The sequence below is a fragment of the Chryseobacterium sp. CP-77 genome, from assembly GCF_036362765.1.
Taxonomy (GTDB): Bacteria; Bacteroidota; Bacteroidia; order Flavobacteriales; family Weeksellaceae; genus Chryseobacterium; species Chryseobacterium cupriresistens.
The window spans coordinates 288,358-346,028 of record NZ_CP143637.1; the positions used below are offsets into that span (position 1 = coordinate 288,358).

At 37.5% G+C, this 57,671-nt stretch carries 45 protein-coding genes, 1 tRNA gene and 1 CRISPR repeat array (2 of these 47 only partly in view); of the genes, 31 read left to right on the top strand and 15 right to left on the bottom strand.

Going from position 1 to position 57,671, the window contains the following annotated elements:
* On the bottom strand, positions 1–587 hold the 5' portion of the coding sequence (locus V0410_RS01320) for a superoxide dismutase (protein WP_330745991.1). 40 nt of this gene lie to the left of the window's left edge; 587 of the gene's 627 nt are visible here — the first part of the coding sequence; the start codon lies at positions 585–587; its stop codon lies beyond the left edge, outside the window.
* A gap of 194 nt (positions 588–781) precedes the next feature.
* Here V0410_RS01320 and V0410_RS01325 point away from each other — a divergent pair, with 194 nt between their 5' ends.
* Both V0410_RS01325 and hxpB read left to right on the top strand, forming a co-directional pair.
* Positions 782–1,402, top strand: a complete 621-nt coding sequence (locus tag V0410_RS01325; RefSeq protein WP_330745992.1) for a helix-turn-helix transcriptional regulator — start codon at positions 782–784, stop codon at positions 1,400–1,402.
* Between the two features lie 34 nt (positions 1,403–1,436).
* A complete protein-coding gene (gene hxpB / locus V0410_RS01330; protein WP_330745993.1) occupies positions 1,437–2,084 on the top strand; it encodes a hexitol phosphatase HxpB in 648 nt (215 codons plus the stop codon).
* 137 nt (positions 2,085–2,221) lie between these two features.
* Here hxpB and V0410_RS01335 read toward each other — a convergent pair whose 3' ends face one another.
* Complete coding sequence (locus tag V0410_RS01335; protein ID WP_330745994.1) at positions 2,222–2,848, bottom strand: RNA polymerase sigma factor; 627 nt, start codon at positions 2,846–2,848, stop codon at positions 2,222–2,224.
* Between the two features lie 241 nt (positions 2,849–3,089).
* On the opposite strand from V0410_RS01335, the gene V0410_RS01340 reads away from it, so the two are divergent.
* The 9 genes from V0410_RS01340 to V0410_RS01380 all read left to right on the top strand — a co-directional run bounded on the left by V0410_RS01340 (position 3,090) and on the right by V0410_RS01380 (position 13,581).
* Complete coding sequence (locus V0410_RS01340) at positions 3,090–4,046, top strand: FecR family protein (RefSeq protein ID WP_330745995.1); 957 nt, start codon at positions 3,090–3,092, stop codon at positions 4,044–4,046.
* A gap of 47 nt (positions 4,047–4,093) precedes the next feature.
* A complete protein-coding gene (locus V0410_RS01345) occupies positions 4,094–7,396 on the top strand; it encodes a TonB-dependent receptor (protein ID WP_330745996.1) in 3,303 nt (1,100 codons plus the stop codon).
* Positions 7,397–7,436: 40 nt separating this feature from the next.
* Positions 7,437–7,652 (top strand): hypothetical protein, encoded by a 216-nt coding sequence (locus tag V0410_RS01350; RefSeq protein ID WP_330745997.1) that lies wholly within the window; start codon positions 7,437–7,439, stop codon positions 7,650–7,652.
* A 53-nt stretch (positions 7,653–7,705) separates the two neighbouring features.
* On the top strand, positions 7,706–8,998 hold the full coding sequence (locus V0410_RS01355; protein ID WP_227941570.1) for a hypothetical protein: 1,293 nt from the start codon (positions 7,706–7,708) through the stop codon (positions 8,996–8,998).
* Positions 8,999–9,073: 75 nt separating this feature from the next.
* Positions 9,074–9,997 (top strand): T9SS-dependent choice-of-anchor J family protein, encoded by a 924-nt coding sequence (locus tag V0410_RS01360; RefSeq protein WP_330745998.1) that lies wholly within the window; start codon positions 9,074–9,076, stop codon positions 9,995–9,997.
* Positions 9,998–10,173: 176 nt separating this feature from the next.
* Positions 10,174–10,917, top strand: coding sequence for a hypothetical protein (locus V0410_RS01365; protein WP_330745999.1), 744 nt, complete (start codon positions 10,174–10,176; stop codon positions 10,915–10,917).
* A gap of 7 nt (positions 10,918–10,924) precedes the next feature.
* Positions 10,925–12,265 (top strand): S41 family peptidase, encoded by a 1,341-nt coding sequence (locus V0410_RS01370; protein ID WP_330746000.1) that lies wholly within the window; start codon positions 10,925–10,927, stop codon positions 12,263–12,265.
* A gap of 244 nt (positions 12,266–12,509) precedes the next feature.
* Positions 12,510–12,779, top strand: a complete 270-nt coding sequence (locus V0410_RS01375; protein WP_330746001.1) for a hypothetical protein — start codon at positions 12,510–12,512, stop codon at positions 12,777–12,779.
* 79 nt (positions 12,780–12,858) lie between these two features.
* A complete protein-coding gene (locus V0410_RS01380; protein WP_330746002.1) occupies positions 12,859–13,581 on the top strand; it encodes a sterol desaturase family protein in 723 nt (240 codons plus the stop codon).
* A gap of 9 nt (positions 13,582–13,590) precedes the next feature.
* Here the strand turns inward: V0410_RS01380 and V0410_RS01385 are convergent, their stop codons facing one another.
* The gene (locus V0410_RS01385; protein ID WP_330746003.1) at positions 13,591–14,013 is read right to left on the bottom strand and encodes a MarR family winged helix-turn-helix transcriptional regulator; all 423 of its coding nucleotides are present in this window, start codon (positions 14,011–14,013) and stop codon (positions 13,591–13,593) included.
* Between the two features lie 51 nt (positions 14,014–14,064).
* Between V0410_RS01385 and V0410_RS01390 the strand changes: the two genes are divergently transcribed.
* Positions 14,065–16,314, top strand: a complete 2,250-nt coding sequence (locus V0410_RS01390; RefSeq protein ID WP_330746004.1) for an excinuclease ABC subunit UvrA — start codon at positions 14,065–14,067, stop codon at positions 16,312–16,314.
* A 1,095-nt stretch (positions 16,315–17,409) separates the two neighbouring features.
* Here the strand turns inward: V0410_RS01390 and V0410_RS01395 are convergent.
* The 7 genes from V0410_RS01395 to V0410_RS01425 form a co-directional block, all read right to left on the bottom strand.
* Complete coding sequence (locus V0410_RS01395) at positions 17,410–18,444, bottom strand: phytase (protein WP_330746005.1); 1,035 nt, start codon at positions 18,442–18,444, stop codon at positions 17,410–17,412.
* Positions 18,445–18,451: 7 nt separating this feature from the next.
* Positions 18,452–21,262, bottom strand: coding sequence for a TonB-dependent receptor (locus V0410_RS01400; protein WP_330746006.1), 2,811 nt, complete (start codon positions 21,260–21,262; stop codon positions 18,452–18,454).
* Between the two features lie 113 nt (positions 21,263–21,375).
* Complete coding sequence (locus V0410_RS01405; protein ID WP_330746007.1) at positions 21,376–21,759, bottom strand: hypothetical protein; 384 nt, start codon at positions 21,757–21,759, stop codon at positions 21,376–21,378.
* A gap of 67 nt (positions 21,760–21,826) precedes the next feature.
* Positions 21,827–22,360 carry a Crp/Fnr family transcriptional regulator gene (locus V0410_RS01410; protein ID WP_202842997.1) on the bottom strand — a complete coding sequence of 178 codons (534 nt, stop codon included), beginning with the start codon at positions 22,358–22,360 and terminating at the stop codon, positions 21,827–21,829.
* Between the two features lie 10 nt (positions 22,361–22,370).
* Positions 22,371–22,907 carry a TetR/AcrR family transcriptional regulator gene (locus tag V0410_RS01415; RefSeq protein WP_330746008.1) on the bottom strand — a complete coding sequence of 179 codons (537 nt, stop codon included), beginning with the start codon at positions 22,905–22,907 and terminating at the stop codon, positions 22,371–22,373.
* A gap of 57 nt (positions 22,908–22,964) precedes the next feature.
* Complete coding sequence (locus tag V0410_RS01420) at positions 22,965–23,678, bottom strand: hypothetical protein (RefSeq protein ID WP_330746009.1); 714 nt, start codon at positions 23,676–23,678, stop codon at positions 22,965–22,967.
* A gap of 112 nt (positions 23,679–23,790) precedes the next feature.
* Positions 23,791–24,672, bottom strand: a complete 882-nt coding sequence (locus tag V0410_RS01425) for a cupin-like domain-containing protein (RefSeq protein WP_330746010.1) — start codon at positions 24,670–24,672, stop codon at positions 23,791–23,793.
* A 234-nt stretch (positions 24,673–24,906) separates the two neighbouring features.
* Between V0410_RS01425 and V0410_RS01430 the strand changes: the two genes are divergently transcribed.
* The 3 genes from V0410_RS01430 to V0410_RS01440 all read left to right on the top strand — a co-directional run bounded on the left by V0410_RS01430 (position 24,907) and on the right by V0410_RS01440 (position 28,439).
* Positions 24,907–26,202, top strand: a complete 1,296-nt coding sequence (locus V0410_RS01430; protein ID WP_330746011.1) for an Ig-like domain-containing protein — start codon at positions 24,907–24,909, stop codon at positions 26,200–26,202.
* Positions 26,203–26,581: 379 nt separating this feature from the next.
* Positions 26,582–28,078 (top strand): sodium/proline symporter PutP, encoded by a 1,497-nt coding sequence (putP, locus tag V0410_RS01435; RefSeq protein ID WP_330746012.1) that lies wholly within the window; start codon positions 26,582–26,584, stop codon positions 28,076–28,078.
* Between the two features lie 196 nt (positions 28,079–28,274).
* On the top strand, positions 28,275–28,439 hold the full coding sequence (locus V0410_RS01440) for a bacteriocin-like protein (RefSeq protein ID WP_227941554.1): 165 nt from the start codon (positions 28,275–28,277) through the stop codon (positions 28,437–28,439).
* A 56-nt stretch (positions 28,440–28,495) separates the two neighbouring features.
* On the opposite strand, the gene V0410_RS01445 is transcribed toward V0410_RS01440, so the two are convergent.
* Positions 28,496–29,629, bottom strand: a complete 1,134-nt coding sequence (locus tag V0410_RS01445; protein WP_330746013.1) for an MFS transporter — start codon at positions 29,627–29,629, stop codon at positions 28,496–28,498.
* A gap of 108 nt (positions 29,630–29,737) precedes the next feature.
* Between V0410_RS01445 and V0410_RS01450 the strand changes: the two genes are divergently transcribed.
* From V0410_RS01450 to V0410_RS01465, 4 genes are all read left to right on the top strand, one after another.
* A complete protein-coding gene (locus V0410_RS01450; RefSeq protein ID WP_110009755.1) occupies positions 29,738–30,094 on the top strand; it encodes a winged helix-turn-helix transcriptional regulator in 357 nt (118 codons plus the stop codon).
* A 65-nt stretch (positions 30,095–30,159) separates the two neighbouring features.
* Positions 30,160–31,155 (top strand): MsnO8 family LLM class oxidoreductase, encoded by a 996-nt coding sequence (locus V0410_RS01455; protein WP_330746014.1) that lies wholly within the window; start codon positions 30,160–30,162, stop codon positions 31,153–31,155.
* 56 nt (positions 31,156–31,211) lie between these two features.
* Positions 31,212–31,763: an AAA family ATPase gene (locus V0410_RS01460; RefSeq protein ID WP_330746015.1), complete on the top strand. Its 552-nt coding sequence runs from the start codon at positions 31,212–31,214 to the stop codon at positions 31,761–31,763.
* 51 nt (positions 31,764–31,814) lie between these two features.
* Positions 31,815–32,378, top strand: coding sequence for a DUF6624 domain-containing protein (locus V0410_RS01465; protein ID WP_330746016.1), 564 nt, complete (start codon positions 31,815–31,817; stop codon positions 32,376–32,378).
* Here V0410_RS01465 and V0410_RS01470 read toward each other — a convergent pair.
* Both V0410_RS01470 and V0410_RS01475 read right to left on the bottom strand, forming a co-directional pair.
* Positions 32,375–32,713, bottom strand: a complete 339-nt coding sequence (locus V0410_RS01470; protein WP_330746017.1) for a nuclear transport factor 2 family protein — start codon at positions 32,711–32,713, stop codon at positions 32,375–32,377. The two genes, V0410_RS01465 and V0410_RS01470, sit on opposite strands and share 4 nt — an antisense overlap.
* Positions 32,714–32,776: 63 nt before the next feature.
* Positions 32,777–33,928, bottom strand: a complete 1,152-nt coding sequence (locus V0410_RS01475; protein ID WP_330746018.1) for a tetratricopeptide repeat protein — start codon at positions 33,926–33,928, stop codon at positions 32,777–32,779.
* A 148-nt stretch (positions 33,929–34,076) separates the two neighbouring features.
* Here V0410_RS01475 and V0410_RS01480 point away from each other — a divergent pair, with 148 nt between their 5' ends.
* The 9 genes from V0410_RS01480 (at position 34,077) to V0410_RS01520 (ending at position 48,579) form a co-directional block, all read left to right on the top strand.
* Positions 34,077–34,580 (top strand): DinB family protein, encoded by a 504-nt coding sequence (locus V0410_RS01480; RefSeq protein ID WP_330746019.1) that lies wholly within the window; start codon positions 34,077–34,079, stop codon positions 34,578–34,580.
* 76 nt (positions 34,581–34,656) lie between these two features.
* The gene (locus tag V0410_RS01485; RefSeq protein WP_330746020.1) at positions 34,657–36,423 is read left to right on the top strand and encodes a S41 family peptidase; all 1,767 of its coding nucleotides are present in this window, start codon (positions 34,657–34,659) and stop codon (positions 36,421–36,423) included.
* Between the two features lie 502 nt (positions 36,424–36,925).
* Complete coding sequence (locus tag V0410_RS01490) at positions 36,926–39,088, top strand: type VI secretion system Vgr family protein (protein WP_330746021.1); 2,163 nt, start codon at positions 36,926–36,928, stop codon at positions 39,086–39,088.
* Positions 39,088–40,347: a tetratricopeptide repeat protein gene (locus tag V0410_RS01495; protein WP_330746022.1), complete on the top strand. Its 1,260-nt coding sequence runs from the start codon at positions 39,088–39,090 to the stop codon at positions 40,345–40,347. Before V0410_RS01490 ends, V0410_RS01495 begins: the two co-directional genes overlap by 1 nt.
* A gap of 18 nt (positions 40,348–40,365) precedes the next feature.
* Positions 40,366–45,132 (top strand): RHS repeat-associated core domain-containing protein, encoded by a 4,767-nt coding sequence (locus V0410_RS01500; protein WP_330746023.1) that lies wholly within the window; start codon positions 40,366–40,368, stop codon positions 45,130–45,132.
* Positions 45,133–45,146: 14 nt separating this feature from the next.
* Positions 45,147–45,818, top strand: coding sequence for a hypothetical protein (locus tag V0410_RS01505; protein WP_227941541.1), 672 nt, complete (start codon positions 45,147–45,149; stop codon positions 45,816–45,818).
* A 316-nt stretch (positions 45,819–46,134) separates the two neighbouring features.
* Complete coding sequence (locus V0410_RS01510) at positions 46,135–46,629, top strand: hypothetical protein (RefSeq protein WP_330746024.1); 495 nt, start codon at positions 46,135–46,137, stop codon at positions 46,627–46,629.
* Positions 46,630–46,826: 197 nt separating this feature from the next.
* Positions 46,827–46,911 (top strand) — tRNA-Ser (locus V0410_RS01515).
* A gap of 294 nt (positions 46,912–47,205) precedes the next feature.
* A complete protein-coding gene (locus V0410_RS01520; protein WP_330746025.1) occupies positions 47,206–48,579 on the top strand; it encodes a site-specific integrase in 1,374 nt (457 codons plus the stop codon).
* A gap of 51 nt (positions 48,580–48,630) precedes the next feature.
* Here V0410_RS01520 and V0410_RS01525 read toward each other — a convergent pair whose 3' ends face one another.
* Both V0410_RS01525 and V0410_RS01530 read right to left on the bottom strand, forming a co-directional pair.
* Positions 48,631–48,933, bottom strand: a complete 303-nt coding sequence (locus V0410_RS01525; protein ID WP_227941664.1) for a hypothetical protein — start codon at positions 48,931–48,933, stop codon at positions 48,631–48,633.
* A complete protein-coding gene (locus V0410_RS01530) occupies positions 48,920–49,192 on the bottom strand; it encodes a helix-turn-helix domain-containing protein (RefSeq protein ID WP_227941663.1) in 273 nt (90 codons plus the stop codon). The genes V0410_RS01525 and V0410_RS01530 overlap by 14 nt, the downstream gene beginning before the upstream one ends.
* Positions 49,193–49,593: 401 nt before the next feature.
* Here V0410_RS01530 and cas9 point away from each other — a divergent pair, with 401 nt between their 5' ends.
* Genes cas9 through cas2 form a run of 3 tightly spaced genes read left to right on the top strand, consistent with a single transcriptional unit; the run spans position 49,594 to position 55,147 of the window.
* A complete protein-coding gene (gene cas9, locus V0410_RS01535; RefSeq protein ID WP_330746026.1) occupies positions 49,594–53,916 on the top strand; it encodes a type II CRISPR RNA-guided endonuclease Cas9 in 4,323 nt (1,440 codons plus the stop codon).
* Between the two features lie 2 nt (positions 53,917–53,918).
* The gene (cas1, locus tag V0410_RS01540; protein ID WP_330746027.1) at positions 53,919–54,812 is read left to right on the top strand and encodes a type II CRISPR-associated endonuclease Cas1; all 894 of its coding nucleotides are present in this window, start codon (positions 53,919–53,921) and stop codon (positions 54,810–54,812) included.
* Complete coding sequence (cas2, locus tag V0410_RS01545; protein ID WP_007842732.1) at positions 54,809–55,147, top strand: CRISPR-associated endonuclease Cas2; 339 nt, start codon at positions 54,809–54,811, stop codon at positions 55,145–55,147. The genes cas1 and cas2 overlap by 4 nt, the downstream gene beginning before the upstream one ends.
* A 57-nt stretch (positions 55,148–55,204) precedes the next feature.
* Positions 55,205–57,671: direct repeats of the CRISPR family, unit length 47 nt; unit sequence GCTGTGACTAATCACGAAGATAATAATTTTTGAAAGCAATTCACAAC (it continues 122 nt past the right edge of the window).

Consider the following 57,671-nt stretch of genomic DNA (forward strand, 5'->3'; position numbering starts at 1 on the left):
ACAGCAGACCAATCCAGTACAGACCAGAAAGCATCCAAATAATCTGCGCGTTTATTTTGATAATTCAGATAATAGGCATGTTCCCAGACATCTATTCCAAGAATCGGAAAACCTCTGTTGGTGGAAAGAATATCCATCATCGGATTATCCTGATTAGGAGTAGAACTGATGGCCAATGAGCCGTTGAATTTTACAAAAAGCCATACCCATCCTGAACCAAATTGCGACAAACCTGTCTTCTTCATTTCTGCTTTTAGATTGTCGAGGCTTCCGAAAGTGGCTGTGATATCGTCATGAAGCATGCCTTCAGGATTCAGCTTGGGTTGTGGAGAAATAATTTCCCAGAATAAAGAATGGTTATAGTGGCCGCCACCATTATTTCTGACAGCAGGACTGTATTCACTTATTCTTTGCAGTAATGAATCAAGGTCGGGATTGGTTTCATTGGTTTGTGCCAGTGCTGCATTCAGATTATCTACATAAGCCTGATGATGTTTCTGATGGTGAATGGTCATCGTTTCTTTATCTATATAAGGCGCCAAAGCATCGTAAGCATAAGGTAACTGTGGTAATGTAAATGGAGTCATTGTATTTATTTTTTTGATTAATGTCTCACAAAGGTAGAAATATATTTAAATAAAACAACTTTATGGTTGTTTTATTTATTTTCTGGTGAGTAGAAGTAAAATGTTGTAAATCTTTATTTTATCCTTGATTTTATAAGGTTATAGAAAATGACTATATTTGTTGTTGAAAAATAAAACAACCTAAATATTGTCAAATGAAGAAGCCGGCTGCGGATCGTATTCTGATGTTTTTAAAGATGAGAGGTGAGGCTACATCACTTCTTATTGCTGAAGAATTGTCGATCACCAAAGAAGGGGCAAGAAAACATTTACTGAATCTTGCTCAGGAAGGATTGATCCGGTCTTCGGTGAAGAGCGAAGGGGTTGGGCGTCCATCTACGTACTATACTCTAACAGAGAAAGGATTGGCTCAGTTTCCGGATACCCATGCGGATGTTACGGTTCAGATTTTGAAATCCGTAAAAAACCTGTTGGGTGAAAATGCTCTGGATTTATTAATCAGTGACCGGGAAAAAAATACCCATGAGCGTTATGAAAAAGTACTTTCAAAGGCAGAATCACTGGAACAGCGCCTCGAATCTCTTTCAAAAGTACGTAGTGATGAAGGCTATATGGCGGAATGGAAAAAAGAAGGGGAAGACTATTATCTGATTGAAAATCATTGTCCGATATGCGCTGCAGCAACAGAATGCCAGGGTTTCTGCCGTGCAGAGCTATCCAATTTCCAATCCCTGATAGGAAAGAAGTATACAGTGGAAAGAATAGATCATATTATTTCCGGAGGGCAGCGTTGTGTGTATAAAATCAGCCAATAATTAATCATTCATCGCTTATAATTTATCATTCAAAATGGCTTTAAAAGCAGTAATATTTGATATGGACGGTGTTCTGGTAGACTCAGAAAAATTCTGGACCCAGGCAGAACTGGATGTATTTTCATCCTATGGAGTGCAGGTTACGGATGATCTTGCGGCACAAACCAAATATATGACGACTCAGGAAGTAACCGAATTCTGGTATAAAAGATTTCCCTGGGAAAATTTTGATGCCTGTGATCTGGAAAATAAAGTGGTTACAAGAGTAATCGAAATGATACAAATTGAAAACTGTACCATGTCTGGTGTAGAGAAGTTTATTAAAAATCTTAAGAACAAAGACTACAAAATAGGGCTGGCTACCAATGCTCCTTTACGGGTAGCCCATGCGGTGCTTGAAAAGCTTCAGGTTCATGACCTGTTTGATACCATTCACTCATCAGAGTTTGAAACTCAGGGAAAACCTCATCCTGCCGTATATCTTACTTCTGCAAAAAATCTTGGAGTTTCCCCGGAACACTGTATTGCTATTGAAGACAGTCAGTCAGGATTAAAGGCGGCAAAAGAAGCCGGAATGCAGACCATCATTTTTACCAATAATGATGAAAGTATAGATTCAAACCTTGCCGATTTTAAAATCCTGGATTTTAATACAGTTTTTCTGCCGTTATTTGGTGAATAGTGAATAGTGAATCCGCTCCGCTGTGAATTTAAAAGGTGGTATAAAAATTGACCATTGACTACGCAGCAAATTGACTATTGAGGAACCTCCGCATCTCGTATCTCGTATCCCGAACCTCATAACCCCGTATCTCAACCTCAATACCTCGTCAAAACCTCCATCAACAACAGAATAGAAACCAGCTTTTTAGACGACTTATACTCCGGATTAAGCTGTTCACGGATTTCTCCCAAAGCTTTGCTTAATTTATTACTTACTGTTTTATTGCTGAGTCCCAGCGCTTCTGCTGTTTCATTCACAGACATATTTTTCCTGATTCTCATATCGTATACCTGCTGTTCCGTTGGGGGAAGCTGGGAAACGACTTCATCAATCATAGTCAATAAAGCACTGATCTCATTTTCTTCAAGAATTTCAAAATACTCGGAATCTGCTATTTCTATTTCATTCGGAATATCAAACTCGTCAATACTCAGCGTAGGTGGCGCTTTTTTGTAGCTGTTATAAAAATCAATAATCCGGTAATGAAGATGACGGAGAAGGTAGCCTTTGGCACTTTCTGTATCATCGGTTTGTATGGCATCCGTATTCTCAAGAATCTTCATCCACAGGTTCTGGAGGATTTCTTCAGAAACTTCCTTATCCCGTGTCCGTACATAAACAAAGCGGTACAGACTATCCCAATACCGGTCATACAGCAGCATAAATGCAGGGCGGTCGCCTGATTTTATTTTCTTTAATAATATATAGTCTGTTGGGCTCATATTGTGATACAAAATTACCTAAAGGAAAATTAACTTTTTGTGAACTTTGGGTGTGATAAGATTAAATATTTCTGAAAAACAGGCCGAAAATTGAACGTTAATGTTGAGTAAATGTGAAATATGACGAAAATTATTAACAATTTGGTTGTAATGTGAATATAACGTTAAGAATGCCCCGGGGAAGTTTTTCATTTTCACTGTCTTATAGATAGAAGTATCTGTGAATACATGAAAGACCCCTATGAAAAAACTTTTACCATATAAAAATATTGAAGCCTTTGTTTTCAGACTTTGGGAACGGGAAGTTTCGGAAGACTCAATTTCTGAAAAAGAAAATGAACTTTTAAAACAGTGGAAAAATCTTGCAGAAAAAGATCTGGATATTGTGCATCTTAAAGAATCCAGAGAAAGGGTATTATCCGGACTGGAAAATTACTTTTCTCAAAAAGATATTGTGTCTATCCCGTCAGCAAAAAGTTTTAGAACACATCTTTATAAAATTGCAGCAGTTATTATTCTGCTTTTGTCATTGGGCGGAGTTTTTACGTACACCTTATTTATTAAGCCAGATGTGTATCTTGCAAAATCCGGAAACCGTATTGTTCACCTTGAAGATGGATCTGTAGTTACGCTCTTACCAGGTGCAGAACTTACTGTCGAAAAATCTTTTCCTGCGTCCACCAGAGTCGTGGATTTAAAAGGAGATGCGATATTCTCTGTGGCAAAATCTAAAAAACATCCATTCATCGTTCGTGCGGATGGCTTCAGTACCAAAGTATTGGGAACGGTATTTAAGATTTCACAGTCAGGTAAGAAAAAAGCGGTTGATCTTTACGAAGGAAAGGTGGCTGTATCCACTCCCGGGGTTCCGGTTTCTTTCCTTAAGCCTAATCAGAAGTGGACCAACTTCGGAGTTGCTCATACTACGGCAGTTATTTCACTGAAACCTGTAAAAAATTCAGCAGGCAGAATTGCGTCAATATTGTCTCTGAGTTTTAACGATGTTCCTTTAAAGGAAGTAGTAGCAGTCCTGGAAAGCAATTATCATACAAAGGTTCAATATCCTAAGGAAGCTGAAGATAAAAAGATTACTGCTGATTTCACGGGAGGGACGGTCGGAGAAAATATTGAATCGCTGGCTTTCATCCTGGGACTGGAAGTACAGAAAAAAGAAAACACCTATATCCTTAAGAAATAAATCATTATAAAAAATAAATAATCATAATCAAGAGAACACTATTAAGTATGAAAAGTTTGAAATGTGGGATTACCATAGCAGCCTTATTTTTTACTGTAGCCGCAGAAGCTCAGGAGCTGGTTCAGAAAGTGACATTTTCTGTACCTGCCAACAGACCGTTGATTGAAGTTTTAGAAGAATTTGCAGGAAAAACGGGGATGAGACTGGCTTATTCCAAAGTGGATATTAAAGAGCTGAAGGTAAAAGGAGTGAAATGCGAAAATACTTCTGTCAACAACTGTCTGAAGGACATTACCAACGGGCTTCCCGTTATATACCGACTGCATGGTGATCTTATTTCGATAAAATATGAAAGTTCAAATATTTCCGTACCGGGAAAGGGACGTATTTCCGGTAAAATAGTGGATGAGGTGGGAAATCCCGTTACCGGAGCACAAGTTAATATTGCTCAGAAAACTGTGGTAACAGACAATAACGGAGATTTTACCATAGATCTTCCTTCCGGAACTTATAATCTGACCATAAAAGCTCCCAGATATAATACGCTGAGAGTTGAAAAATTGTCTGTTATCAATAACGAAACCAGTTCTGTCTCATTTGCTTTAAACAAAGCTTCCGATAAAATTACAGATATCAAAGAAGTTGTGATTACGGCAGCCCGTAAAGCAGATACTCAGGCGGGACTTCTTGCCCAGCAGAAGAAAGCAGCCCAGATGAGTGATGGTATTTCAGCGGAACAGATTTCCAAGACACCCGACAGCGATGTGGGAGGAACTTTGAAAAGGGTAACAGGAATTACCACCATTGATAATAAATATGTAGTGGTAAGATCCATGGGAGAACGTTGGAACACCGCGGCCATGGACGGAATCAACCTGCCCAGCACGGAAGCGTATAATCAGAACTTTTCATTTGATATCATTCCTACGGCAATGGTAGAAAGTGTGGTGGTAAGCAAATCTGCCACTCCTGATATGAATGCCAGCTTTGCCGGAGGTTACGTAGAAGTGAGAACCAAGGATATTCCCAATGAAAACTTTACAACCGTTACATTAGGAACTTCATATAACGATCAGTCGGCCTTCAAAGAATTTCTGACCCGCAAGCGGGGAAAGTACGATTATTTCGGATATGATGACGGAACAAGAGATTTTCCCAAAGGACTGGAGCCGATGAACTGGACAGATCCAAGGTTTTTTGAACAGTCCAGGCAGTTTACCAATGACAATTTCAGCACCTATAAAACCAGAGGTGATATGGGATCTAATATACAGCTGGCATTAGGAAGAACATATGCTCTTAAAAACAATAATAAATGGGGATTTGCCGGAGCATTTGTCATCAGAAATGAACAGAATAAACTGGATATTGACCATACGGGAAGAGGAAACTGGCTGGATACTACCGGACCTTATGTCGCGGATTGGGAAACAAAGGGAGTAGCTCCGATACCATTTTATAATTTCAAAAACAAAGGAGCTTCCTATAATTATAACTCTACGTTGGCAGGGATGCTCAATTTTGGACTCCAGCTGGGAAAAAACAGAATTTCATTCCGGAATTCATATACCCATATTTTTGATAATACATTAACAAGAGTTACAGGTTGGAATGAATATACCACTGGTAGTGCCATGGCATCCAATGCAGAACTAGCCTATAATTATTTTTATAACGGTGTCATCCCCAATAATGATCCGGCTCAGATCAAAAACTTAGACAGACCTTATACTGATAATACCAATTATCCCATCTTTCAGACCCTTTTGCAAAATAAACTGGAAGGGAATCACAAAATAGGCAATACTGAAGTCAGCTGGTTTGCAGCAAGAACGGGCATAACGTCTGATACGAAAGATTATACCCAATATCTGACCCTTTATGATTTTATTGGAAGTGAAATTCTGACCTATCATAAAATTTATAATACCGGCGGAAATTTCTACAGAGGATATATCGCCAACAAAGAAACCGATTACAATTACGGAGCTTCAGTGAAATGGGATCTGGATACAGGAAATTTTAAAAATACGGTGAAGACAGGATATGCAGGAACATTAAAGAATAACACCAACCAGCAGCAGAAGTTCTTCTTAAGGGTAGATGAGAACCGGGATGTTCCGAATAGCGAAAAAAATTACCTGACGATGTATGGTACCCTTGCGGATTGGTTCAATGGATCTCAATATGTACCGGGAGGTATCGGATGGGAAACCAAGGCATTGTATAAAAATGATCAATATGAAGGAGAAGTAAAACAGCATGCGGTTTTTGTGATGTTTGATAACCGTTGGAAGAAATTAAGATTAGTTTGGGGACTTCGTGCAGAATACTTTAAATATGATCTTATCTCACAGCAATTGGACCCAACTGATACAAAGAATGTTGAAAGAGCAGCCATTGAGGATAAACCATGGCAATGGATGCCTTCTGCAAATTTTACCTACAGCCCTACCAATAAAATCAATTTCAGGCTTGCCTATAATAAATCTGTTATCCGTCCGCAGTTTAATGAAAGAACGGGGCTTCCTTATTTCGATCCGGTGGCCAACGGTTTGATTTATAATACAGAAATGACCTCTTCTGTTATTAATAATTATGATTTCAAATTTGAATGGTTTCCCGGCCTTGGAGAAATATTTTCCGCAGGACTTTACTATAAAAATATAGACAGACCCATAGAACGTGAAGGGCATATTTCCAGTGAAGGAAATCTGTATCTCTATAACGGTAATTCAAAAAATGCAAAGCTGGCCGGAGTTGAAGCAGAAGTCAGAAAGAATTTAGGATTTATTGCAGAAGGAACTTTTCTGGAAAAACTTTTCATAAGCGGAAACTTTACCTATAATCATACGAAAGTAATAGCTTTTAAGGATATCTATAAAACAGGGGACAATGATGAAACCTATGAAGTAAAACGTCCGTTGTACGGGCAGACTCCATATGCCTATAACCTTGGATTGACCTATGATGGCGACCGCTTGGGACTGAGCTTTTTATACAATGCAAAAGGTGACCAGTACATTACCGTCGGGTATGCTTACAAGGGAGAAGAAATACAGCGTCCTTATGCTGTAGCAGACGCACAGATCTCCTATAAATTTCTTCGCAATAAAAACCTTGAATTAAAATTCAATGCAAGAAACTTATTCAACAGGGTGAAAGAATACTATAACAATTACAATTCCTACTCAATACCGCTTGGATTGGGTAGTGCCATCGGAACGGAACGAGAAGCCTGGGGACTTTTACCCGGTGCAACAGACAGATACGATAAGAATATTGATAAGATTATGTTTCGGGCTTACAGCGGAAGAATGTTCAGCCTAAGTGTAAACTATATGTTTTAGAAAGTGAATATGCCCAGTACAACAATAGAAAGATATCTTAATGATAGAAACGTACAGGTTTCGGGAACCTGATCAAAAACTGAAGAATACTGATGATGCGCACAGCAGTACAGTTCTGAGAAAACCGGACGTTAACAGCTTTTCCCAGGCATTAACGATTTTCATGGGAACGCCCGCAATGCAGCTCCTCCTGCAGCGATGGGATGAACACCAAAAAACAAATCGAAGGAATAGAGAGGAGGATATTCCTGAATAAAAAACTGATCTGGTATAAAAATAACACAACCGGATTTATTAAAAATTATAACAATGAAAAGACTAACTCTAATTGCAGTGGCAGCATTATCTCTTACAGCTTGTCAAAATGATCAACTGGCAGATTCATCTTCTCCGTTCGAAATGAAATCTACTTCTGCTGAGTACCTTACAGCTTCTGCTCTTCCGGTAACTACCGTAAGTGGTGCTATTACTTCAAATACTACATGGAGTGGAGTAGTTGAATTAGATGGAATTGTAACAGTAAAAAATGGTGCTACATTAACCATTCAGCCTGGTACATTCATTAAAGCCAAGCCAAGCGCAAACAATACAGCTACCGGAGTTTTGGTAATTGCTAAAACAGGAAAAATCAATGCAGCGGGTACAGAAGCTCAGCCCATTATTTTCACCAGCTACAAATTGTTAGACGGAAACGAAGATACAACTGCTGCTCCTGGTGACTTCGGAGGTGTTGTTATATTAGGTGACGCGCCTACAAACACTCCATTCACAAAAACAATTGAAGGATTATCCGGTCCTGATTTCTATTACGGAGGTACCAATGCTTCTCATAACGGAGGAACATTAAAATATGTTCGTATCGAGTTTGCAGGATATGATCTTTTAGCTCCGAATTCAGGTAACGAAATCAACGGTCTTACGTTAGGAGGAGTTGGAAACGGAACTACTTTAGATCATATTCAGGTTTCTTTTGGAAAAGATGACTCTTTTGAATTCTTCGGAGGAACTGTAAACGCTTCAAACCTTGTTTCTTTTGCTGCTGATGACGATAACTTCGACTTCGATAACGGATATACAGGAACAATTACTTGTGCATTAGCTTTGGCAGATTACAACTCTACACACAGTCTTAGCGGAGCAAGCCCGGATTCTAACGGGATCGAGCTTGATAACAACGCAGAAGGTTCTTCTACAACATTGTTGACTCATCCGGTGATCAACAATCTTACTATTATCGGTGCCAAGAACTCTTCTAAAGGCGTTTTATATGAAAACGGTATCCACATCAGAAGACACGGAAGATTAACATTAAATAACGCTGTCGTTACAGGTTACCCTGTGGGTATCAAAGTAGAAGGTACAGGTTCTGAACTTTCTTCAGCTTCAGCATACAGCACCATCCAGGTTCACGGATTTACTACTTCAGTTACAGGTACAGGTACAGCAGGAATCCCTGCAGCTAACCTGGCGACTGGTACTCCAGCATCTCTATGGGGTATGAGCCAGCCTTTCTTCAACGAAGGTGGTTGGAATGTTTCTCCAAGAAACTGTGGAAACTTCCAGGGACTTTGGACAAAATACAACTTCTCCATTGTAGAATAATAAAAACTTTAAAAAGCAGGGAACAGCACATGCTGATTCCTTGCTTTTACTTCAAAAATTTTAATCATCAGCATTATGAAAAAAATAATTTTATCATCTGTTCTGTTTTTATCCCACCTGGCTGCAGCACAGTCTCTGGTATGGGGAAATTCGTTTGATACTCCTGCCGATCTTCAGGGCTGGACTTTTCATGACCTGAACAACAATGGCAACGGATGGGTACAGGGGCAGAACATTTATCACAACGGAACTACCTTGGCCTATGGAACTGCAGGTGTTCTACGCCATTCTATCAATTTGGTTCCAACTGGAAATGCTAACGGATTTACCACTGAAAATGACTGGATTATTTCTCCTCAGATTGACCTTACCAATATTGCAGGAACCATTACGCTGGCCGCTTATATCGGGAGACAGAGATCTACTCACACGATTGTTGCCAGAGAACTTTTTATCTATGTAAGCACACCGCAGAAAGAAGTTCCAACGTTATCAGACTTTCAGGCGATGACCGTAGATGCAGACGGAAATGATGTTCAAAGTATCTATAAAATACAGGTAGGGGATTCAGCCAATCCTTTTCCTGCAGATCTTACCCAGTTTGTAGAATCCCTTGTAGATCTTTCTGCTTTTGCAGGGAAAAAGATCTATATCGGAATGTGGTCAAACAGAAAAACGAGCGGAAATAATGTCCAGAACATCAATATTGATGAAATAGGAATTTTTAATACACCATCTTTGGGAACTAAGGATGTAAAAAGAAACAAAATTGTAACACAAATAGCAGAAAATCCGGTTAGAGAATCTTTACAGATGCAGCTTAATCCGGCATTGAAAGAAAATACAACTGTAGTGAATATTTACAATGCAGCGGGACAAAAAGTATTAACCACTCAGTATTCTAAAGCGATTAATACAGCAATCCTTATATCGGGAGCGTATATCGCAGAAATTACAGATGGAAAGATTACGGAAAGGCTGAAGTTTATTAAAAAATAATCATTTATCCCCTTGGAATCTGATTTTAGGAACACCATGAAATTTTAAATAAATAACGGAGAGTCTTTGAAAAAAGCTATCCGGAACATATCCAACTAGTTTTTTTATAATTATATATTGCCCGGCCCATGGGCCGGGCAATATTTTAAAGTTTTACAAGAAATAATTGAAGAAAGATGAACAAAATCTTCGCATTACTACTGTTTTTCACTGTACTGTTTTCATGTACAGACAATAATACGATGGAGCTGTATGATAAAGTGCAGAAACCAGGAGATGTTAATATTAAAGGATTTTCCAAACCTGATGTACTTCAGCTGAGGTTGAACGGACAGCCTGTATCTATTGATGGAAAAACATCTTACACCAATAAAATAGAAACCCGGCTTCAGTTTGTACTGGATCAGGGAGAAATCAATAAATTGTCTGTCTATAATTATGAAACAGGCGCTGAAATTGCAAAATACAATATTACCTATGACAATATAAATGATTATAAAAACCTGTATTTCTTTAATCTCCCCGGAATCTATCTGCAGACCTATGCCGTAAAACCCCAGGTAAATCTGGGAAAAGTAGGTTTTGAATTTATTTTTCCCAACCTGGGTGAATTTTCCGGAACCTCTCTGAAAGAGACAAAAGGTATTTTGAAAAGAGAAAACGGAGTCGTGCTTGCCGAGTTTGACAATATTGGAAAAGACAACTTTACGGCAGTGAAAATCTATAGTTTTTTCAGCTCGACAGCTCCCATATATCTTGAATTATACAAACCGGGAACGACAGAGCCTTATGCGGGATCAAAAATGATTCAGGTGAAATTAAAACAACATACAGGCGCTAATATGATTGTTCTTCAGGAAAAAATGGAAAATGGAGAATGGGTGGTAAAAGGAGATATCGATATAGCAGAATATCTGTGATTTGCGTATGAAAAGCTTTTTAAAACTTCAATGTATTGCGGCCGCAGTCCTTCTTATTTCGTGTACCAATAATAACGACGAAAGCGCACCCGTATTTCCGGAAGGAAGTACAGAATCCGTGAATCTGTGGGTTCAGGACAGTATGAAAAGATACTATTACTGGGCAGATGAGATGCCTGCAAAGCCGGATTATAAGCTTCCTGTAAAAGATTTTTTTAAAAGCCTATTGTCTTCAAAGGACCGGTTTTCTTTCATGGTGAATACGGAAGATTCTTCTTCTTATCCACATTCGATAAGGAATATGTACGGTTTTGATTATACCATTGTTCAGCTTGCTAATAATGAAGTGGTTACTGTAGTGAAGCTGGTGCTTCAAAATTCCCCGGCTTTCAATGCAGGGTTGGAAAGGGGAATGATCATTACCAAAGTGAATGGAATAGCAATGACAGCCGCAAATGCCGAAGCAATGGCTTCATCCATTAAAGATCAGACCGTTGTAGAGCTTACCGTTGGAAAGTGGCAAAACGGAGGCGTTACGGATGAAAAAAATATTACCGTTTATTATGGTTTCTCTTTTGAACAGCCTGTTTTATCGAAAATTTTTGAGAAAAACGGAAAAAAAGTGGGCTATCTCTACATCTATGATTTCCCTGACGGAATGACTCAAACGCTATATCAAAAGTTTGGGGAATTGAAGGCCGCCGGAGTGAAGGAATTAATTCTGGATCTTCGATACAATTATGGAGGCTCGGTGTCATCTGCCGCAGCACTGTGTTCACTGATTCCTTCAGGACTATCATCCGCCTCGCCGTTCATCATTTTTAAAGGAAATAAAAACGGAGGGGAAGTAAAAAGAACATTTGCCCAGCAAATTGCCTATGATCCCAAAGCGTTGGACTTTGCAACGTTGCGTGCGAATGCGCTGGGATTACAGAAAGTATATATCCTCACATCGAACAGTACGGCATCTGCTGCTGAAATTGTTGTGAATAATCTCAAACCTTATGTGCAGGTGATTCAGATAGGGGATATTACGCTGGGGAAAGATATGGCCGGATTTGTCGTGGAAGACAAGCGTAAACCCAGAAAAATTTCCTGGCAGATTCATCCTGTGATCTATAAAGTCTTTAATGCCAGCGGAGCCGGAGAATACAGTAGTGGAATTTCCCCGCAGAGCAATGTCAATGAATTTGCCGGACTGCCATTATTACCTTTGGGAGATCCCAATGAAACCCTTATTTCTTCTGCACTTAACGGTGGTTATTTCAAATCAGCGGGTCACGAAAAGAATGGAAATATCAAAATTTTATTTCAAAGTGATGTACCTCCCGTAATGATGGAAAAATAATTTGAATGGAAAAGACAAAGAAAGAAAATGAGTGTCAATATTTTAAACCATTAAGAAGCTTGAAGAAATAAAGTAAGGTAATACGAAGCTTGTCTTCATAATCTTAACACCTTAATACCATCTTAATGGTTCAAGAAAAAATTTAAAAGATTTATTTAATAGTTAAAAAATAATATATCGAATAGTAAAAGAATAAAATATTTTGCCTTTTACCTATTTAAAAACACAATAAAATCATAAAATCATGCAGGGAATAGAACCAAAACTTCACATGAACCTGACCAGCCGTATTGAATATTACCGTCTGCTGATAGAAGCTGCGGAAGATCCTGAAAGCCAGCCTTCGGAGGTGATTACCCAGATTTCAGAACTGGGACATCTGTACGAAGAGTATCTGCTTAACAAGAAAAATCTGGAAAACAGCATCAAAAACTACCGGGCCTATCATAACGATTTGAGAAAAAAGCTCACGTCAAGACTGAGGGAGCTCAAAAGAAAGGCAAGACAGAAATAAAGCCCGGAATGTACTTTATCGGTTGATTTTACGGTGAAATTCATACCTTTATGACATCAAGCAGAAGGATGAAAGACTTATGAATTTTACTCAGACAGAACTTTCCGGTTATTTACAGGTATTTTGGCAGTTTTCCTGGCTGCAATGGATGATATTCAGCCTGATTGCCAATATTTTCCTCTACCTGTTTTCCATAGGTTTATATATTTTTATTGAGAAGACTTGTCGTAAAAGTCAGCTGCAGGAGAAGAATCATCCTGTCACCGGATCCGATTTTTATCTTAGTCTGCTTACAATATTGTGTAACAGTTTTGTCATGTTACTCGGAGCTTTTTTATGGAAAAAAGGATGGATTGTGCTGGGACAGACAGAATCAGTAATTGGCATAACAGCGGAAGTTGCTGTTTTACTTCTTTTAATGGATTTTTTGATGTATCTCTTCCATTTTACGGCACATTTACCTTTCATCTATAAAATGCTCCATGGAAAACATCATCAGCATGTCAGTACCAATTTTTTAAGCCTTTTTGTTCTGCATCCTTTGGAAACCATAGGATTTGGACTAATGATGCTGGTTATACTCATAGGATATGATTTCTCTGTCATTTCGATTTCCATCTATCTTTTGCTTAATCTGATCTGGGGAACGATAGGGCATCTGAACAGAGAATTTTTTCCGGCATCTTTTGACCGCTTTTTTGTGGGAACGACCAGGTTTCATAACCAGCACCATTTGGATGAAAGTAAAAACTTTGGATTTTATACTTCAATCTGGGACAGGTTATTCGGGACGTATAAGTAACTATGGATACTACAGTTTTATATTATTCAAAACTTTACCCAGCAGATAATTAAAATTTTCGAGTTCTTTAGAAGTGAGTATAGAAGCTGTCTGCCGTGTAATATTCTTACGGAATGTTTCCGAATTTTCTATGATAAATCGTCCTTTGTCGGTGACCGAAAGATTAAATTTCCTGTGATCTTTTTCCTCCTGTTTTCTGATAATAAAATCATGAGTGATCAAAAATTTCAACTGTTTCGAAATGGCTGCCTGACTGATATTAAATGCTGACGATATTTCTCCCCCTGTGGCTGTTCCTTTTCTTAAAATAAATTCAATAATATTATAATGGGCTGCGGTGACTCCGTTAATATCACCCCGGTTCATGTGAGCCAGAATAAGGCATTGGAAATCAGTAAATGTGTTAAAAAATTCTTTTTCAATGGGTTTCATTACAAATATGCTTAACTTAGTTAAATATTAACAAAGTTAAGTATTTTTATTATGGAAAATATAGAAATTACGAACGCCCGTCAGAATAATCTCAAAAATATTTCCATAAAAATTCCAAAGTACAGGATCGTGGTTTTTACGGGAGTATCGGGATCGGGAAAATCATCTTTGGTCTTTGAAACGATTGGGGCTGAAGCACAAAGACAGATTAACGAGACCCAGAACAGCTTTATCAGAAACCGCTTGCAGCATTATGGCCTTCCGGATGTAGATAAAATTGAAAACCTTAATGTTCCTATTATTATCAATCAAAAACGGTTGGGCGGAAATGCCAGATCTACGGTAGGAACGGCAGCGGATGTGTCTGCTTCTTTAAGACTTTTGTTTTCCAGAATGGGAGAGCCGTTTGTAGGATATTCCAATGTATTTTCATTCAATCATCCTCAGGGAATGTGTCCTGAATGTGAAGGATTGGGATTTGTTCAGACTTTGAATGTAAATACTTTGATTGATCGTGAAAAATCCTTACATGAAGGCGCCATCCGGTTTCCTACTTTTCAGCCTGGTGGATGGCGTTTAACAAGATATACTTTGTCCGGTTATTTCGATAATGATAAAAAATTAAAGGATTTCACCGATAAAGAATGGGAAACTTTGCTGTATGCACCGGAGCACAAACCTAAACATCCACATAAAGAATGGGGAAAAACGGTAAAATACGAAGGTATTGTTCCAAGAATTGAAAAAGCATTTTTAAAAAAAGATTCTAAAGAAAACATTACAAGAAAAGATGCTCTGAAGAATATTGTGATTACCAAAACGTGCCCGTCTTGCCAGGGAAAACGTCTGAATGAAAAAATCCTGTCCTGTAAAATCGAAGGTAAAAGTATTGCAGATTGTATGGCCCTTTCAGTGGATGAACTGCTTGAATTTATTACCTCACTGGATTCAAAAGCATATGAAGTCGTCATCAAAGAGCTTTCCGCAAAGCTGCAGAATGTCATCACGATCGGATTACAGTATCTGACTCTTGACAGAAGTACCAATACGCTTTCCGGAGGAGAATCTCAGCGTATAAAAATGGTTCGGAGTCTGGGAAACAGCCTGGTAGATCTGTTGTATATTTTTGATGAACCCAGTATTGGACTTCATCCGAAGGATCTGCAGAATATCATCACTATTATTCAGCAGATCAGAGACAAAGGAAACTCTGTTTTAATCGTTGAGCATGATCCGGATCTGATCAGAATGGCGGACAGGGTGATTGATATAGGCCCGGGTTCAGGAAGAAATGGAGGAGAAGTGATCTATGACGGGACATTTAAAGATTTAAAAAAATCGAAAGGTAAAACAGGTTCTTATTTCGCAAAGAAACCTTCCATCAAACAAGAATTCAGAAAACCTGATGGCTATCTGGAAATTAAAAATGCCAACAGATATAATCTTAAAAATGTGACGGTAAATATTCCCACCGGGATAATAACAGTCGTAACCGGTGTTGCAGGATCCGGCAAAAGTACCCTGATAAATCGTATTCTCCCGGAACTCTATCCGGATGTAACTATTATTGATCAATCTTTGTTCGCTGCAAGTGCCCGCTCCAATTTGCTTACTTATCTCGGAATATCAGATAGTGTACGTAAGCTTTTTGCACAATCCAACCATGTTTCTGATAGACTGTTCAGCAGAAACAGTGATGGAGCCTGTAAAAATTGTAAAGGTTTGGGAATAGAAAAGATTGACCTGGCTTTTATGGATGATATTGAGCAGCCATGCGAGGTTTGCGGCGGATCGGGATTTGATCCTGATGTACTGCAATATGCCTACAGCGGAAAAACAATTGCAGAAGTCATGAGCATGACGGTTTCTGAGGCTGCTGATTTTTTTAAGGAAGAATTGGTGCTCAGAAATTTTGATCTGCTGATACAATTAGGTCTTGATTATCTGACATTGGGGCAAAGACTGGACAGCTTTTCCGGAGGCGAAAGACAGCGCCTGAAACTCACAAGAGAACTGAAAAATACCAATCAGATCATTATTCTTGATGAACCGAGCACAGGACTGCATCCAAGTGATACCCAAAAACTGCTTACGTTTTTTAATGGTCTTGCAGATCAGAATAATACGCTGATTGTTATTGAACACAACCTCGATATTATTTCCCAGGCAGACTGGATTATTGATATGGGACCGGGCGCAGGAAAATTTGGAGGTGAAGTATTGTTTGAAGGAACTCCGGTGGAGCTATTGAAAAATAAAATATCATTCACTGCAGAGTATTTGAGGAAACATATTCAGTGAAAGCGATGAAAAATAAAGCGTATTAGAATGAGCTTTACTTTATAAGAATGGAATTAAATTTTAACGCAAGTTTAAGAGATAATTTTTTACTTTTAAGGTAGCAAAGAGCTGCAGCAAGCTGCTTAAAAAGCTTATAGATAAACACCAGCTTCATCGGTTGATTGCAAATCAACTCTTTCTTAGCTTCCTAAAATATTGCTACCCTTAGAATCAACTTTGCGTTGAAAAACTTTTAAGATGATAAACCATTAAGAAAACTGAAAAAAGATGGGCTTTACTTTGATGGATTTTTTTAAAACGCAAAGTTAAAAAATTAAGCTTTCTTATTTCTAAGGTAGCAAAGAGCTTCAGCAAGCTGCTTAAAAAGCTTATAGATAAACACCAGCTTCATCGGTTGATTGCAAATCAACTCTTTCTTAGCTTCCTAAAATATTGCTACCTTTAGAATCAACTTTTGGTTGAAAAACTTTTAAGATGATAAACTATTAAGAATAATGAAAAAAGATGGGCTTTACTTAGATGGATTTTTTTAAAACGCAAAGTTAAAAAATTAAGCTTTCTTATTTCTAAGGCAGCAAAGAGCTGCAGCAAGCTGCTTAAAAAGCTTATAGATAAACACCACAGCTTCATCGGTTGATTGCAAATCAACTCTTTCTTAGCTTCCTAAAATATTGCTACCTTTAGAATCAACTTTTGGTTGAAAAACTTTTAAGATGATAAACCATTGAGAAGAATGAAAAAAGATGGGCTCTACTTTGATGGATTTTTTTAAAACGCAAAGTTAAAAAATTAAGCTTTCTTATTTCTAAGGTATCAAAGAGCTGCAGCAAGCTGCTTAAAAAGCTTATAGATAAACACCACAGCTTCATCGGTTGATTGCAAATCAACTCTTTCTTAGCTTCCTAAAATATTGCTACCCTTAGAATCAACTTTGCGTTGAAAAACTTTTAAGATGATAAACCATTAAGAATAATGAAAAAATGAAGAGTATTAAGATGAGCAACCTGTCATTGCGAACCAAAAGTGAAGCAATCTCATACTTGTAACTCAACTTAATACTCTTAAAACCATCAGCCTTAATGGTTCAAAATTCTTTTATTTTCCAGCCTTTACCGCAGATTTAATGGCTTTTTCAATCACTCTCCAGTCATAATAATGAAATACTCGGCCATTGCTCATCGCAACAAAAACGCCTTTCGGGAATTTTGGGCCCAAGTTAACATGGGTCACTTCAGAACCATCACTTTCTAATGTAGAAACCGGAATTTCTGCAATTCTGCCCTTTGATTGGTCTTCTCTTAAGTAGACATTGAAGGTATCATTTTGCTGGTTCGAAACCAGAATATAACCTTTCCCTTTGTCAGTGGGATAGATGGAAATTCCTTCCACATCAGATTTAAAATCGCCTTTTCCGAAAACAGCTAATTCCTCATTACCTTTACCCGGATCAGCATAATATTTATGAACTCCAAACTGCTCATCAGAATAATAGATATAGCCCATTTCATCATCTACAGCAATGCTTTCAATCTCTTTCAAACCGCTGTATTTTCCAAATTTACGGACAACTTCTCCTGTGACAGACCCATTTTTCTCTGTAAGCTTATATTGCCATAGGTAGCCGTCAGCAGGACCAGATTTTCTTCCTACAATGACAAATATTTCTTCTGTCTGCGGATTTTTATACATGGAAACTCCCATCGGACCACGTTCCGTTTCTCCTTCAAATACAGAGATTTCTCCTACTTCTTTCAGTTCAGGAAGCGAATATAATTTTACTTTGTTGGTTTCCCTTTCCGTTACGGCAGCGATGTCTGTTTTCTTTCCATTTAAAATAAAACCATATTCAAGATCAACATTGTTGGGGCGCTTCAATCCTAATACTTTATGGATGATTTTCCCATTAAGATCAAAGGCGTACAAACCTCCATCCGTATCTTTATCTGTTCCGATGATAATACTTTTTGAAGCATCCTGAGGATTAATCCATATGGCAGGATCATCCGTATCATGAACCACTGTTTCTGTGATAACAGCAGGTTTTAATTTTTCTATGGCTTCTTTCTGCCCTTTGCAGCTGATCACAAAAGGAAGAACTGAAAGAGCCAGTATATAATGTAGGTTTTTCATGTTTATTTTAAAAATCAAATTTCACTCCCATTGTAAACCTTGGTCTGTAATATTCAGCCTGTGCGGTTCTGCTTGGGATTCCCTGGTAGTATCTTAACGGCTGGTTCGTCAGATTATTGGCTTCTGCAAAAACTCTGATCTGGCTGGTAATCTTGTAGGAAGCATTGGCATCAAGGAAAAACTGTTTGTCATAATAACGGTCATCAAATGCCTTGCCACCAAGCTCATCAATATAATGAGAAGCATAATTCATGGAGATTCTTGCTGAAAAACGTTTGTTTTCCCATGATAAAGATCCGTTGAACATATGAGGGGCAGCTCCAGGAAACCCTACATCTGTTCTTTCAATGCCTTCTTCATTGGTAATTCCTTTTGCTTTGGATTTAGTGTAAGTATAGTTGACATACACTCCAAGTCCTTTCCAGAAAGCTCCGGGAATGAAATCAAGCTGTCTTTGTAGAGCAACTTCAAACCCATAAATATCTAAATTGTCACCATTACGCTGCTGGGTAAATTTCCAGTTGCTTTCTCCGGCCGGAATAGGGTTGGTTTGTCCCGCAAAATCATTCGCGAAATCATTCGCAGTATAATTTCTTTTGGAATAGGTATAAATAAAATCATTAAGATTTTTATAGAAAACACCTCCGGAAAGAATCCCTACAGATTTGAAATATTTCTCTGCCATGAAATCAAAATTGTAGGCATAGGTTGCCTTCAGATTCGGATTTCCTGCTGCAACAATTTCATCTTCCGAAATAACATTCAGATAAGGAACTAAAGAATAATAGTTAGGGCGGGCAAGAGCGGTAGTAAATGCTGCACGAAGTACAAGATCCTGCACCGGAACATATTTGAAGGAAATATTCGGAAGGACATTAGTATATGTATTGGTATTATTGATTTGCCCTACCAAATCCTTCTCATTCATGACATAATTTCCGGTGTAATCAATCTGGGTTGTTTCAATACGGGCTCCAACGATCATCGATAGTTTATCATTAAAGTCCTGATCCCATCGGATATAACCTGCATAAATCTGCTCCTTTGCATTGTAGTTGCTGGAAAGATACTTTTCAGGTTTTAGCTTACCGTTAAATAAGGTTGGATTGAATAAATCCAGACCTCCAAGGAAAGCAGGATCAACAAAAGTTCCCGGAACATAATTTCCCGGCTGGAAGTTTTCACCATTAAGGTGTATGGTTGGTACCGATAAAAGGCTTCCCATATTGTTAACAGGTGTAAAAGCATAGAAATCATTTTCTCTTTCCTTTTTCTTCAAACGCATGCGGAAACCGGTACGAAGACGTCCTTTTTGCCCATCAATCACAGAAAACGGAAAACGTACATTCACTTTTGCTCCCAACTCTTTTTCCTGGGTAAAGTTATTGGCATCCGAAAGATCACTCAGTTTATAGCTTCCCAGATTGTCTGCTGCGAGAAGATTGAACATTGGTTTTTCAGGATTGCTAAGGTCCGGAGAGAAGTTCATCTTGCTGTTTTCAAACTCAATATAACGCTGATGAGGCTTATCTTCACTGGCGATCGCGTAATTGACAGCCCAGTCGAGATCCACTTTAGCTCCTAATAAATGTTCTCCCCTTAAAGCATAGTTCTGAACTTTCTGTTTTTCCAGACGGGTATTATCATTATCGGCATCACCTCCTTTATTCTGTCTTGTGATACTTCCTTTCCAGTCTGTAATCTCAGTTTCATCAGCATTATAAACAGGTTTTATTTTATATCCTAAAGCCAATCTGGTTTCCTTATCATTCCTGAAGTTGTACATGGCAGAAGCGTAGATCTTATTTTTGGAATTGAACTCATAATCCATATTAAGATCAAAGCTGTGTCTGATACGGTGTTCATTATAATAGCGAACTCCCATTTTGCTTACATAAACCGTTTGGGCAAGATCATTGGCCTGGCTCCATACGGGTTCTATATTATCCGAACCAAAATTGTTGTTGTTATAGGAAAAACTGAATACAGCACCTAATTTCTTATCCAGAAAACGGTTTCCATACACAAATCCGGCGGTATAATTTCCTTTTTCACGGATGGGATTGTATCCTCCGGCAACGGTTGCGGAAATTCTCTGGCCGTTCGGGGAAGCTCTGGTAATCAGGTTGACAGAACCTCCGATGGCATCGGCATCCATATCCGGAGTTAAAGTCTTATTAACTTCTATAGTAGAAATCATATCAGAAGGAATCAGATCCATCTGTACATTACGGTTATCTCCTTCAGCAGACGGAATCCTGTCACCATTCAGCGTAACGGAGTTCAGATTGGGAGCAAGCCCTCTGATAATAAGATTTCTGGCTTCACCCTGATCATTTTGTATCGTAATTCCCGGAACACGTTTCAAAGCATCTCCGATATTGGCATCCGGAAAGCGTCCGATCTGATCAGAAGAAATCACATTGGTAATATTGGCGTTATTTCTTTGTTTATTCAAGGCTCTTGCCTGATTTTTCAGAGTCGCTCCCGAAACTACAATGGCTGCAATTGATGTCTCTTTCTTGTCGAAAATAATATTCTGACGGGTGTTTTTTTCAGGTTCTACCGTTACAGTATATTCATGCACGCCATAACCCAGGTAGTCGATTTTCATGGTATAACTTCCCGGAGGAATATTCAGAAATACAAAGTTTCCGTGCTCATCCGAAGTGGTATATATATTTCCCGGGCTTAATGAGATCTTGGCTCCAGGCAGGGCTATCTTTGAATCATCATTGATATTTCCGGACAAAGAACCGTTTTGCGCATAGAAAAAAATAGAGGCACAAAACAAAACAGACGTAAAAATTTTCTTCACTTTTAATATTTTAGATAAAAATAACAGCAAAATTAAACGTCTGTTTGGTAAATGCGTTGAAGAGAAAATTAAGAATATCTTAAGAATTGTTAATATAGTGGGATAGAGCTTATCTATCTTTCAGAACCTAAATTCTTCTCAACAGCATTTCCCTCTACGAGCAAAGTCACTTCATTACATCGTATAATCTGATGGTTCCGGATGGTAAATTCTGCCAATACTTTATGTACCACCTTACTTCCATCTTTTAGGGTGGATTTTGCTATGTGGTGGGTAAATATGATATTCCCATTTTCAGCGTGACTGATGATATCAAGCTTTTGTTCAGCCACTTTTTCTTTCAGTTTTCTGATGTGAAGAACAAATTCATCATAAGTAAGCTGAGAATGATCAACAATCTGAATGTATTCTTTTGAAAAATATTTCTCAATTAATAATTCGTCAAATACCGGACTTTCTAGTACATCGTTGAATAACTGCCGGATAAAATGCTTCATAACTTTATTATTTTGAAGCAAAATTACCTTACAGACTCATGACTGAACGATAACAATTGTAAAGAAATTACCTACGGTTGCGTATTCTGCTTAATGAAACACTTGTGATTCCGAGATAAGAGGCAATATAATGCTGTGGAAAACGTAGAAGAAGCTCCGGTCTGTTTTTGAGAAGCTGCTGATACCTTTCCTGAGGTGAATCTCTGATAAAAGAAATCAGCCGTTTATTGATTTCACTGAAACGTTTGTAAAAAAGCGGCTGGAAAGTGTGCTGGAATTCCTCATTTTCCATGAGTCTGTGAAAAGTTTCTGCGTGTAATTCATAAACAGTGGTTGATTCCAGAGTTTCAATAACAAAATCGCTGGGATTGCTATTCAGGAAGCTGTCAAACGATGAAACAGCCTGGTTTTCTGTTATAAATTCCAGGGTAAGTTCTTTTCCATCCTGATAGAAGAATACTCTCAATGCTCCTTTTTTTACCAGGAACATCTTATCAGAAATTTTTCCCTCTTCAAGCAGGATCGTTTTAGCAGGATAAGTAACTTCAGTGGATAAATGAAGGTCAGCTTTCAAAAAAGAATGAAGATCCGGAATATGCATGGCTGAAGGATTAATGGGAGTCGTTCAGGAGATCCTCTACGATCATTTTAGATTTTTCAATCAGTTCATTCGATCTGTAAAGCTGGCTGGTCAGTATTGAACTTTCAAAAAGAAGATAGATATGGGCTGAAATCATATCGTTTTGGATATCTTCATTGAAGGATTCTCTCAGTTTAATTTTATGATCCCGGATTACCTTGTGGATATCTTCCTTATCTGCAGGAATTTCCGACAAAATATTCAGAAAGCTGCATCCCCTGAAGTCTTCTCTTTCATTCATATGGATCAGAAAATCAAAGGATTTACGGAATTTTTCCTGCAGTGTTTCTGCTTCAGATGTGAATTTTTCAAGTTCGGACACCCAGTAATCATATCTTTTATTAAGAAACTCTATACAAAGATCATCTTTAGATTTAAAATGCTGGTAAAAGCTTGCCTTGGATACATTAGATTCCTCAATGATTTGATTGATGCCCGTATTGTTATAACCTTGTCTATGGAAGAGAACCATAGCTGTGCTTATTATTCTTTCGCGAGGCTTAGGCATAATGTAAAATTTTTACAAATGTAAATAAAATATGAACAGACTGGTAGGTGTTGGTTTTTAAATAAATCCTTTTGTATAATATAGCTGAATAACAAAGAAAAGTAAGGTAAAAAACCATACGATATAAGGATGATAAGTGAAGTTATTTTTCAGAATATAATGCAACGCCTTGAAAAGCTTGAAAATTCCGATAATTCCAATGATAATAAAAACCAGAAAAACGAAAAAGAACAAATATTCTCTTGTTCCATAATTACTTATCTTGTCCAGGCTTTGTATGTAAGCATTTACATTCAAAGTTTGTCCCAGAAACATAGCCGAGCTGATTAATATAAAAAAAGGAGTAGAGGTATATACGGTTGTATAAATAAAAGAAAATAATAAGGTCCGGAAGGTGACGGTATTCACTTTTTCTTTTTTGTACCATAATATGGCAACGGTGAATACTACCGCAGTAATATTATTCATCAAAAATATAAAGAGCGCTTTTTCTACCATACTGAGCCCTTTGATCTTTGAAATAATATTATGCTCTCCACCATAATCCATTAAAAGAACAGAGACAATCACAGAGGTATAAACAGACAGTTTTATAGGAGAAAGGTAATCGTGAAAACGTTCAGTTTCTTCTTTTTCCATCTCGTGAGCAGACAGGTCATAACATCGGCGGGGATCCTGAAACAATTTGAAGATCGTTACAGGAACCAGTAAAATTTCAATAATAATCTGAAGGCACAGCTTCTCAAAGCTATCGATTAATTTTTCAAACATGTATGTGTATTTTTATATTTAGGGAACGTTTGCAATTTAATTATTTTTTGCAATACATCTCAAAAGTGAATAAAAAAAGTGGATGATTCGTTCAGAATCATCCACCTTTATTTTATTTTGGCAGTCCTTTTTTCAAAGCGATATGGGCTTTTTCTACTGCTTTTCTTTCTTTCCAGTCCATATACCTTTTTTTGTATCTGGCTTTCATGAAGTTATCAAAATTACGCTGAACAGCAAGATTCCATAGGGAATGTGCTTTTACAGCCCAGCTTTTATCCCAGGCACGCAGGGAAATAGAGAAAGATCCGTCCAGATATTTCATCCAGTGCCACCAGCCTGTAGGCATGAACAATGTATCTCCGTGTTCCAGAAAACATTCAATGCCTTCTATACCGTTCAAAGCCGGAAACTTTTCAAAGTCAGGATTGGCAATATCATAATCTTCCAGTGCATAGGTAGCATAAGGAAGCTTATACAGACGTGTTTTCCATTTGTATTCAAACAGAAGTACATGCTTTCTTCCGTTGAAATGGGTGTGGAAAATATGCGGCATGTCGATATCGTAGTGAAGGAAAGTCACAGACCCTTTGCCTCCGAAAAACATACTGGGATATTTATCTAAAAATCCACCCATAAGATTCTTTGGCGGAACATAATCGTCTAACAGTTTCGGAGCAAATTTTATAGGATCAAAGAAGAAAATTCTCAGATCAGTAGGCTCTCGCTGGATAAGATCAACATAATCACGAAAAGGCATTTTTGTAGTCGGAGTATTAATAGGAGCGGCAGGATCTGCTTTGGAACTATCATAAAGAGGAACTTCAACATCGCCTACTACTTCTTTCATGTAATCCATCGTCCATTTCTGATAAGCGGGCCACTTTCTTGCCATATTTCTGATTACCACCGGCTTACATGGCTTTAGATATTTTTCACGGAAATCTTCTTGTGAAATGTCATCTACAATATCAATTGGTTTAAGGATTATTCCCATTCGTTCAAATTATTAAGCTAAAGTATTAAATATTTGTGATAAAAAGATGGAAAGAATTAAAATTATTTGGAATTAATATAAATAAAGAGTAAAATGCAGATTTACACTTTACTTTTTTGGAGTTATTATGATGAGGATGTTTCTGTTATTCTTTTAATTCTATTGTGTGCAAACGATAAACGATATTTGTAGAATACAATAATTGTATGTATCATTGTTGTATTAAAAACAGCCATGAAGCGTATTTCGACCATTATTCTTTCGCTTGTATTTGCAAGTGCTTTTTCACAGAAATCAACAAGGATTTTTACTTCAGATATTGATAATTTTTGGAAGGCTTATGACAGTATTCAAAAAACAAATGATTATTCCGGAAAGCTTGATCTTATCAAACGACTCTATACTGGTAAAGCAACAAAGGGCTTAAAAGCTTTTATGGATGCCAGAGATTATAACGATAGTATGTATGTAAAAGTTATTGAGAAGTATCCTAAATTCTGGAATTCAGTCAGACCCAATACCTTAACAATAAAAACCAAAACCCAAGAGCTGGAAGCAGGTGTTGCCAGGTTGAAGCAATTGTATCCTGAACTTAAAGATGCTCAAATGTATTTTACAATTGGGGCACTTAACTCTGGCGGAACTGTGAGCGGAAATATGGTATTGGTAGGTGCAGAACTTGCCAGCGGAACAGGGACTACAGACGTCTCAGAATTTGAAGATGAATGGTTGAAGGGCGTTTTTGCCAACCAGTCTCTGGATAATATCGTTTCCCTGAATATTCATGAATACATCCATACCCAGCAGGCCGGATATCAGAACAGGGTTTTAAATCAGGCTATCAGGGAAGGGTCATGTGATCTGATTGCCGAACTTGTGATGAATGAACCTTTGAAAAGGAAATATATTTCATACGGAATGGCTCACGAAGCTGAAATTAAAGCTCAGTTTAAAAAAGAAATGTTTAGCGGTAATCTTCCGAACTGGTTTTATAATGGAAGACAAAAAGGAGAAGGAGCCGATTTAGGGTATTATGTGGGGTATGAAATCAGTAAAATGTATTACCAGAATGCAAAAGATAAAAAGCAGGCCGTCAAAGATATTATTGAGCTGAATTATGATGATAATAAAGTTGTTGAAGATTTCCTGGGCAAATCAAAGTTTTTCAAGGAAAAAACAGCTGATCTTTTGAAAGAATATCGTAAGAAGCAGCCATATGTTGTAAAAATAGATCCTGAAAATGGCTCTGCGAGCGTAAGTGCCGATACAAAAGAACTCCGAATTACTTTTTCACAGGAAATGGTACCCGGATACTATTCATTCAATCTTTCTGATAAAGGAAAAGAATATATGCCGATGACCAAAGTGAAAGGAATGGAAAATAATGATAAAACGTTGGTCTTGGAAGTAGATGTAAAGCCGGGCAAAGAGTATGAATTTATACTCACCAATAAAAGTTTCAGGTCTAAAGAAGGATACCCTCTGAAAGATGAAAACTTGGTTATAAAATTTAAAACGAGGGAAAAATAGTTAGATTACAAATGAGTGATAACCAGATTTTACATACAGCTTTAATAGTTTGTTTTCTGCTTATTGTTACTTCTTTCAGGTATAACAGAAAGTTTGGGACAGTAAATGTAATCCTTTTCTGTTTATGGGGTTCAGTCTTATATTATCATTTGTTGTTTGACAGCAGTGGTGGAGCTGGATTGGTATGGTGGTTCTTTATGCTTGTCTTCTGTGGAATTCAGATGCTTGTACTCGTCCTATATTTTATAATAAGAACGATTCGGAAAAAGGTTCAAAAATAAAAGCTGTTTTGCTCTTCTCTATTCATGGGTTCTCTCTGTAGAAGAAATCTTTCCATTCATTAGAAAATCATTATATTCGGCTTCGTAAAAATAATGATATGCAAGTATATGAAGGGATTTCTGTGGGGTTGTACCTGTTATTAATGATAGGTATAGGCATATATTCTTATAGAAAATCAACAAGTAATTCAGAAGAATTTTTAATTGGCGGCCGGAAAATGGGAGCTGCCGTAACAGCATTGTCTGCGGGCGCAGCCGATATGAGTGGCTGGCTTTTGATGGGAGTACCGGGAGCGATGTATTTGTCCGGAATTTCAAGCTCCTGGATTGCGATAGGGCTAACCATTGGAGCTTATCTCAATTATATTATTGTAGCCCCAAGACTCAGAATTTATACCGAAGTGGCACAGAATGCCATTACGTTACCTGTATTTTTTGAAAACAGGTTTAAAAATAAAAATCAGCTCCTGAAAATTACATCGTCTATTTTCATTCTGGTATTTTTTACCCTGTACACTTCTGCGGGAATGGTATCGGGAGGAAAATTATTCGAATCTGCTTTCGGAATGGATTATACTGCTGGCTTACTTCTGACAAGTCTGGTGGTAGTGCTGTATACATTTTTAGGTGGATTTCTGGCTGTAAGTCTTACAGATTTCGTGCAGGGCACCATTATGGTCTTGGCATTGGTGATTGTTCCGATTGTAGCCATCACCCAGATCGGAAGTGTGGGCGAAACGTTTTCTCTGATTGAAGCAAAAAATCCAAAATATCTGGATTTGTTCAGAGGAACAACGACTGTAAGTATTGTGTCTTTACTGGCATGGGGATTAGGATATTGCGGCCAGCCGCATATTCTGGTACGTTTTATGGCCATTGATAAACCGAAAGATCTGATCAAAGCAAGACGCATCGGGATTACATGGATGATCTTTACTGTTGCAGGAGCTCTGGCCATAGGATTGGTAGGAATCGCTTATCTTCAAAAGTTCGATATGAATACCATGATGAAGTTTGACGGATCAAAGACGGAAGCAGAAACTATTTTCATTTATTTCTCCCGTATATTATTCCACCCGTTCATTGCAGGATTTTTACTTACAGCCATTCTTGCTGCGGTAATGAGTACGATTTCCTCTCAGTTATTGGTGACTTCAAGCTCATTAACAGAAGATATTTACAAAGCTTTTCTGAATAAAAAAGCAACTCCTAAGCAATTATTAATAGCAAGCAGACTTTCTGTTTTACTGGTAGCCGTCATTGCGGTACTTTTATCCCTGGATCCAAAGGATAGTATTCTCAATCTGGTGGGAAATGCATGGGCAGGCTTTGGCTCTGCATTCGGGCCACTCATCCTGCTGTCGCTTTTATGGAAAAAGGCAACATGGCAGGGAGGTTTTGCCGGAATGATGGTAGGAGGAATCACAGTATTAGCCTGGGTTTATCTGCAACATCCGCTGAAAGACTGGTATGAAATCATTCCTGGGTTTGTACTTTCTTTACTAACTAATGTGATCGTTTCTTTATTGACTTATAAGCCTGATCCTGTGATTGAAAGTGAATTTCATGAAGTTCAAAAGATCATGCAGGAGTAGTACAGAAGCTTTTCAATGATACAACAATAATAGACCCTTGCTGGACAGCGGGGGTCTATTGTTTTAATATTTCTCAGACGATTTATGGGGGGGGAAATTATTCATTATAAAATTTAATACTATTTAACAGTCTGTTTTAAAGGTGCTTTGCCATTTTTTTATTAATTTGTCATTTCAAACTAATAACTTATTTATTATGAAAAATTTAAAGAAAATCGCGAGACAAAGTTTAAAAACAATTACGGGTGGCCGTCCTGCCGCAGCCAGTGAATGTATAGCCTGTGGCTGTCCAACAACCATCTGTTATTATCTTAATGGAAACGGCGGTGGTGGTGGCTGTGGAAATATTTTATGTGCATAATTATTTCTATAAACAAAGCCTTCCATTTCATGGAAAGCTTTGCTTTTTACTACAACTTAATGTCTGTTCCTTTTAACAAGCAGTACAATCATGGCAAGAACAAGACCGGCAATACTTGACCACATTACATTTTCTATACCATAACGGTCAATCCAAAAACCTCCCAAAAGAGTACCTGCAGTAACCGCAAAATTCCCGCAGGAAGTAAAAATACTGTTGATGAACTCAGAGGTCTCTGATGAGGAGGACGTTACATTGATATTGCTGATCAGAAAACCTCCGGAATGAATAAGCCCCCAAAAGGTTACAATCAAAATCATCGGTATAAAATAACTTCCGTAATGCCCAATCAGAAGGTGGATTCCGGATAATAAAATCAGGAACACAAAAGTAGTCTGAAACGGAAACCTGCTCATATATTTTCCTGCAATTCTGTTTCCTGCAATTCCTGCGGTTCCAAACAGAAAAAATAGTATACTGATCTGTTTCCCGTTCATTTGGGTGACATTCTTTAAAAAATCTGCCATATAACCATAAGTTGAATACATGGCTGCAATGATGAAGAATGCCAGAAAAAGCCCGTTCCATAGATGTTTATTCCGGAATGTTTTAATGGGAAATTTACCTGAAGATGCTCCCGTATTCTGAATGGATGGCAGATAAAACCATACTCCCGCCAGAGCAACTCCATTAATGGAAGCGGTAAGTAAAAAAGAGGACTGCCAGGAAAGCAGGTCAGATATAAATGTTGCCAATGGCACTCCTAAAACCGTTGCTAGTGTAAGCCCGGAAAAAATAATACTAACAGCCCTGGATTTCTCTGCAGGATCTGAGGTTTGCCCGGCCGCAGATAAAGCAATGGACCAGTATACCGGATGAAAAAATGCAGGAATCATTCTAACGATGAGAAGGAGATAAAAATTGGTAATAAATGCAGACAGGATATTGGCAGCAACAAAAACCGATAAAGAAAAAATTAATAAGCTTTTCCTTTTGAAAGAAGACAATATAAGAAGCATGAATGGCCCGAAAACAGCAACGATCAATGCAAATGCACTCAGCAGCCATCCCGCTTTTTCAATGGAAACCCGGAATGCGGAAGCAAGTTCGGGTAATACTCCAATCACTCCGAACTCTGTAGTGGTAATTCCGAAAACACCTAGTGCCAGTACATAAAGATTTCTGTTCATATTCATTATTTTTTTGCAAATTTGCAGAATAGACTATCAGAAAACTATATACTTACCTTTTAGTTCTATACTTACCTTTTTGAAAGTGTCAATCTAAAAAACGTTGTTATGCCTGAATTTTTCCATGATAAAAGACTGTATTATACTCCTATTGAATTTGCATTAAGTCATATCGGCGGAACATGGAAGATGCCGATTTTGTGGAGACTGCAGGAGAAGCCACTCCGTTTTAGCGAGCTTAAAAAGGATATTCCCCATATTACAGATAAAATGCTCACCAGTCAGCTGCGTGAGCTGGAAGCTAAAGAGATGATTCACAGGGAAGTATTTCCCGTAATTCCTCCAAAAGTAGAGTATAGTCTTACAAAGAAAGGAGAGAAAGCCATTCCGGTTATTGAAACTATCATGAAATTTGGTTACGATCTGATTAAGGATGAGGGAATTGTTTTTCCGCCTAAAGAATGATAACACTTCATTTTCTGTTACATAAAGCTTTTTTCATACCTTCACCATAAAATTGATCCAACAGTATGAAGCTGAAATTAGGGATATTAGATCAGTCACCCGCCACTATGGGCGGCAGTGCGGCATCTGCATTGAAAAACAGTCTTAAGCTTGCTGTAATGGCTGAAGAAACAGGGTTTCACAGCATCATGTATTCCGAACATCATGGAGTAGAAGCTTATGGAAGTTCCAGTCCCGAGCTTTTAGCTGCAATTGCTCTCAGTAAAACGAACCGGATCAAAATAGGAACTGCCGGAATCATGATGAGAAACTATTCTGCCTATAAGATTGCGGAATGGACCAAAATGTTGTCAACTTTATATCCTGAACGTTTTATTCTTGGACTTGGAAAAGCTCCCGGAGGATTAAAAGATGCTGTCATGGCACTGAACAATCATAAACCGGTAGTGTTATCCAATATGGAAACCAAACTGGAAGAGATCATTCAATTCATAAAGGACGAAGAAGGAGTTTATGATGGACTTATTGCACAGCCGACTCATGTACAGCATATTCCGGAAATTATGTGGCTGGGCTCAGGAATGACCTCCGCCCGGGAAGCTGCAAAGCATGGAGTTGGATATTCATTCGCTGCTTTTATGAATAGTGAGAACGGAAAGGAAAATACAGATGCTTATCTCAGAGAATTTGACAGAACACAATATTTTTCCCAGCCTTCTCTGCAGGTTGCCATAGCGGTATCGGTAGCAGATACAATAGAAGATGCCAGACGGAATGCTTACGGAATGGCCTATCAGTTTTTACAGTCCCGGAAATTAGAAAGTCCGGATGCGGTTCTTTCTCCGGAAGTGGTGGAACAGAAGATTCTGGGAACAAAGAATGAAGAAGAATTCTTTACAGTTTTGAACAGAATTATTATAGAAACACCGGAATCTGTTAACCAGAGATTAGATGAAATTGCCCAAAAGTACAATACCGATGATCTCCTGATATTGTGTAATATGTACTGGGAAGAAGACCGCATCAACACGTATAAAAGTATCATTAAAAATAACAGATAAACTCCACAGTATGAAATTCTGCTGTATGATGGAGTTTTATACTATAATTCAAACCCATGAAACAGAATATTTCAACATTCTATATCATTACCGGAGGTCCTGGAGCAGGAAAAACAACGTTGCTGGATGAATTAAGCCGCCGTGAAATGATAACTGTACCTGAAGAAGGAAGGAGAATCATTAAAGAACAGGTGGATTCCGGTGGAGAAGGGCTTCCATGGCTTAACAAAGAACTTTTTGCAGAACTGATGTTCGAAGAATCTGTAAAAACCTACCTGGGAATAAGTCAGACAACTTCTGCAAAACCTGTTTTCTTTGACCGTGGAATACTGGATACACTTGGTTATATGAAACTTGAAAATATTCCTGTTCCGGAATCTATGGAGGTTAAAGCAAGAGAAAAGATTTATCATAACAATGTTTTCATTCTGCCGCCATGGAAAGAGATTTACGAAAATGACCCTGAAAGAAAACAAACCTTCGAGAAATCTATGCTTACCTTTGAATGTATGAACGAAATTTATCAGGAATATGGTTACAATATCATAAAAGTCCCGAAAATTTCAGTAGAGAACAGAGCCCGTTTTATCCTTGACAGGCTCATATAAAGTATCATCATCACCTATTAATTATCATTCATCAATTATCAATTATCAACTATGAACCATCTTCCTTTTGAAAAAGAACTGATCGAAATGGCTGACAAAGACCTGTCCGTAAGAGAAAAACTATTGCTGGCTGGAGAATTATCCGGAGGTTATCATCCCGAAATGGAAAAGATCCATAGAGCCAATGCACAACGGCTGCGGGAAATTATTGCAGAAATCGGTTATCCTACCATCTCAAAAGTAGGTGAGGAAGCTAGTGATGCAGCATGGCTGATCATCCAGCATGCTATCGGCGAACCCGAATTTATGAAAACAAGCTACGCTATGATGGAAAAGCATTGTAATGATATTAATCCTATTCATAAAGCCTATTTATACGACAGGATTCAGGTTTTTCAGGGTAAACCTCAAAAGTATGGTACTCAGCTGACCTCTGACGGAATAATGTATCCCGTAGAAAACAAAGAAAAGTTAAATACAGAACGCGAAAAGGTAAATCTGCGGGTCCTATCCGAATCAGATATTAATAAAATCCCGGAGGTCCAGGACATTCCGGAAATTGATAGCAAAGACGCTGAATATACCGCCTGGAGGAAAAAAACAGGATGGATTTAAGACTCTTTTAATAAAGGTCTCGGATCAAACAGAACTTTTAAAGTACGGATCTTTCCATCCTTTATGTGATACCATCCCGAAGATTCTATTGTTTTTTCTCCCATATCAATATTGTACCAGAAACAAACATCTTCACCGGAAGTAAAAGTCTTAAGAATCTCATACTTAAACTTCATCTGCTTCATATCTTTGATGTAAACAGAAGCTCCTTCTCTCTTTCCCATTACCCCTATAAATTTAAAATCAGGATCAAGACAGCTTTCTGCCTTATCGAAATTTTCTTCGTTTAGATATTGGATAAATCGTTCTGCTGTGTTTTGCGTTATATTGTCCATAATATTCTGTTTATTGTCTATACAAAATTAACGGATCACCGGAGATTCTTCTTGTGACTATAATCATAAAGAGCCTATCTGTTTTAAAGCAAGAATTCTTCCTTTTGCATAGGCAATCTGCTCTTTTTCCTTATCCTGATCAGGATTGTTTTTAAGGTACATCTGATAATATGTTGCGGCATTCTTAGGCTGCTTCAGATTGAGATCATAAAGAAGCCCCAAACGGTAATAAATAATATTGCTGGTACCAAAAGTTAATCCTCTTTTATAAGCTGTCACAGCATCATTATACTGGTTTTTAGCTTCATAAATGCCTGCAAGTGCAGCATAATAAAGGTTGGTGTGATCTGAAACAGCTTCGTCAATAGTCTTTTGTGCATAGATGGCAGCATTGTTATAATCTTTCAGTTCACGATAGCTCAGGGCCATAAAATATAATGTACCTTCATTTTGTACTCCCATATCTTCCAGTGTTTTATAAAGCGTAATACATTTCTGATAATCCTTTACATAAAAATAGGACTGTCCGAGATCATTCATTACATTAACATCAGCATGGTTTTTCAGGAGCTTTTCACCTGTTTCAATCACTTCCGGATATTTGTGGAGTTGGTTGGCAGCCGGCAGTAGAGCCTGCAGTAAAGTAAAGTTCTCAGTATCGGCTGCAATGGCTGTTTTCAATACATCATACGCAGATTGGTATTGTTTGAGGCTGATGTAAGTTGCAGAAAGATCAAAAGCAACATCGGGATCTGCAGAATTAAGGCTATTGGCTTTTTTGAGGTAAGAAAGTCTGGATTCAGGAGTTTCTGCATAAGCAGCAAGCTGTTTATAAGCACTGAAATTAATACTGTCCAGCCGGATAATCTGTTGAAGATACGTTTTGGCATTGGAAACATTTCCCCGTCTGGAATTGATACTGGCCAAACCGAATAAGGTGGGCACACTGTCGGGTTGAATGGTGTTGATCTTCAGATAATTTTTTTCTGCTTCCGGTAGTTTTCCGGCCATCATATTACAATAGGCTATTTGCGACAGAGCTTTTATATCCTGTGTATCTCCGGGATATATACTCTGAAGATAAGTAGCTGCATCAGCATAACGTTGTGTTTCGTAATATTCAAGAAGTTTTTCAGTATTAATTTTTGAAGACTGGGCAGTAAGATTTTTAAAGCTTAATAGAATAATACACAAGCAGATTCCTCTTTTCATCATGGTTATTTTTAACTAAAATATAAGTTATTTACCAGGGATCCAAATTTTAGTCTCACTTATCGGGGATTTTTTTTATTCTGAATGGTTTATGATGAAACACTAAGTCAGATTTCTTATATTCACTTTATATAAAAATCAGGCAAAAGATATGGAAATAAAAACTGTACAGTCATTCATTGATTATTATGAAAAAATAAGAGAGAGAACCAACCGCATTATTGAAGTTGTTCCTCCTGAGCATATTGATTTTTCCTATAAACCGGGAAAATTTACCATTGGAGATCAGATAAGACATATTGCAGCCATCGAAAGGTATATGTACGGGGAAACTATATCAGGAAGAAAAAGTGCTTATCCGGGTTGTGGTAAAGACCTTGCTGACGGCTATGGGGATACCGTTAAGTTTTTTAATGAAATGCACAGGCAGACTCTTGAAATCATCGCAGGACTTTCAGATGAGGATCTTACCAGGAAATGCCTTACTCCTGCCAATCATGAAATTTCTGTGTGGAAATGGCTCCGGGCTATGATAGAACATGAAATCCACCACAGGGCAGAATTATATATCTATCTGAACCTTCTGGATGTAAAAACCCCACAGATCTATGGATTTTCTGCAGAAGAAGTACAGGATATGAGTGTGAAACTATAGTGCTGAAAGGGAATAGCCGGAGCATATTCAATCGGTTGAGGTTAATTTGTATATTAGCCCATTCAAAAAAATAATAATGGCCAGACCTCTTATCCTCCCTCTTTTGCTATTCTTAAACAGTGCATATGCCCAGACTCATCTGGAGCTTAAACCGGGAGACACCCTCAAATATTCACCACAATCTCACAAACCATCATGGATTTCGGTACAGTCGGCTGATGCTAATCTGGGAATTGCTTTGTTCATGGATGGAAAAAAACTGAAAGAACAGGATGATTCCAGAGGAATAAAAAGTATCGAGCGCCTGTATTTTACTCCTGAAAAAGGAAAGAAATATGAAGTAAAGATCTGGGCTAAATCTTATCTTGAAAAAAGTAAAATTGCAAAAGTATCTATTGCTGAATCTAAAAGCGTACCTGTTCTGAACGGCCAGTTCAGTTCCGATCAGTTTGTGGAAGATCTCAGAACATTCCGTCTGATCAGGGAAAAAGCAAATTCCGGACTCTATGTGTACAGAAGTAAAAAGCAGATAGACAGCATCTACCAGCAAGCGGAAGCAGAAGCCAGAAACAGTAAAAATATTTTTGATTTCTATAAAATCATTGCCAGACTTACCGGATTTGAAGGAAGCTGCCATAATTATACGGATTTACCCAATCATGCCTCCTATTATCTCACCCAGAAACCTGAATATCTACCCATCACTCTGAAGAATATTGACGGACGCCTGCTTCAGGATTCAAAAGAGGCAGCAATACCTCTTGGTGCCGAAATTCTTTCCATCAACGGAGTTCCTGCAAAAGAAATGATCAGCCGTTTCTCGCAATACTATTTTTCTGACGGCTATTCCATGCCTTACAAGGAAACGACAGGTTTTGAAAGAGGAATGCTGGATAAATTTTATATGGAATTCGGAAACCATAAAAATTATGTGATCCGATATAAATGGAATGGTGCCGTAAAAGAAGTTTCTCTGGAAGGAATACCATTGGAAAGTTTCAAAAAACTTCAGGAATCAAGATACTCACTTGCCTTTGACAAAAAAATGCTGTCTGAAAAATATAGCTTCAGCAAAGAAGGAGAAGGAATTTACAGATTATCTTTGAGAGGATTCGATTTTGCCACCGGAAAAGAAGATCCGGCCTATAAAAAATTCAGTGTTTTTCTTGATCAGATGATGGATACTCTGGAAAAGGAAAAAATACAGAATCTGATCATTGATCTCAGAGGAAATACAGGAGGCACAGGAGCTCTTTATGAAAAAGTATTCTCTTATCTTGCACAAAGACCTTTCCGTGACAGTCACTATGCTTATACCCAATTCAATGAAGTCCCTTTGGAGGAAAAACTCATTATAACTCCTCTTTTTCTCTCTAACGGCGTACAGGATAAACATGGCCTTAATGCCTATCTGAAACAGCTTTACCCTAAAAGTGTTCAGGGAAAATATTACTGGGCAGATGATAAGAATCCATCCGTTTTGCCTAATGAAAGAACTTTTAAAGGACAGCTTTATCTGCTTGTTGATCAAAGGGTAGCTTCTGCAGCTTCACACCTTGCTTCCCTTATTAAATCCTATACCAATGCTGTTGTGATTGGAAAAGAAACGGTAGGAGGCTATTATGAACATAACGGCCATCTTCCATTGGTGTATGAACTTCCCAATACCGGAATCCAGACCGGATTTTCTATTGTTCACGTCATCCAGGATGCTCAAAATCTTCCTGATCAGAAGAGAGGGCAGGGAATTATTCCTCACGTGACAATACAGCAGACCGATCAGGAATTTCTTGATCAGACCGATGTTTATCTGAAAAAAGTAGCAGAACTTAGAAAACAATAAAAAGTTTTTCACACCTATAAAGCCAGCTGTAAATTTATTTTTTGCAGCTGGTTTTTTATTATAATATTTTAGGTTATTTCTATTTTAAGTGATAAATTTATACTTTTGATATAGAGGTATTTATTTCTTTTTTTTAATCATTTATTTTGGAATTATTGATGAAAAGTCGTAGAACTACGACAAAATTTCAGATTATCCATCGAAAATTTCCTGAATAGCAATTACCGCTTTATCTTTGTAATACCACCAATCCAACGACAAAAAATTAATAATGATTACAATCTGCATATTACAACAATAAAATCAGGCGAAATCCTGAATTTCAACAGGGATACAAAGTAAACTTATAGTTGTGCTTTTCCTTTTAACACCCTGTTACGACCTTAATATCCGGATTCCTCTTTACAGATGAAGCACGGATAGTGAAATGATCTGAACTTTATGGTCCGGATCACTTTCAGCTTAAAAAAATCTGACACCCAATCAATCAAATATTACCATTATGTTTCAGGACGATCATTCACCCAAATTGCCTGTTTCCAAAGATAAAATTTCAGCTGTAAAGAATGTTAAACAGACATTGACGGATGAGGCAGTTCATAAAGCTGCTCAGGAAGTACAGGAAAAATCGAGTGGAACCATTAAAAAAGCTTCAGAAAAAATGGCTCAGGCCCAGGCCTATACAGGGATGGCTCAAAACGGGTCCCAAATGTTTATGAACCAGGTTAAACAATCCAACCCTCCCACACTGGTAGAAGATAAAGTATGGTCTAAGCAGCCAACTTCAGGAATTTATAATGCCAGTACGATACCCGGAAATCAGGTAGCCGGAATTAACCGTGTGGTAAAACTTGAAATCGTAATTGACGGAAAGGTCATTAAACATTTCAAGCATTTTCAATTAAAACAAAGTGCTGTAAAACATCATGAATTTGATCTGATGCTGGCTCACGATAGTTTGGGAAATTCCGAAAACCACAATCTGGAAGAAGCTCAGAACTTTCTGGGAAAAAGAATTACTGTTATTTTCAGATATAAAGATGTTGAAGACGGTCCGGAAAGAAATTTCGTTGGAGTCATCACAGAAGTAGGTTTCAGCCAGGAAAAAGGAAGCCTGGGAAATATCGTTCTTACAGGATCCAGCCCTACGGTTCTTTTAGATGCAGCACCCCATATTCAAAGTTTTGGCGGAGCCCAGGAAATCAGCCTGAACAGTATCGCAGACCAGGTGATCAAAGAAGGTCTGGGACAAAATACGTTCGATTTCAGAGTAGATGCGGCCCATGGAAATGTTTCTTACAGCTCACAATATGAAGAAACTCATTATAACTATCTGGCCCGGATTGCGGAAGCCTACGGTGAACAGTTTTATTACGATGGCGAAGTACTGCATTTCGGGAAACTTCCACCTCAGGAAAAACCTGTAAAGCTAACCTATGGCAGCAGTGTGAGTGATGTCAAGATAAAAATGAAGGCACAGCACGTGAATCCGTCATTTTACGGTTACAACAGCAGTAAAAATGAAAAATTAACGGCAGGAAGCTCAAAGATTAATCATACCTCAGATATTGCGAAGAGAGCCTACGAAATTTCAGAAAAAACATTTACCACTCCATCGCTGAGGGTAGCGCCTATAAAAGCGGTGTCTTTCATGGATGTGGAAACTTCCCAGAAAGGAACTGCCGGAAGTAAAGCCGCTGAAGTCTTCGTTATTTCAGGAGTTACAACAGTGCCATTCCTTTATCCCGGCTGTATCGCTGATATTGAAATGAGAAAAGCCGAAAGCAGCGAAACAACCTATTTTACCAAATTAATGATTACAGATATGTATCATGAGGTAGATGCCAGAGGATATTATACCGGAACTTTTGAGGCTATAGCTTCTGATACCGGATTCATTCCCCGCCCGGAGTTTCATACTCCAAAAGCAGATGCCCAGTTTGCCAAAGTGATTTCCAATGCAGATCCTTTAAACCAGGGAAGGGTGAAAGTGCAGTTCGACTGGCAGAATGGTTCTACTACCACAGAATATATCAGAGTAATGACTCCCGATGGCGGAGGCAGCGAAAAAGTGAGTAAAAATCGTGGATTTATGGCGATTCCGGAGGAAGGAGATCAGGTAGTGGTCAATTTTGCACACCAGCATCCTGACCGTCCGTTTGTGATGGGAGGAATGTTCCATGGCGGAGTTGGCGGTGGCGGCGGTGCCGGAAATAATATTAAAAGCTTAAGCAGTAAAAGCGGACATACCATGAGTCTGGATGATGCAGGAGGAATTACCGTAAAAGATAAAGATCAGAATTCTGTTTTTCTGGATGGAGCGGGAAATATAAGCATAGACAGCAAAATTTCCATTACGCTGAATTGCGGAAGCAGCTCGATTTATATGGATAAAGAGGGAAATATTCAGATTAAAGGAAAAGAAATATTCGTACAGGGAGTCAATATTGGTGTTGGTGGCACAACGAGTATCGGAGTTGGAGTAGGGCCTGAAGACGGTGAGCCTACTTCAGGTGTCGGAATCAAATCCGATACACTGGATATCGGAACCAATACGCTTTCCATGAGAGGTGATACTGAAGCCAATCTCAGCAGTGGAGGAAAAATCAATGTCGGTGGAGGAAGCGAGACGAATATTGTAAGTGGAACTGTAAAACTGAATTAATGAATCCCGTAGATCTGGAGCTGGTTAAATTAAAAAGACAATGGCAGAAAGTGGTTTCAAAAAACGAAGAAAAGCCTATGCTGATCTGTTTGGGAGAAAAACATGAAACCGATCTTTTTGATGGATTTATCAAATCGAAGCTTTCTGAAGATGAAGAAGGAGACGATGTTTTTTTGCTCCATTATCAGGAATTTAACGGGATGAACTCCTTCGGACAAACCTTATTGGATGAATGGACTGAGTTCTATGAAATGCTGAAGAAAAGTGAGGAGGATATTCCCCAATGGGATCTCAAAAAACCGGAAGAAAGTTTTAAAACAGATGCTTACAAAGCTTTTTATCCTTTGCTGGAATTGAAGAAAAACTTCCCGAATATTAAGGATTCTAAAATCTATATCTACATTGCCCCGCTCAGGATTAATGATACCGAAGAACTTTCTTTATGGGTGAAAGAATGGTGCAGGATCTGTGAAGCAACGGGAAATAAAGATATTAAACTGGTTTGGGCGGAACATCACCATTACAGGACTTTGTCCGGCATCTCTTCAGCACACAGCTTCAGAATAGAGGTAGACATTCATCAGTTAATGCAGAATACTGCCGCTCATACCAACCGTAAGAAGAACAGCCCGGATACAGACTTCCAGCAGCAGATTCTTATAGCGAGTAATCATTTAAGCAAAGAAAGATTTAAAGAAGCAGAGCACGCCTTGAAAAAGGCGGTGAAGCTCGCCGGAGAACAAAAAAATAAACAGGGCGAAATTTCTGCCTATTTTATGCTTACCCAGGCATATATAGCGGACAGGAAGAAGGACAGGGCAGAAGATACCTATCGGACAATATTTGAAAAAGTAGAACCTGATACTCCTCTGGAAGTTCAGATGTATATGAATTATGGAAGCCATTTGTTAGGCAACTCCAAAAAGTCCAGGGCAGAAAAAGCATTTGAAAAAGCCGCAGAGACGGCTCATAAAATAGGAGAATATGCAATGGCGATTGAGTGTTACAGGATCATCGCTACATTGAATGATACAGTGCTGACAAAAGATAAAATGATCCGGTATTTTGAAAAATGTCTGGATATAGCAAAACTGATGGATGCTTCAGCAAGAGAACAGAGCAGTCTGAGGTTTGTTGCCTCAATGCTTATTCTTAAATATGAAGGCGATACTGATAAAAAAACAAAACTGGACAGTGAAATGAAGACTTATTTTGGTGATGACTGGAAGGTGAGCGTGGAAAAACCAAAAGCAGGGTAATCTCAAATTAAAAGAATCATGGCAGATCTGAATAAAAAAACAGTAAAACCCATTAAAGTAGCAAAACCGGACATGAACCCAGACCGCTCATGGAAGGTAAATACAGATGTTACTTCGGTAAGCTGGGATAAAACCAAACAGGGATGGAAGAACGGAATGAAAAATAATTTCGATTCCCTGAATCCCGTTTCCATGGCTAAATCTATAGTGGGAGGAGATGCCGGACAGCCGGAAAAAAGCAGTGGAGGCGGAGGTGGCGACAGTGCCGTGACAGTAGAAAAGGCCGCTCCGGAAAGCAAAGTGAAACTGATTAAGGTCAATAATCCTGCAATGCCTTCCACAGCCATTCAGCATACAAGTAAACATTTTGATATTGTACTGGCCATTGATATCCACTGGACTCTCATTCCGCCGCCACCTTCATTCATGTTTATTCCATTGCCGCTGCCTCATCCGTTTATCGGGATTGTTTTTGATATTATGGATTATATTACCATTAAAATTCCGATTCCGCAATTTGCCAGAAACCTGATGCCTTCTCTTCCTGAAAATATTCCGCTGGGTGGCTCTATATATGTTCATGGAAGGCACAAAGCAACCACCACAACCAGTGTGATGGGAGTGGTCATTCCTTTCAGACATGTCACATCGCTTATTCCGGTATACATCATTCCTTTTCCTCAGGAAGCTCCACATGAAGGAGAAGTGTATTACGGTTCGCAGACCGTTCTGGCGCAGGGAAGTAAAATGAGCGGTAACCAGCCTCAGCAGGTATTAACCTGTATGGGATTTCCTTTCGGAATGACAATGCTGCCCGCAATGCCTGATAAGCCAAAGAAAAATCCACTGGCCTATTTTGCTTTCTATAATAACTTTTCAAGCATGTATATTCAGATCAATACGGGTGGACCGGTTTTGGTAGGAGGCGCTTTTGTACCCCATGTTTATACACCCGGAGAAATGCTGATGCGTCTTGCCGGGATGTTTTTAATGAGAAGTTTAACCAAGAAATTAGGAAAACTTGGTGCTAACGGTTTAAAAAAGCTAAACAACAGTGTTCTTAAAAAAGCACCTTTCAATAAATTCAAATTAGCCAATGCCTTATCTAAAAAATTATGTCATTACGGCCTTGAACCTGTAAATTTTGCAACCGGTGCCATGGTTTTTGAATGGGATGATTTTATAATTCAGGGCAGTACACCTTTAAGCTGGAAAAATATCTGGCACAGCGACAGGCCTTATGATTTCGGACCTCTTGGAAATGGTGTTTTTAATAATCATGATCTGTTTATTCTTCCTGATGAGGATAATAAGTTTGCAGGCTGGATGCATCCGGACGAAAATATGGCAATGCTGATTCCTGCACCTGAGATCGGAGAAGAAATGACTTATTTCAGAGATCAGAAGATATGGCAGTACAGGCCCAATAACAGTATCTGGATCGTTCGTAAAGGAACTGATGTCTATACATATCAACGTTTCCATCATATTTCGGAAGGAGTTATTTATAAGGTAACCCGTATTGAATATGGAGACGGAACTATCAGGGAATATGAGTATGAAGCCCGGAATATTGTACTGAAAAGTATAAAAGATGTAAAAAGTGGCTGCAGTATAGAAACTGTGATTCATCCGGAATATAAAAAGGTGACAGAAGTTTACTTTTGTTATAAAAAACAAAGAGATTTGCAGGTTAAATACAATTATGATGAACGTGGCAACCTTACCCATGTCTGGGATATTCACAAAAAGGCCATTGTGTTTGACTATGATGGAGAAAACCATGTTGTGAAAAGAACTAACCGGAACGGGATGAGCTATCAATGGGAATATGATAAAAACGGAAGAGTAGTTCATACCAAAGGTACGGATGGATATATGGAAGGAAGACTTCATTACCATGATGAGGAAGGTTACACAGAAGTTATCTATCCAAAACAAAATAATAAAACCGAGGAATATCATTATGATGAAAACTTTCTGGTTTACAAAAATGTAAATGGAGAAGGTGGAGAAACCTGGTACGATTATACAGCCCACAACGAGTTGAAAATGATGGGGTCCCCTGAAGGAAGAGTTCAGGGATATACCTATGATGAAATGGGAAATATTAAAATTTTCCATACCCCGGATGGAGAAGAATACCATTATCAGTACAATGAATTCGGACAGGTAATTGCCCGTTTCTCTCCTTCGGGAGCTTCGGAAACATGGAGCTATGATGAAGAGGGAAAACTGATCAGCTATACCGACCCTGCCGAAGAAACGGTATACTATGAATATGCAGACGGCGAAAGAATTCCTGAAAGCAGCAGCAGAGAAGAGATTGTTACTTATTATAAATATAACCAGAGAGGCCAGCTTACTCAGCTCACCAACACTGCCGGAGCCGAGCAGTACTGGAAATATGATGAGTATGGAAGGCTGACGGTGTTCAGCCCGGGCCCTTTGAACAGAACCCTCTGGAACAGGGATAAAATGGGAAGAGTGGTTGAAGTGAACGAGCAGGGGCAATTCCCGCTAAAACTCCGTTACGATGCCTATGATCTTCCGGTGTACGCTACCGACGGGCGTGCAGAATGGCTCATGAGCTATACGCCGATGGGAAGCCTAAAACGTCAGGTCCGCAGGAATGCTCTTTCCCATAAAAAAGAAGAAACGTTGTTTTTCGGGTATGATGCTTATGAAAATTTAATGAGCATTACCAATGAGAAAGGAGAAGTCTATTCTTTTGAAAGAAATAATAATAATGATATCATTGGTGAAATAGGGTTTGACGGCCAGAAAAAGTTCTTTGTAAGAGATAAAGACGGAATGGTTACCCAAACCAGGACTCCTCAGGGAAAAGATATTTTTCATGAATATGATCTGGGCGGAAGATTAACACAGACCCATTATCCCGACGGAACCTGGGAAGCCTATCAGTATGACACTTCAGGATTATTGGTTAAAGCAGATAATGAAAACAGCAGTGTCGCTTTTCAGAGAAATAAATTAGGGCAGGTCACCAGTGAAAAACAGGGTGAACATATCATTCAGTATGAATATGACAGTCTGGCAAATCTGATCGGTTTGAAAAGCAGTCTGGGAGCCGAAGTAGACTATTCTTATAATGATCTTGGACAGCTTACATCGGTAACTGCCGCTACTCCGGAAGTGCATGCACCCTGGCAGATGAATCTTGAGATCAGCCGAAACGGGCAGATGCATTCCCGTGAAATGACCGGCGGGGTGGAAAGCATTTTTGAATTTGACCATATCGGAATGCCGGTAAGTCAGAAAGTAACAGTGAATAAAACCAATACTACCTTCCATAAAGACTACGGCTGGGGAGCCGGAAACCGGTTGCTTCATACCCTGGACAGGATGACGGGCGGAAGAACAAGATTTGATTACGATGCTTTCGGAAGCCTTGTTGCTGCAGAATATTCAAGCGGAGAAGTGCAGTACAAAAATCCGGATGCTACGGGATGTTTATATGAAAGTGCCCGGCAGACTGACCGCGTCTATGACAAAGGAGGAAAGCTGATGCGTGATAAAAACTGGTTCTACCATTACGATGAAGAAGGAAATTTATTGTTAAAAAGTAAACGGCCAATCAACGATGCCAGACCTGAGCGTAAAGAAGAACAGGAGAATACGCATCCTTATTATAAAACCATTGCTTCAGATTGGATGAACAGCCCGAAACTGCCGGATGGAGCCGATTTACCCAATGTAACCGAAGACTCTCCAACAGAAATTCAAAACCCGGAATGGTCCGCCGGAGACTGGGCATATTCCTGGAATGCCAACGGAATGCTGGCCAAAGTAAAACGCCCCGACGGCAAAGAAGTAAGCTTTGAGTATGATGCCCTCGGAAGAAGAACCTCAAAAATTGGTCTGAAGAAAATAACTCGTTATATTTGGGATGGTAACGTTCTCCTGCATGAATGGAGCTATGATGCTGAAGAAGTTCCTGTAACGGTTGTAGATGATGACGGGAATGTCAGCGTTGGAAAAGAACCTGTGGAGAATGTGGTGACCTGGGTGTATGAGCGAAATTCATATATACCATGTGCCAAAATTATCAATGGAAAAAGTTACTGCATTGTTTCTGACTATATAGGCAGACCTGTTCAGGCTTTTGATGAAGGAGGGCAAACCGTATGGAGTACAGAATATGATGCATATGGAAACCTTAAAAACTTAAAAGGAAATAGATATTTTATTCCTTTCAGACAGCTTGGACAATATGAAGACCAAGATACTTGGTTATACTATAACAGGTTTCGTTATTATGATATAGAAAGTGGAAATTATATTTCTAAAGACCCAATTGGATTAAAAGGAGGATTAAGTCTTTACAACTATATAAAAGATATAAACTGGTGGGTTGATATTTTTGGTCTAGCGGGATCTGGGGGAGCTTATCTGTTTGGATTTGCAAGTGGGGATAAGTATATAGGAAAAGGTGAAATTGGAAGAATGAATCAATCCATTTCTACAAGAACTTCACAAGTTGGTAAAATGGGTGGAGATAATACTCTTATTGGAAAAGCACATGTTAGTACAGGAGGAAATAATGATCTTGGAAAAATGGTTGAGTATAAAACAATGAAAGATGCAGGTTTCAGACCTGGTGGAGCTGGAGTACCGGCGGATTATTTAAATAATCATATGAGTGGTAAATCTACTTGGGATGCAAACCCTCAATTACAAGCAAGAGCAACAGAATTGGCAGATAAATTACAAGCTGATTATGATGCTGATGTAAAAGCAAGAGCAAAAGTAAATTATAATTGATTTTAGTATATTATATGGAAAAATATAAAGTAGATTTTGGTGAAACATCTCATTTTAAAGGAATAACGATTTCTTATGATCACATTGAGGAAGGTCTGGACTTTGCCCAAAAAAATAATATTAATGAGGTATGTATATCGACTGATGATATTGATACAAAACAAGTGGTAAATTTTGATTTTTTAAAGGGAAGGAATTTTATTACAACTTTTCATTGGCTGGTTCCCTTAGCTAAAAAATCTAACATTACAGGTTTGTATAATTTGTCAGGATTGGAAGATTTCCGTTGGAGTGCTGGTACAGATTTTAATCTTGATTTATCAAAGATACCTAATTTGAAAATTCTTAACATTGGCTACTATAAAGGTTTAGAAGGTTGGGAAAACTTAAAGTCACTAAATCGTTTATTAATTGGAAATGTAAAAACTGAGGATTTATCTTTTCTAAGCGAAACTGTTAACTTAGAATTTTTGCGTATCATACGGGGAACTTTTATCTCTGTTAAAGGAATTGAAAAGTGTAGTAAATTAAAAACAGTATTTATTCAAAGTTGTAATTCTTTAATTCATGTAAAAGAAACCATTAAGCAAATGAAGAGTATTGAAAATTTGCTTTTAGAAAAATGTAAAAATGTAGACCTGGAAGGAATTGAGTTGTTAGGATTAAAAAATATCTCAGTTATTTAATTTATAGATACGATAAAAGATAAAATTCAGGCTCTGCAAATTTTATATTCCACAAGAATTTGATAAATAATTTGGATAAAGTAAAATTAGACAAGAAGCCTTAGACATTATAAAGAAACATCATGATTCACATGATAATGGCTTGGCAATATCTTTTGAAAGTTGGTATCTCAATTGTCTTGAAGAGGTTAGTTGGTGACAGGAGAATTGATTGAATTTAAAGTCATTATAAAAACAAGTATTGTAAAGTTTATTAAATCATTAGAATAACACCTACTGTATAAACTATGTAATCCAAATCCAATTCAAATATATTATGAAAAAAATATTCTCTGAACTTAAAGGTTTCGTGATATTCAGTCCACAGCTTTTAGCGCAGTATCTGCAGGATCATGATCTTCCAGGTACTAATATTTTAAAATATTTCGTAGAAAATGAACATGGCGATGAAATAACGAAGTCGGGAATCGCTATTCCGATAATAGGGGTAGAAGAAGATTATTATGCATTCCGGGTTTCTGTGAATGATGAAAAGATTCTGAATGACGAAGAAGTAGAGGTAGAATCAAAAGGCTGGATATTTCAGACGGCGAATAATGAAGTAAAAATTGTCGGCATTGGATATCTGAAAGATATCGCTGCCATCAGTGAAGAAAACAGTGTCACGCTTTCTCTTGAAAACGGATGGTATTCCTTAAAAATAAGGGGTGGAAATAAAAATGGTGAAAGATTATTTGAACTGAATATGCAGAAACAGGACATGCATCCTACTTTTAGTGGAGATATTACCACCGAATATTACTACGGATAGTATTTAAAGCTTGATACTTCCTGTTTAAGGATAAATAGCTGATGGTGAGTTCTTAATGTTCGTGTTTGATAAACTTGTAAAAATAGAGTTTTCTGCAAAGTTGCAGAAATACGAATTTTATTGAAAAAATATTTTGTCAGTAATAAAAAACTTTCTATATTTGCACCACTGAAAACAACGGTACTACCGGAGTTTAAGGAGAGTTGGCAGAGTGGTCGATTGCGGCAGTCTTGAAAACTGTTGACTGTAACAGGTCCGGGGGTTCGAATCCCTCACTCTCCGCAAGATGTAAAAACGTAAGTTTTCAAAAAGCATCAAAAAATATTTAAATCCTGCAAAATCAATGATTTGCAGGATTTTTTATTTATTGCAATTGCTGTAATTTTCAAAAATACTCCAAAAGTTTGTGGCAATTGTGTGGCAATTTTTAAATTGATTGAAAATTGCCATAGAAAGCAGACTTAAAAAGCTGTAAAAATGCATTTAAACAATGTGTAATGAACACGTTGCAAATCTAAACATCTTGATTCGAGGAACTTTTAGTTTGACATTTATAACCTTAAAAAATGTTGAATTATGTTAGTAGAACAAAGCTATGGGCTCACTTTCTTTTTAAAGAGCTCAAAAAATGAAAAGGTCCGCCATATTTATGTGCGGATAACTGTAGATGGTATTCCAAAAGAAACCTCTACGAAAAGAAAATGGTATCCCAACCGATGGGATCAGAAAGAAGGCAAAGCTGTGGGTACGAAAGAAGATGCAAAGATTATTAACCTTTTCCTGGAATCTTTAATGACTAAGATTAACAGCCACAGAACTGAGCTTATGAATAATGGTATTCCCATTACCTCAATTGATCTTATAAACTTCGTAAACGGAAAATATAAACCTAGAAATAAGGTGCTTGAAGAATTTCAGGAACATAATGATGAGATGGGTAAATTGGTAGAGACCGGAGAATATGCCAAAGGAACACATGACCGTTATATCACCGCAAGGTCCCATGTTCAAGAATTTATCAATTATCAATATAATAAAGAAGACATAGAGTTCAGAACATTGAATTATGAGTTTGTAAAGGATTATGATTTGTACTTAAAAACAGTAAGGAAATGTTCTAACAATACTTCATTGAAGTATATTAGCAATTTTAAGAAAATAGTATTAAGAGCTGTTGCAAAAGAAATTATTCCTAAAGATCCGTTTAAGCTATTTATTGGAAAGAAAACCAAGGTTAAAAAGAAGCCGCTGACAAAAGCTGAACTAAAACGAATTGAAGAAAAAGAATTTAGCTCAGAAAGGTTGTCGGTAGTACGGGACATTTTTGTTTTTCAGTGTTACACAGGATTGTCCTATATAGATGCTTTCCAACTCAAATGGGAAGATATTAAAGAAGCTAATGATGGAAGTGCCTGGATTATGTCCAGCAGGCAAAAATCAAAATCTGACACTGATATCCCACTCTTGCCTAAAGCGTTGGAAATTATATCGAAATATAAAGATGATCCATTATGCATAAAAAGAAGCACCGTACTGCCTGGTCGCTCAAATCAGAAAATGAATGAATATCTAAAGGAGATAGCGGTTTTATGTAATGTTAATGTAATACTTAATACTCATAAAGCACGACGTACCTTTGCCAGTACGGTTACTTTAAACAACGGTGTATCAATACACGTTGTTAAAGAAATGCTGGGTCATCATTCAGTGAAACAGACAGAGGATTATGCAATCACTGAACAGGAATCAATTGCTAGAGAAATGAAAGATCTTGAAGCCAAGCTAAGAGGTAACAATAATTTCAATAGGGATTTGGTTAAACTTCTCGAACAGCTCGAAGAAGAATTCCATGATTTAAAAAACACTCGGAACGCTTATTCAGAGCTTTCTCTTGCTGAGAGATGTAATGCTTTTGAAAATATGCTCATTAGGGCAAAGGCTATTATTTAATAGAAACAATCCCCGCAATGCATAAAGTTTTGAGGGGATTGTTTTTCTGTCTCAGCTTTTCTGTATAGACAGAATTTCTACTGTGCTGCGATAATCTGGATGATAAGATGGAATGTATTTAATGTATCCAAACTGCTGAAGTTGCTTAAAATATTTATGATAACTGGTTATTGTAGTGATATGCGAAAACTCCATAAGCTTCCTCCTGCTCACTCTGATAATCCATTTTTCATTTTGCTTGCAAGCAAGGCGGGCAATTGCAGTTAACAAAGCAATATGCCAAACATTCAATTTTGGATCACTTTGAATTTCATCAAGGAAATCAAACCAGTATTGTATATCATTCCTTTTCATAATCAAATAGATGTTGAAGGTCTTCACAATTGTAATAATACGAGCCCAATAATTTCTTGAATCGAATTTTGCCAGTGATCCTGAGGTTTTGTAATGTCGAAGCAGAAATATTCAGTTTTCTGCGAATTACCTTACTCCGCATCCAGCCAAATTCTTCATCCTCTCTTGAATTAGCTAGCTTAGATTTTAGTAGGTTCTCAATATCCGAAACTATTAGGTTTCTCAATGCTGTTAAATCATTTTTCGTTATTGTATCCATTTTTATAAATTTTGATTTAATTCAAAATTTAAACTTTGGACTTACAGATATCCTAAAAGAGGAAGTCACAGGCATAATTTTTCTTTGTATTTCTTATTGCCTGTGCAGGAAATTTAGAAAAGTGAGCTTTAAGTAGTCATGGAAGAACAATTCTCGAACCATTTTGTTGAAGATTTAAATAATCTTAAAGGTTTGATGTATTAAAGATGATAATTCTAATAAAAATGCCCCGAAGGTAGTCGAGGCGCTAAATGTTTTCACAACGGAATAATCCTTATTGTGAATTGCTTTCAAAATTATTGATACAAATATAAAAGAAAAAAAATAACTGCATTTATGGGAATCCATAATTTGAATATCTTTTTTATTACTATTTTTATGTGGTATCAAAATTAATAGCGATGAAAAATATACTTGGACTGGACTTGGGAACAAACTCTATTGGGTGGGCTTTAGTAAAACAGGATTTTGAAAACAAACAAGGTGAAATTCTTGGAATGGGGACCAGGATAATTCCGATGTCTCAAGATATTTTGGGCGATTTTGGTAAAGGGAATTCTGTTTCGCAAACTGCGGAACGTACAAAATACAGAAGTGTAAGAAGATTACGTGAACGATTTCTTCTACGAAGGGAGAGGCTTCACAGGGTTTTAAACATTTTGAATTCCCTTCCAGAACACTATGCTTCACAGATTGATTTTGAAAAACGATTTGGGAAGTTCAAAGTTGAAACTGAACCAAAATTGGCCTGGAAAAATATTGAAGGACAGTTTTCATTTCTGTTCCAAAACTCTTTCAACGAGATGCTTGAAGATTTTAAAACGAACGGACAGGATTTAAGAATACCGTACGACTGGACGATTTATTATCTCCGTAAAAAGGCACTTTCTCAAAAAATTGAAAAAGAGGAGTTGGCCTGGATTCTTTTGAATTTTAACCAAAAACGTGGATATTATCAATTGCGTGGGGAAGAAGAGGAAGAAAATCCTAATAAACTTGTTGAATTTTATTCTTTAAAAGTTGTGGATGTTCTAGCAGACGAGCTACAAAAAAGCAAATCAGATATATGGTATTCTTTGGTTTTAGAAAATGGATGGATTTACAGAAGAGCAAGCAAAATATCCTTGTTCGATTGGAAAGATAAAACAAGAGATTTTATTGTAACAACTGATTTGAACGATGACGGAAGCGTTAAAACAGACAAAGACGGAAATGAAAAAAGAAGTTTCCGGGCACCGGGTGAGAACGATTGGACTTTGGTAAAAAAGAAAACCGAGCAGGAAATCGAGCAGTCTCATAAAACCGTTGGAATGTATATATATGAAACGCTTCTTGCGAATCCTAAACAAAAAATCAAAGGAAAACTAGTTCGTACGATTGAAAGAAAATTTTACAAAGAAGAGCTTAGACAGATATTAGAGAAACAAAAGGAGTTTCATCAGGAATTACAAAATGATGACTTATATAATGATTGCATTCGTGAGTTGTACAGAAATAATGAAGCCCATCAACTGACTTTAAGTAAAAAAGATTTTGTACATCTTTTTATGGAGGATATTGTTTTCTACCAAAGACCGTTGAGAAGTCAGAAGTCTTCTATTTCCAACTGTACTTTGGAATTCAGAAAATACAAAGATGAAAATGGAGCAGAACATACACAATATTTAAAAGCCATTCCAAAATCGAATCCATATTATCAGGAGTTTCGTCTCTGGCAATGGATTTTTAATCTTAATCTATATAAAAAAGATAATGATGAAAACGTTATCAAAGAATTTTTAACCACTACCCAGGATATCGAAAATCTGTTTGAGTTTTTAGATAACAGAAAAGAAATTGATCAAAAAGCTCTATTGAAACATTTTAAGCTCAATGAGAAAACACATCGTTGGAATTTTGTAGAGGATAAAAAATACCCCTGCAATGAAACGAAGACGATGATTTCAACTCGATTGGAAAAAGTAGAAAATATTTCCGATGATTTTCTGACCAGGGAAATCGAACAACAGATTTGGCATATTATCTATTCTGTCAATGATAAAATAGAATACGAAAAAGCCTTAAAAACCTTTGCATCAAAACATCATCTAGACGAAAGTTCTTTTTTCGAGGCTTTCAGAAAATTTCCACCATTTAAAAGCGAATATGGTTCCTATTCGGAAAAAGCAATTAAGAAATTGTTGCCTATAATGCGATTGGGCAAATATTGGGATTATGCCAATATTGATAAGTCTTCAAAAGACAGGATTAAGAAGATCATTAATGGAGAATATGATGAAAATATAAAAGATAAGGTAAGAGAAAAGGCAGTCCATCTTACGAATGAAAATGATTTCCAGGGTTTACAATTGTGGCTGGCTCAATATATTGTATATGGAAGACATTCGGAAGCATCAATAACAGGGAAATGGAATTCAGCTGATGATTTGGAAGAATTTTTAAAAGATTTTAAACACCACTCGCTTCGCAATCCAATTGTAGAGCAGGTCATTACTGAGACTTTACGTGTTGTGAAAGATATTTGGCTAAAATACGGAAAAGGAGCAAAAGACTTCTTCAATGAAATTCATATAGAGTTGGGAAGGGAAATGAAACTTCCGGCTGAAGATAGAAAGAAACTTACGAGCCAAATTATTGAAAATGAAAATACGAATCTCCGCATCAAAGCTCTATTAGCTGAAATGATGAATGATCATGCTGTAGAAAATGTTCGTCCGTTTTCATCCCAGCAACAAGAAATTCTGAAAATTTATGAGGACGGTGTTTTAAATTCAGGCATTGAAATTGAAGATGAATATTTAAAAATAAGCAAAACGGCGCAACCTTCTCCTTCAGATTTAAAACGGTATAAACTTTGGCTGGAACAGAAATACAAATCGCCTTATACCGGGCAAATGATTCCACTAAATAAATTGTTTACGCCAGAATATGAAATTGAACATATTATCCCACAAAGTCGATACTTTGATGATAGTTTTAGTAATAAAATTATTTGTGAATCGGCAGTTAACAAATTGAAGGATAATTATATCGGACTTGGATTTATTAAGCAGTTTGGAGGAACTATTATTGAACTTGGTTTGGGTAAAAGCGTGAAGGTTTTTGATATTGATCAATACGAAGATTTTGTTAAGAAGCACTACGCTAATAACCGAAGTAAAAGAAATAAACTTCTTTTAGAAGATATTCCTGAAAAAATGATTGAACGTCAGATCAATGATACTCGTTATATCAGTAAATATATTTCCGGTATACTTTCTAATATTGTTCGCTTAGAAGATGGTTCGGATGAAGGAGTAAATTCTAAAAACATTGTTCCCGGAAATGGAAAAATTACTACCCAATTGAAAAAGGACTGGGGGCTGAATGATGTTTGGAATGACTTGATTTTACCCCGTTTTAAAAGAATGAATCAGTTGACCAATTCGACGGATTTTACCGCCTGGAACGAAAATTTTCAAAAGTTTTTGCCGACCGTTCCAATTGAGTATTCGAAAGGTTTTTCTAAAAAAAGGATCGACCATCGTCATCATGCTCTAGACGCTTTGGTAATTGCTTGTGCTACAAAGGATCACGTAAATTTATTAAATAATCAATCGGCAAAATCGGAAACCAAACGCTATGATTTGAAAAAGAAATTAATGAAGTTTGAAAGAGTTGTTTATTTCCATACGCAAACAGGGGAGAAGATCGAAAGAGAAGTGCCAAAACAATTTTTAAAACCCTGGAAAAATTTTACTGTTGATGCTATGCATAATTTGGAAACGGTTATTGTAAGTTTTAAACAAAACCTTAGGGTCATTAATAAAGCAACGAATTATTACGAAAAATATGTAGAGAAAGATGGTGTAAGAAATAAGACAAGAATAAAGCAAAAGGGAATAAATTGGGCGATTAGAAAACCAATGCATAAAGATACGGTTTCCGGTAAAGTAGATTTACCTTGGGTAAAAGTCCCAAAAGGAAAAATTTTAACAGCGACGAGGAAAAGCCTTGATGCTTCATTCGATTTAAAATCAATAGGCTCCATTACTGATACAGGGATTCAGAAAATTCTCAAAAATTATTTAATTCTTAAAGACGGAAACCCTGAATTGGCTTTTTCACCCGAAGGAATTGAAGATTTGAATAAAAGTATTGAGAAGTACAATGATGGTAAACCTCATCAACCCATCAATAAAGTAAGGGTTTTTGAACTGGGTAGTAAATTTCAGGTAGGACAAGCCGGGAATAAAAAAGATAAATATGTAGAAGCCGCAAAAGGAACCAATTTGTTTTTTGCAGTACACGAAGATAAAAACGGCAAGAGAAGCTATGAAACCATTCCTTTGAATGAGGTGATTGAAAGGCAAAAGCAAGATTTACCTGTGGTTGATTTAAGAAGTACAAATGATTTCTATTTATGCCCGAATGATTTGGTTTATATTCTATCTGATGATGAGCGGGGTAATATGACAAATAACGATTTTGAAAGCCTTTCTGACGAACAAGTTAAAAGGATATATAAATTTGTTAGTTGTACAGGAGGTGAGGGGCATTTTATTCCTTACGCAAATGCGACAGAAATAATAAAAAATGAAAATGGTACAAATAGTAAAAGTGAGAGGATGCAGAATTTCTATGATGGTAGTTGTATGTTTGATAAAAACGGCAAGTCCATTATGATAAAAGAAAACTGTGTAAAACTTAAAGTCGACCGTCTAGGTAACATATCAAAGATATAATTATGATCACCCGTTCAATCTACATCGGTAGTCCCGCTTATCTCAAGCTGAAAGATGAGCAGATGAAAATTCTCTGTCCAGAAACCAAAACGGAAAAGAGAAGTATTCCTGTGGAAGATTTGGGCTTACTGATGTTGGATCATTATCAGATTATTATTTCCCATAATCTCATTCAGAAAATGATGGGAAATAACGTGGTGGTTATTAGTTGTGATGCGCATCATTTACCGCACGGAATTATGCTTCCACTGTATGGTCATACTGAACATTCCGACAGGGTAAAAGATCAGTTGGAAGCAAGTGAACCATTGAAAAAACAGCTTTGGAAACAGACCGTGGAATGTAAGATCGAAAATCAGAAAAATGTTCTGATGAAGTTGGGAAACTATTATGAACCAATGGTTGAATACCAAAGAAATGTAAAGTCTGGGGATGTAACCAATATGGAAGGTATTGCAGCTCAGCATTACTGGAAATATCTGATCAACCTTGATTTTTTGAGACAGCGTTTCGGAGAATCACCCAATCAGTTCTTTAATTTCGGATATGCGGTTCTTAGAAGTATTGTCGCCAGGGCTATTGTTGAGACAGGATTATTACCCGTACTGGGGATTTTTCATAAAAATAAATATAATCCTTACTGTCTTGCCGATGATCTAATGGAACCTTACCGGCCGTTTGTTGATTTACTGGTGATGCAGTGGCTGAAAATTCATCCTGATACGAAAGAACTGTCAAAAGAATTTAAAGCTCATATTCTGCAGATTGCAACCAAAGATGTGCGTATTGATGATAAAACAAGACCATTGCTGGTTGCTGTAAAAATGACGGCTTCGTCGCTTTACAAATGCTATACAGGAGAAAAAAGATTGATCTCTTATCCTGAACTGTTATGAACGCCGAAAGGTTTAACGCATACCGGATTATGTGGGTTTTAGTATTATATGATCTCCCGACTGAGACCAAAGCGAATATGAAAGATGCTAACCGCTTTCGGAAGGCACTCATTGATGATGGTTTCACCTTGTTCCAGTTTTCAATGTATGTACGCCATTGTCCGAGTCGGGAAAATGCTGAGGTTCATATTAAAAGAGTTAAATTTATGCTTCCAAAAGCCGGGAAAGTGGCCATTATGTGTATCACGGACAAACAATTTGGAGATATTGAAATCTTCTTTGCCAGGAATAAAGAAGAGCCACCTCCAACCTTTCAGCAGCTTGAATTATTCTAAATTTTAAATTCTAAATATAAAAATAATCTACTGAAAACCAGTAGATTATTTTTTGAGGCTGTGACTAATCACGAAGATAATAATTTTTGAAAGCAATTCACAACTGCTCTTATACGCCTCATAAGCCTTATTTTGCTGTGACTAATCACGAAGATAATAATTTTTGAAAGCAATTCACAACGCTGCTGTTATATATTCCCATTTGGAAAAAGCTGTGACTAATCACGAAGATAATAATTTTTGAAAGCAATTCACAACTGTACAGAACAACACCCGCCAATAGAATGAGCTGTGACTAATCACGAAGATAATAATTTTTGAAAGCAATTCACAACGCTCATTCCGTGATTGCAGAGCTGATTTCTGCTGTGACTAATCACGAAGATAATAATTTTTGAAAGCAATTCACAACAAAGGGTGGCCCGGATCCTACTACCACCGTGCTGTGACTAATCACGAAGATAATAATTTTTGAAAGCAATTCACAACGTAGTAGATTTTGATAGTATAAAAGCATAGGCTGTGACTAATCACGAAGATAATAATTTTTGAAAGCAATTCACAACCTACAGATCTCTCCCATTTTTCCTGCACACGCTGTGACTAATCACGAAGATAATAATTTTTGAAAGCAATTCACAACGTATGGGATCTCAGCCAATAAGCCAGCTCCGCTGTGACTAATCACGAAGATAATAATTTTTGAAAGCAATTCACAACTATTTGGTTTGTTTCCACATTTTACTGAGTGCTGTGACTAATCACGAAGATAATAATTTTTGAAAGCAATTCACAACTAGTTTGATGCACTCCTCAGGCTCCATAACGCTGTGACTAATCACGAAGATAATAATTTTTGAAAGCAATTCACAACTTATTACCCATAATTAATAATTTACAAAATGCTGTGACTAATCACGAAGATAATAATTTTTGAAAGCAATTCACAACAAGATCTCAGTAGCTCAACTAATTGCATAAGCTGTGACTAATCACGAAGATAATAATTTTTGAAAGCAATTCACAACAAGATCAATTAGTTTTAGACGTAGACGGTGGCTGTGACTAATCACGAAGATAATAATTTTTGAAAGCAATTCACAACGTAATATTGAAGTTTATCTAGCTTTATATCGCTGTGACTAATCGCGAAGATAATAATTTTTGAAAGCAATTCACAACGCCATGGGCTTTCATCTCTCATCTGGAAATGCTGTGACTAATCACGAAGATAATAATTTTTGAAAGCAATTCACAACCATCATAGCTATTGACTAACTCTTCATTGAGCTGTGACTAATCACGAAGATAATAATTTTTGAAAGCAATTCACAACAGTATTCAAGCTCAAAAACTTTTATTCTTAGCTGTGACTAATCACGAAGATAATAATTTTTGAAAGCAATTCACAACACTCTTGTGTCATAGGATTCAATTTAATGGGCTGTGACTAATCACGAAGATAATAATTTTTGAAAGCAATTCACAACCGTACTCTATGGCGTGGTACCAGTCAGGTAGCTGTGACTAATCACGAAGATAATAATTTTTGAAAGCAATTCACAACGGTACCAAGGGTGGAGCGGCGCACTAATTCGCTGTGACTAATCACGAAGATAATAATTTTTGAAAGCAATTCACAACGATCAGGAACAAGAACCCGTGTTTTATTATGCTGTGACTAATCACGAAGATAATAATTTTTGAAAGCAATTCACAACAAGACGGTTTATTTTTATAAATATTCTTTGGCTGTGACTAATCACGAAGATAATAATTTTTGAAAGCAATTCACAACCGGATGCAAGAACGGGACGACAGTTCGTGAGCTGTGACTAATCACGAAGATAATAATTTTTGAAAGCAATTCACAACAAGTATTCTTTTGACCATCCTCTAAAGGCTGCTGTGACTAATCACGAAGATAATAATTTTTGAAAGCAATTCACAACGTTCTGATTCTGGTGATAAAATGACATGGCGCTGTGACTAATCACGAAGATAATAATTTTTGAAAGCAATTCACAACTTGAAACTTGCATATCAATTTCAAGGCGTAGCTGTGACTAATCACGAAGATAATAATTTTTGAAAGCAATTCACAACGCAAATCGTATTCTATGCCATTTTTAACAGGCTGTGACTAATCACGAAGATAATAATTTTTGAAAGCAATTCACAACTTGAAACTTGCATATCAATTTCAAGGCGTAGCTGTGACTAATCACGAAGATAATAATTTTTGAAAGCAATTCACAACTTACAAATGGCTGGTCAGATCAGTGATGCGGCTGTGACTAATCACGAAGATAATAATTTTTGAAAGCAATTCACAACAGATGTTGATGCAGCCACCAAAGGAGAAGTGCTGTGACTAATCACGAAGATAATAATTTTTGAAAGCAATTCACAACAAGAATGGACCTTAAGAGAAGCTGAGAACAGCTGTGACTAATCACGAAGATAATAATTTTTGAAAGCAATTCACAACTAATATGGTTAATTGGTATCATGAGTAAAAGCT

Bases quoted from the DNA above. Each gene is read 5' to 3' on its own strand.
- V0410_RS01325 (WP_330745992.1), top strand. From the start codon at position 782: ATGAAGAAGCCGGCTGCGGATCGTATTCTGATGTTTTTAAAGATGAGA.
- hxpB (WP_330745993.1), top strand. From the start codon at position 1,437: ATGGCTTTAAAAGCAGTAATATTTGATATGGACGGTGTTCTGGTAGAC.
- V0410_RS01335 (WP_330745994.1), bottom strand. From the start codon at position 2,848: ATGAGCCCAACAGACTATATATTATTAAAGAAAATAAAATCAGGCGAC.
- V0410_RS01340 (WP_330745995.1), top strand. From the start codon at position 3,090: ATGAAAAAACTTTTACCATATAAAAATATTGAAGCCTTTGTTTTCAGA.
- V0410_RS01345 (WP_330745996.1), top strand. From the start codon at position 4,094: ATGAAAAGTTTGAAATGTGGGATTACCATAGCAGCCTTATTTTTTACT.
- V0410_RS01350 (WP_330745997.1), top strand. From the start codon at position 7,437: ATGATAGAAACGTACAGGTTTCGGGAACCTGATCAAAAACTGAAGAAT.
- V0410_RS01355 (WP_227941570.1), top strand. From the start codon at position 7,706: ATGAAAAGACTAACTCTAATTGCAGTGGCAGCATTATCTCTTACAGCT.
- V0410_RS01360 (WP_330745998.1), top strand. From the start codon at position 9,074: ATGAAAAAAATAATTTTATCATCTGTTCTGTTTTTATCCCACCTGGCT.
- V0410_RS01365 (WP_330745999.1), top strand. From the start codon at position 10,174: ATGAACAAAATCTTCGCATTACTACTGTTTTTCACTGTACTGTTTTCA.
- V0410_RS01370 (WP_330746000.1), top strand. From the start codon at position 10,925: ATGAAAAGCTTTTTAAAACTTCAATGTATTGCGGCCGCAGTCCTTCTT.
- V0410_RS01375 (WP_330746001.1), top strand. From the start codon at position 12,510: ATGCAGGGAATAGAACCAAAACTTCACATGAACCTGACCAGCCGTATT.
- V0410_RS01380 (WP_330746002.1), top strand. From the start codon at position 12,859: ATGAATTTTACTCAGACAGAACTTTCCGGTTATTTACAGGTATTTTGG.
- V0410_RS01385 (WP_330746003.1), bottom strand. From the start codon at position 14,013: ATGAAACCCATTGAAAAAGAATTTTTTAACACATTTACTGATTTCCAA.
- V0410_RS01390 (WP_330746004.1), top strand. From the start codon at position 14,065: ATGGAAAATATAGAAATTACGAACGCCCGTCAGAATAATCTCAAAAAT.
- V0410_RS01395 (WP_330746005.1), bottom strand. From the start codon at position 18,444: ATGAAAAACCTACATTATATACTGGCTCTTTCAGTTCTTCCTTTTGTG.
- V0410_RS01405 (WP_330746007.1), bottom strand. From the start codon at position 21,759: ATGAAGCATTTTATCCGGCAGTTATTCAACGATGTACTAGAAAGTCCG.
- V0410_RS01410 (WP_202842997.1), bottom strand. From the start codon at position 22,360: ATGCATATTCCGGATCTTCATTCTTTTTTGAAAGCTGACCTTCATTTA.
- V0410_RS01415 (WP_330746008.1), bottom strand. From the start codon at position 22,907: ATGCCTAAGCCTCGCGAAAGAATAATAAGCACAGCTATGGTTCTCTTC.
- V0410_RS01420 (WP_330746009.1), bottom strand. From the start codon at position 23,678: ATGTTTGAAAAATTAATCGATAGCTTTGAGAAGCTGTGCCTTCAGATT.
- V0410_RS01425 (WP_330746010.1), bottom strand. From the start codon at position 24,672: ATGGGAATAATCCTTAAACCAATTGATATTGTAGATGACATTTCACAA.
- V0410_RS01430 (WP_330746011.1), top strand. From the start codon at position 24,907: ATGAAGCGTATTTCGACCATTATTCTTTCGCTTGTATTTGCAAGTGCT.
- putP (WP_330746012.1), top strand. From the start codon at position 26,582: ATGCAAGTATATGAAGGGATTTCTGTGGGGTTGTACCTGTTATTAATG.
- V0410_RS01440 (WP_227941554.1), top strand. From the start codon at position 28,275: ATGAAAAATTTAAAGAAAATCGCGAGACAAAGTTTAAAAACAATTACG.
- V0410_RS01445 (WP_330746013.1), bottom strand. From the start codon at position 29,629: ATGAACAGAAATCTTTATGTACTGGCACTAGGTGTTTTCGGAATTACC.
- V0410_RS01450 (WP_110009755.1), top strand. From the start codon at position 29,738: ATGCCTGAATTTTTCCATGATAAAAGACTGTATTATACTCCTATTGAA.
- V0410_RS01455 (WP_330746014.1), top strand. From the start codon at position 30,160: ATGAAGCTGAAATTAGGGATATTAGATCAGTCACCCGCCACTATGGGC.
- V0410_RS01460 (WP_330746015.1), top strand. From the start codon at position 31,212: ATGAAACAGAATATTTCAACATTCTATATCATTACCGGAGGTCCTGGA.
- V0410_RS01465 (WP_330746016.1), top strand. From the start codon at position 31,815: ATGAACCATCTTCCTTTTGAAAAAGAACTGATCGAAATGGCTGACAAA.
- V0410_RS01470 (WP_330746017.1), bottom strand. From the start codon at position 32,713: ATGGACAATATAACGCAAAACACAGCAGAACGATTTATCCAATATCTA.
- V0410_RS01475 (WP_330746018.1), bottom strand. From the start codon at position 33,928: ATGATGAAAAGAGGAATCTGCTTGTGTATTATTCTATTAAGCTTTAAA.
- V0410_RS01480 (WP_330746019.1), top strand. From the start codon at position 34,077: ATGGAAATAAAAACTGTACAGTCATTCATTGATTATTATGAAAAAATA.
- V0410_RS01485 (WP_330746020.1), top strand. From the start codon at position 34,657: ATGGCCAGACCTCTTATCCTCCCTCTTTTGCTATTCTTAAACAGTGCA.
- V0410_RS01490 (WP_330746021.1), top strand. From the start codon at position 36,926: ATGTTTCAGGACGATCATTCACCCAAATTGCCTGTTTCCAAAGATAAA.
- V0410_RS01495 (WP_330746022.1), top strand. From the start codon at position 39,088: ATGAATCCCGTAGATCTGGAGCTGGTTAAATTAAAAAGACAATGGCAG.
- V0410_RS01500 (WP_330746023.1), top strand. From the start codon at position 40,366: ATGGCAGATCTGAATAAAAAAACAGTAAAACCCATTAAAGTAGCAAAA.
- V0410_RS01505 (WP_227941541.1), top strand. From the start codon at position 45,147: ATGGAAAAATATAAAGTAGATTTTGGTGAAACATCTCATTTTAAAGGA.
- V0410_RS01510 (WP_330746024.1), top strand. From the start codon at position 46,135: ATGAAAAAAATATTCTCTGAACTTAAAGGTTTCGTGATATTCAGTCCA.
- V0410_RS01520 (WP_330746025.1), top strand. From the start codon at position 47,206: ATGTTAGTAGAACAAAGCTATGGGCTCACTTTCTTTTTAAAGAGCTCA.
- V0410_RS01525 (WP_227941664.1), bottom strand. From the start codon at position 48,933: ATGAAAAGGAATGATATACAATACTGGTTTGATTTCCTTGATGAAATT.
- V0410_RS01530 (WP_227941663.1), bottom strand. From the start codon at position 49,192: ATGGATACAATAACGAAAAATGATTTAACAGCATTGAGAAACCTAATA.
- cas9 (WP_330746026.1), top strand. From the start codon at position 49,594: ATGAAAAATATACTTGGACTGGACTTGGGAACAAACTCTATTGGGTGG.
- cas1 (WP_330746027.1), top strand. From the start codon at position 53,919: ATGATCACCCGTTCAATCTACATCGGTAGTCCCGCTTATCTCAAGCTG.
- cas2 (WP_007842732.1), top strand. From the start codon at position 54,809: ATGAACGCCGAAAGGTTTAACGCATACCGGATTATGTGGGTTTTAGTA.